Origin of the sequence: Rhodococcus sp. IEGM 1306, assembly GCF_036541985.1 — a bacterium.
GTDB classification, from domain to species: Bacteria; Actinomycetota; Actinomycetes; order Mycobacteriales; family Mycobacteriaceae; genus Rhodococcus_F; species Rhodococcus_F qingshengii.
Map to the genome: position 1 here is coordinate 1,306,670 of NZ_JAZHFF010000001.1, position 57,671 is coordinate 1,364,340.

The following is a 57,671-nucleotide window of genomic DNA, read 5'->3' on the forward strand; positions in this document are numbered from 1 at the left end:
AGTGCTTGGCGGAGATCGCCGCCGGGGGAGAACAGCGAACCACCGGCAGACGTCGACTGAGCAAGGGTTCGTCCCGAGCGCAGGCCTTCGACGCCGGTCACGTCGATCCATCCCTGCGGGGTTCCGTTGTCCGTGACCACGAGAACCCATTCGCCCAATTCGAGACGTAGAGCCTTCAATTCGTTCTCGACGGCCGTGCGTATGGGGTGCAACGGAACCTCGTCGGCAGCGCGGAACGACAATCCCCGATAGCCGCGATCGCGTCCGACGAATCCGGCGACAAAATCCGTTGCCGGAGCGGCCAACACGTCGCGAGGTGCCGCCACCTGCTGAAGCCGCCCGCCGGGACCGAAGACGGCAATGTGATCACCGAGTTTGACTGCCTCGTCGATGTCGTGGGTGACAAAGACGATCGTCTTCTTCAGTTCGCTTTGAAGACGGAGCATTTCGGTCTGCAGATCCTCACGCACCACCGGGTCGACGGCGCTGAAGGGCTCGTCCATCAACAGGATCGGCGGATCGGCAGCCAATGCTCGCGCAACTCCCACACGTTGTTGCTGCCCACCCGAGAGTTGCCCGGGATAGCGGGTGGCAAGGGAGATGTCCAGACCGACTCGTTCGAGTACCCCCAACGCGGCTTTGCGCGCTGCGCGGCGGGACTCACCGCGCAGTACCGGAACTGTTGCGACGTTGTCGATCACGGTGCGATGCGGAAGCAAGCCGGCGTTCTGGATGACGTACCCGATGCCGAGACGCAGCTTCACCGCGTCGGTCTGGGCGATGTCACGACCGTCGACGAAGATCTTGCCCGACGTCGGTGTGATCATCCGGTTGATCATGCGCATCGACGTCGTCTTGCCGCACCCGGACGGCCCCACGAACACCGTGAACGACTCGGCCTCGATGGTGAGATCGAGACGGTCGACGGCGGTGGTGCCGTCCGGATACTGCTTGGTGACGCCCTCGAAGGTGATCACGTGACTACGAGACCGGCTTGTCGAGGCCCTGCGCCGTCACCCACGCCTTGGCCGCCGCTGCCGGCTCCGTCTTGGTGTCGCCGGACACCTGGACGTTGAGTGCCAACAACTCTTCGGTGGTGAGCTTGGCGGACACCGCATCGAGGACTGTCTTCAACTTGTCGGAAGACTTCGACGCGCGCAGCACCGGCACCACGTTCTGAGCCGGGAAATTGTTCTTCGGGTCTTCGAGAACCACGAAGTTGTTCTCCGGGATGGAGGCCGACGTCGTGAAGATGTTTGCCGCGGTGATGTCACCGGAGGAGAGAGCCTTCACGGTTGCCGGTCCACCGCCGTCGGCGATCGGAACGAAGTTGGCTGCCGAGATGTCGAGGCCGTAATTGGACTTCAAACCGGGCAATCCGGCTGGACGTTCCTGGAACTCGGCCGGAGCACCGAACTTGACCTCGGCGGAATGCGGAGCCAGATCGGCGATCGTCTTCAGGTTCCACTTGTCAGCGGTTTCCTTCGTGACAACGACGGCGTCCTTGTCCTCGGCGGATGCAGGCGTCGCAATTGCCAATTCCGACCCGAGAGCTGCGGGAAGAGCAGCGAGGACGTCAGCGGAGCTGGTGGCCGTGCTGTCGGGATCCAAGTACTGCAGGAGGTTTCCCGTGTAATCCGGAATGACACTGATGGACCCGTCCTTGAGTGCCGGAATGTACGCCTCGCGGCTGCCGACGTTGAACGACGTGGACACATCGAACCCGTTGACACGCAGTGCTTCGGCGTAGATGTTGGCGATCGTCTCGGATTCGGTGAAGTTGGCGGAGCCGACAACGATCGCGTTGGGATCGCTGTTGGAGTCACCGTCGCTGCTACCGCACGCTGTCAGCGCAGTCAGAGAGACAACGGTTGCCGCGGCTACGAGCCAACGGTTGGAACGAAATCGTGAGGTGCGCATGAGCGTCCTTCCGGTTTTTCGGGCGTCCCGTGTTTCGGGCGTCGGAAACCATTCCCTTGTGGCGAAGCCACCCGAGTGACTTCGACGGCGCCGCCACCGAGTGGCTGCGTCAGGACTGGTTACCGCGCATCGCCCGACAAGTGTAACGATAGGTACCGACATGGCACGGTTTTCGATCCATGGGATTGGATGTGAGGATTTCGGTGAAGAGCACACGCACGAAGTATTCGACTGTTGTTGCAGCACTGATGGTCCTGCCGATTCTCAGCGGATGCGCAAACGGTGATTCGGTGGTAGAGGGTGCCGAAGCGGAGTCTCGTGACCAGATCGTGGTGGCTGCTGACGCATCGGTGGAGAGTTCGGTGTTGGCCGAGGTGTATTCGACGGTGCTCTCCTCCTCAGGCCTGTCGGCTCGCGTCGAATCGGTGGGTGGTGGCCGAAACCAATCACTCGAGGCTCTGGACGCAGCGCGAGTCACTTTGGTGCCCGAGTTCACCGGCGCGCTGCTCGATCACTACGACCCGTCATCCCCGGCCCGCAAGGCCGACGACGTCTTCGAAGCCTTGAGTCGCTCTCTGCCGGAGGGTCTTTCGGTCTCCGACTATGCGATGGCCGAAGATCGTGCGGTCCTCGCACTCGACACCGGATACGCACAGTCGTTGGGAGCGAAGACGATAGAAGCCTTTGCTCCTTCGTGTGCCGCGGCGAGGCCGCTCGTCTCCGCGAGATTCGTCGAGGACGGGGCAGTGGAACAGTTGGCCGAGGGCGCCGAGTGTGTCTTCGCCGGTGTCGATCAGGCAACGCCGGCAGACGTACCCGGTGCACAAGTATTCGGAACCACGACGCTGTCGGCGTTGGCACAATCCGATGCCGTCACAGTGCTCGCTGATTCGAATCACGTTCTGGCTGCGCAGAATGTCGTTCCGCTCTTTCGAGCGGGCGCACTGGGAGATTCGGCTGTCAAGGCGCTCAGCGTCGTTGCCGGTGAACTGTCCACCACCGATCTCGCCGCAATGATCGAGCAGGTGCGGACCGGCAAGGCGTCAGCCTCGGAAGTCGCCCGCACCTGGTGGGACACCCGTCAGTGACATGGACGGAGTGGGCCACCCGTCAGTGACTGTTCGAGCCCACTGCTGAACTCGAATCATCCTTGGCACGAATCAGTTTCGATGCGATGAACTGGCCGAGGTCGGAAACGGCGTCTGCTGCTTCCTTCACCAGTGACGCCTGTGCGTGAGCCACGTGCCACAGTCGCGCGTACTCCACCAGGGACACGTCGACGCCGGCAGCGGAGAGCTTGTCGGTGAACGTCATGATCTGCGGGTAGAGGACTTCCTCGGAACCGACGTGAATCCTGGTGGGTGGCAACCCGTCGAGCTTGCCATGCATCGGTGCGTAGCCGGGATCAGTACGGTCGCCTCCGGCAAGGTAGGCGTCGGCGGCGTCGAAGGACCACGCTGTGTTGACCACCAGGTCGGCCTTTTTGGTAGCACTCCGATCGCCGGGATCGACCCACGGTGAGATCAGGGCAAGCGCGCCGGGGGTCACGCCGTGACGCTCGATCAGACGGATAGCGGTCGCCGCGGCCAGGCCGCCACCGGCCGAATCGCCGGCGATGGCAACGCGGTCTTCCGAATAGTCGAACTCGGTGACCAACTGCATGAAGGCTGAGACCGCGTCGTCGAGAGCGGCGGGATACGGATTCTCCGGCGCGAGACGGTAGTCCAAGGTGAAGACCGCACTGGACGACTCACGGGCGAGATGAGCTGCGAGAGAACGGTGTGTGGACAGCGAACCCAGCGTGTACGCCCCGCCATGCAGGTAGAGAACTGCGGTGGGGCGCTCGGTTGCGCCGACGGTGATCTTCTCTGCCGGTCGGCAAGCCAGCTCCAGCGGGCGCACGACGGCGCCCGCTGGAACCTGCTGTAGCGGTGCCCCGGCCTCGAGCAACAGACGTTGAATCCGATACGGCAGCCGCGAGTTGAAAGCCAGACGGAAGTACGGCTTCAACAAGAATGCGACCACGGGCAGCGGAAGGGTGAACGTGCTCACCGGCAGGGCTCCTGACTCTTTGTGCGAACTGCGCTGTGAAACGAACTGCGCTGTGAAACGAACTCAGCTGGACTTGGGCATCATTCGGCCGGCGACGATCGCGACGATGCGCTGGTAGCCCGATCCTACGAGGCGAACCCAGGCGTCGAGTGCGATTGCGTCCATCCCGATGAGAACTCGCGGCTTGCTCTTCCGAACACCGTTGACGATCGTCTTGGCGGCGTCTTCCGGTGTGGTGCGCGCGAGCTTGCGGTCGAAGAACTCGGAGAAGACCGCAAGATCTTCACCCGGGCCTGCGGTGGCGTTGCGTGCGATGGCGGTCTTGATTCCGCCCGGGTGCACACAGGTCACCTTCACCGGGTGCTTGGCGATCAGCATTTCCTGGCGAAGCGACTCGGTGAAACCGCGAACGGCGAACTTGGCCGAGTTGTATGCGCTCTGACCCGGCATCGACAGCAGACCGAAGAGGCTCGACACGTTTACGATGTGCCCGTCGCCGGATGCGATGACGTGGGGGAGGAATGCCTTGGTGCCGTTGACAACTCCCCAGAAGTCGACGTCCATGACACGTTCGAAGTCCTTGAATTCGGACTTCTCGAAAGTGCCGTGGTAGGCGATTCCGGCGTTGTTGTAGATCTGGTTGACCTTGCCGAAATGGGCGACAACCGCGTCGGCGTACTCGAGAACCGCTTCGCGCTGGGTGACGTCGAGATGGTCCGACTTCACCTCGGCGCCGATGGCTTCCACCAGACGCGTTGTCTCGGCGAGCCCGATGGTGTCCACGTCGGAGATTGCCAACTTGGCGCCCTGGCCGGCCAGGTTCAGTGCTAGTGCGCGACCGATGCCCGATCCCGCTCCGGTGATGACTACGACCTTGCCTGCAAAATCACTCATTGTGCTACTGCCTTCTCGTCGTCGAGGTCGATCTGTGAAGTGGTCGCGGTGCCGACGGCGCCGAGATCCGAGGTGGCGACGCTGCGGTATGCCGCGAGGTCGAAATGCTTGGTGGCGTTGCGGAACTGGAAGGTGAAGCCAGGCCACAGGGTGGTGTTGTTTCCGTGCTTGTCCATGTACCAGCTGGCGCAACCGCCGTTGTTCCACACGCTCTTGGACATAGCTGCCTGCAGGTCCTTGTTGTACTTGTCCTGCTTGTCCTTGCGCACCTCGATGGTGCCGATGTCGTACTTGTCGATGGTGGTGATCGCGTCGACCAGGTAGTTGATCTGCGACTCGATCATGAAGACCATCGACGAATGTCCGAGTCCGGTGTTGGGTCCGACGAGGAAGAACATGTTGGGGAAGTTGGCAACTGCCGCGCCCTTGTATCCCTGCATGCCGGTCTCTTCGAAGACCTCGGCGAGCGAGCGTCCGTCCTTGCCGAAGATTCCCGCGAAGGTGGGGGAGTCGGTGACGTGGAATCCGGTCGCCACGACGATGGCATCGATCTCACGGGTGGTGCCGGTCTTCGAGACGATCCCGTTGGCGGTGACCTCCTCGATGCCTTCGGTCACCAGGTCGACATTGTCCTGGGCGAGGGTGGGGAAGTAGTTGTTCGAGATCAGCATGCGCTTGCAGCCGATCTGGAAGTTGGGCATGACCTTCTTGCGAAGATCCTTGTCCTTGATCTGGGCCTTCAGGTGACGCTCGGCGGCGAACTGCAACGGCTTCATGAAGACCGGCGCCTTGGCCAGGCCGACGACCTGCGTCTCTCGCATCCAGTAGATACCGGTGCGGCACAACTTCTGGAAGCCGGGGAGGTACTTGAACGCGAGGTGCTCGATCTTGGTGTACTCGCGGTCTGCGCGGGGCAGGATCCACGGCGCCGTGCGCTGGTACACGTCGAGATGCGAGACCTTCTTGCCGATGGCCGGCACGATCTGGATGGCCGAGGCGCCGGTTCCGATGACGGCCACACGCTTGCCGGTCAGATCGGCGTCGTGGTTCCAACGCGAGGAGTGGAAGATCTCGCCCTTGAAGCCGTCGATGCCCTTGATGTCCGGAAGTGAAGGCTCACACAATGCGCCGACGGCCGAGACGACGATCTTTGCGACGAATTCGCCCTTGTTGGTGCTGACGTGCCACCGAGCAGACACCTCGTCCCAGCGTGCGGAGAGAACATCGCAGTCGAAGATGTGCTTGTCGAGCACCTTGTGGCGGTTGGCCACCGACTGGATGTACTTGTAGATCTCGGGCTGAGTGGAGAAGGAGCGCGTCCACTCCGGATTGAGTGCAAAAGAGTACGAGTACAAATGCGACGGCACGTCACACGCGGCGCCCGGGTAGCTGTTGTCACGCCAGGTCCCGCCGACGTCGTTGCCGCGCTCGAGAACGACGTAGTCGGTGATGTCGGCCTGTGCCAGTTTGATCGCCGCACCGAGACCGGCGAAACCACTGCCGATGATCAGTGTGCCGACGTGGCGAGTATCCGCGGCAGGTGCTGAGGTATCTGTAACTGGAAGACTCATGTAGGGAACGATATGCCTTTATTGAGTCACGGTCAATAGCTTATTGACGAATATTCAGTAGTCTATTGGGCATGGACGCAGTAAAGCGAACGCGGCTCGACCCTGCGCAACGCCGAGCGCAACTCATCGACCTCGGGGCGCGGATGCTGGCCGAACGGCCGCTCGAACAGATTTCCGTCGAGGACATCGCCGATCAGGCTGGTGTCTCGCGGGGGCTTCTGTTCCACTACTTCGCGTCGAAAAGCGAGTTCCATCTGGCGATCGTCCGACACAGCAGTGAACAGATGCTCCAGCGCACCGAGCCGAGCGAGTCGGACGATCCGATGCTCACCCTCCGCTCGGTGCTGGCGTCGTACGTCGACTACGTGACCGAGAACCGCAATACCTACGTCTCGCTGCTCCGGGGGACCGCCAGCGGGGATCCGCAGATGCGTGAGGTGTTCGAGCAGACTCGCGACATCATGGCCAAGAGAACCCTCGATCAGCTCCCGAAGATCGGCCTGACTCGAACGCCTCAGGTGGAGTTGGCCGTTCGAGGTTGGATCGCGTTCGTCGAGGAAGCCACCATCAGTTGGCTCCGCGCGCCCGCCATCACCCGCGAGGAACTGATCGACCTGACGGTTCAGTCGTTACCTGCGTTGGCACTGGCCGCCGTCGGCTTCGATGCCGGGCCGGATCTGGGTCTGCTGCAATCGAATTGACGTGAACGCAGAGAGGCCGGGCCCCACACTCCTTGCGGAATGTGGGGCCCGGCCCTTGTCAAATTACTGAGATCAGTTGGTCGGCAGGAACGCCTCGTCCAAGATCTCCTGCTGCTCCACCGCGTGGACCTTGCTCGATCCCGAAGAGGGAGCGGACATCGGACGACGCGAGATGCGCTTGATACCGGTCAAGGTCTCCGGCAGAAGGTCCGGCAGAGCCAGCCCGAGGAACGGCCACGCACCCTGGTTTGCGGGCTCTTCCTGGACCCAACGGAACTGATCCGCATTCGGGTAACGGTCCAGGGTCTCCTTGAGGCGACGCTTCGGCACGGGGTAGAGCTGCTCCATGCGCACGATGGCGATGTCGTCTCGCTCGTCCTTGTGCTTCTTCGCCAGGAGTTCCCAGTACAGCTTGCCGCTGACCAGCAGAACCCGCTTGACCGATTCGCGTGCGCTTTCGCCGCTCTCGTATGCCGGCTCCTCGAAGACCGAACGGAACTTGCCCGTCGTGAAGTCCTCGACGTTGCTGACGGCAGCCTTGTTACGCAGCATCGACTTGGGCGTGAAAACCACCAGCGGACGGCGGATGCCGTCGAGGTGATGGCGACGCAGCAGGTGGAAGTAGCTGGCCGGAGTCGACGGAACCGCAACGGTCATCGAGCCTTCTGCACACAGCTGAAGGAAACGCTCGATGCGACCGGAGGTGTGGTCCGGACCCTGACCCTCGTGACCGTGCGGCAGGAGCAGCACGACGTCGGAGAGCTGACCCCACTTGGCCTCACCCGAAGAGATGAACTCGTCGATGATGGTCTGCGCGCCGTTGACGAAGTCACCGAACTGCGCTTCCCACAGGACCAGAGCGTCGGGGTTACCGACCGAGTAGCCGTACTCGAAGCCCAGACCTGCGTACTCGGTGAGTGCGGAGTCGTAGACCATGAACTTGCCGCCGTTTTCGGCGTCGGCAGCGATCTTGGCGATCGGGCTGTACTCGTTGCCGGTCTTGCGGTCGATGAGGACCGAGTGACGCTGCGTGAACGTTCCTCGCTTGGAGTCCTGACCCGCGAGGCGGATCAAGGCACCCTGCTCGGCCAACGAGCCGAACGCAAGCAATTCTGCGAACGCCCAGTCGACATGTCCCTCACGGGCCATCTCGCGGCGCTTCTCGGCAACCGGCTTGACGCGCGGGTGAACGGTGAAGCCGTCGGGGACGTTGACGAACGCATCACCGATGCGCTCGAGGACCTCGGGAGCGACAGCCGTGGTCAGGCGAGCCGGGGGAGTCTGGTCGAGTTCGACGGACTCGGACGGTTCGGGCTGGAACTTCTCGAGTTCACGGACCTCGTTGAAGACCCGTTCGAGCTGGCCCTGGTAGTCGCGAAGTGCGTCTTCGGCTTCCTTGAGCGAGATGTCACCGCGGCCGATGAGGGACTCGGTGTAGCTCTTACGAACGCTGCGCTTGGTGTCGATGACGTCGTACATGGCCGGCTGGGTCATCGACGGGTCGTCGCCCTCGTTGTGACCGCGACGGCGGTAGCAGATGAGGTCGATGACAACGTCCTTGCCGAACTTCTCACGGAAGTCGACGGCCAGCTGAGCAACCCAGACGCAAGCCTCGGGGTCGTCGCCGTTGACGTGGAAGACCGGTGCGGCGATCATCTTCGCGACGTCGGTGCAGTACTCGGACGAGCGTGAATGTTCCGGAGCGGTGGTGAAGCCGACCTGGTTGTTCACGACGATGTGCACGGTGCCACCGGTGCGGTAACCGCGAAGCAGCGAGAGGTTGAGCGTCTCGGCGACAACACCCTGACCGGCGAATGCAGCGTCACCGTGCAGCATGAGCGGCAGGACGGTGAAGCCTTCTTCGCCCTTGTCGAGGATGTCCTGCTTGGCGCGGACCAGGCCTTCGAGAACCGGGTCGACGGCCTCGAGGTGCGACGGGTTTGCGGTCAAGGAGACAGCGATGTCGTTGTCGCCGAACATCTGGATGTACGTTCCGCTGGCACCCAAGTGGTACTTCACGTCGCCGGAGCCGTGAGCGGCTGCCGGGTTCATGTTGCCCTCGAACTCCGTGAAGATCTTGGAGTACGGCTTGCCGACGATGTTGGCAAGGACGTTGAGTCGGCCACGGTGCGGCATGCCGATGACGACCTCGTCGAGCTGGTGCTCGGCGGCCTGGTCGATCACGGCGTCCATCATCGGGATGACTGCTTCTGCGCCTTCGAGCGAGAAGCGCTTCTGGCCGACGTACTTGGTCTGCAGGAACGTCTCGAAGGCCTCGGCGGCGTTGAGCTTGCTCAGGATGTACTTCTGCTGAGCGACCGAAGGCTTGGCGTGATGGCCCTCGACGCGGTCCTGGATCCACTGACGCTGATCCGTCTCGAGGATGTGCGTGTACTCGACGCCGACGTGGCGGCAGTACGCGTCGCGCAGCACGCTCAACACGTCGCGCAGCTTCATCTTCTCTTGACCGTGGAAGCCGCCGACCTTGAACTCACGGTCCAGATCCCACAGCGTCAGGCCGTGGCTGATGACGTCGAGGTCGGGGTGGCTGTGGAACTTGTCCTTGACGAACTGCAACGGGTCCGTGTCGGCCATGAGGTGGCCGCGGTCACGGTATGCAGCGATCAGTTCGAGAACGCGGGTGTTCTTGTCGACAGCGCCTTCCGGCACGTCCTTGCGCCACCGCACCGGCTCGTACGGGTTGCCGAGCGCGTGGAAGATCTCGTCGTAGAACTCGTCGCTGATCAGCAGGTTGTGGATCGTGCGCAGGAAATCGCCCGACTCGGCACCCTGGATGATGCGGTGATCGTAGGTCGAGGTGAGAGTCATCAACTTGCCGACGCCCATCTCGGCCAGCTTCTCGTCGCTGGCGCCCTGGAACTCGGCGGGGTATTCCATCGCGCCGGCACCGATGATGGCGCCCTGGCCCTTCATCAGGCGAGGAACGGAGTGAACCGTGCCGATACCGCCCGGGTTGGTCAGCGAAATGGTGACGCCGGTGAAGTCTTCGCCGGTGAGCTTGCCTTCACGGGCGCGTCGGACGATGTCCTCGTATGCCGCGTGGAACTGGACGAAGTTCATCGACTCGGTGTTCCGGATGGCGGCAACTACCAGTGAGCGGTTGCCGTCCTTTCCGGGAAGGTCGATCGCGAGTCCGAGATTGGTGTGCTCGGGCGTGACCGCGTTCGGCTTGCCGTCGATTTCGGCGAAGTGCCGGTTCATGTTGGGGAACGCGTTGACTGCCTGGACGATCGCGTAACCCAAGAGGTGGGTGAACGAGATCTTGCCGCCGCGGGTACGCGCGAGGTGGTTGTTGATGACGATGCGGTTGTCGAACATCAGCTTCGCGGGGATGGCACGCACGCTGGTTGCAGTCGGGATCTCGAGCGAGAGCGACATGTTCTTGACGACTGCGGCTGCGGCGCCGCGGAGAACCTTGGTTTCCTCGGCTCCGCCGGCAGGGGCGGGCTTGGCAGTAGCGGCCGCGGGCTTGGCTGCTGCGGGCTGGGCCGGGGCGGCCTTGGCGGCGGGCGCTGCCGTCTTCGCGGGGGCCGGAGCGGCAGCCTTGGCAGCCGGTGCAGGAGGTGCGGTCTTGGGGGCGGGAGGCGTGGCCTTGGGAGCAGCAGGCGGAGCTACAACAGCGGCGGGTGCAGCCGCGTTGCCGTTCGAGGCAGTCCCGTTTCCACCTCCCGTGTTCGCCGAGTCCGGCGAGTAATCGGTCAAGAATTCGTGCCAACTGGGATCCACGGACGACGGATCGTCCTGGAAGCGTTGGTACATCTCGTCAACCAGCCACTGGTTCTGTCCGAATTGGGATGTAGAACTGCTGCTCACGGCAGGTGTTCGCCTCGTTTCTATTTCGGTACCCGATCAGAGCGCCTATATACATGAGATTAGCCCGAGCGTGTGACGAGCAATTGTGCGGCACACAATTTGTGAGCTGTCTCACGGAAGTCCGTGATCTTGCGATCGCGCACTACCTCTCGGCGGTACAAATCCGTGCCGACTGTCACGCGACGGGGTTGCCTTCGATGACAGTTCTCGACGTCAGATTATTCCCCTCACGCGCCTGCGATGCATCCCAGAGTCCCGAGTAGTGACCACCGGCATACCGCAGAACATCGTGCGGGCCGTATTCAACGATACGTCCCCGGTCAACTACGACAACGAGGTCCGCTCGGGCAGCTGTCGCGAGGCGGTGAGCTACGACGACGGAAGTCCGTTTCCGGGTGACCGACCGACTTGCTTCGAGCACCATTCGTTCGGTCGCGGGATCGAGCGTCGCGGTCGCCTCGTCGAGGAGCAGAAGGTCCGGGTCGACGAGTTCGGCACGGGCCAATGCGATCAGTTGGCGTTGGCCCGCCGAGAGCCCCTGGCCGCGCTCGCCGACGGGATGATTCATGCCTCCACGCATGTCGGCTATCGAATTCAGTGCGCCGACGGAACGTGCCGCTTCCTCGATCTCCGCGTGCGACGCCGACGGCCTGCCGTACGCGATGTTGTCGGCGACCGTGCCGGTGAACAGATGGGCTTCTTGTGGGACCACGCCGAGGCGACGTCGGTACTGCGAGAGGTGGAAGTTCCGGATGTCGGTTCCGTCCACGTCGACCGATCCGGACGTCGGGTCGTAGAAGCGGGCGAGCAACTTCACGACCGTCGACTTCCCGGCACCGGTTCGGCCGACCAGAGCGACGGTCGTGCCCGGCGGGATTTGCAGATCGAAATCGGAGAGGGCGTCGACGTCCGCACCCGAGTACCGGAACCCGACCCCGTCGAGATGGACGGCGCCGTCGAGTCGTCCGGAGATCGCGATCAGATCCTCGCTATCGGCAGTCTCGATCGAACTGCGAGTGCGCAGCAGGTCGCCGATTCGTTGCAATCCGACGTTTGCCTGTTGGTAACCATCGAACACTTGTGAGAGTTGCTGAATCGGTCCGAACAGCAGACCGAGGTAGAGCACGAAAGCGATCAGTACGCCGGGCGACGTCGACCCGTTGGCGATCTGGTGCGCACCGACGAACACGACCGCGGCCAACGCGAGGTCGGACAGGAACGAGATGAAAGGGAAGTAGATCGAAATGGCTCGCTGCGACCGCATCCGCGATCGGCGGTAGCTTTCGGAGCGTTCTGCGAACCTACGCGCCGCACCTTCTTCGCGGCGGTAGGCCTGAGCTGCTCGCAGACCGGCGATGTTCTCCTGGAAGTCGGCATTGACGAGCGAGATCCGTTCGCGGGACTGGCTGTAGGCAACCGAGGAGATCTTGCGGAAGATCACGGTCGCAACCACGAGCGGTGGGATGACGGCCAGCGCCACCAGGCCGAGCGTCACGTCGGTCGCCAGGAGGGCGATCGAAATTCCGCCGACGGTCAGGACGCTCACGATCGCCGTCGACATACCGGTTTGGATGAACGACGAGAGCGCGTCGACGTCGGTGGTCATACGCGTCATGATGCGGCCGGACAATTCCCGTTCGTAGTAGTCCAGACCCAGGCGCTGCAGGTGTGCATAGCTGCGTACGCGGAGCCCGAACAACACGCGTTCGCCGGCCCGGGCGGTGAGCACCGTCATGACCGCGACGACGACCCAGTCCGCTGCGACCAGGAGCGCGCCGAATGCCGTCGCTATCCAGAGCGTGCTGCTGTCCGCGGTCACGACTCCGTGGTCGATCGCGTATCTGACGAGGGAGGGAAATGCGATCGCCGCTGCGGAGTCCAGGGCAAGGCACACGACAACCGCCAGTAGAACCCAGCGGACCGGCCTCAAGATCTGTCGGAGTGAGAACTGTGGATTCGATTCGCGCAGGCTCTCAGGAGCAATTCCGGGGTCTTCGCGTGCGGGTGGGAGAGCGTCGACTGCTGCCCGCAGGGACGGCGTCACCGCGATTCCGCTGAGCGCTCCGGCCATCGGTCCGCCCGCACCCTGCGTCGTAGCGGCTGTGCTGTCGGCTTCGGATTCCGGTGCCTGCGGCCACAACTGCTCGGTTGTCGGCTCGCTGCGGTCACGTCCGAAAGCATCGGAGTCGACGTCGTCGAGTTCGGCCGGTAGTTCCGGCGGCGAGGAGAACAGGGCACGAAAGAGCGGACATCGCGCTTCCAGTTCGTCCACGGTTCCGGAGTCGATGATCCGTCCGCCGTCGAGAACCGCGACCCGGTCTGCGAGCGTCAGGGTGGACCGCCGGTGAGCGAGGATGAGCGTGGTCTGGCGCCGTCTGGCCCGGAACGCGTCGAAGATCGCGGCTTCGGTAGCCGCATCGACTGCGGAGGTCGCGTCGTCGAGGACCAGGATCCGTGGGTCGACGAGCAGTGCCCTGGCAAGTGCGATGCGCTGACGCTGGCCGCCCGACAGCGTCAGACCTCGTTCACCGACAACGGTGTCGTATCCGTCCGGGAGTGCCTCGATGAACGAATCTGCCTGTGCCAGTGCTGCTGCGTCGCGGATGTCCTCGTCGGAGGCGTCCTCGCGACCCAGTGCGATGTTGGCGGCAATGGTGTCCGAGAACAGGAAAGGTTCGTCGAAGACCAGGCTGACGGCGGCACGAAGCTGCTCACTGCGCAGTTCGCCGATGGGGAACGTCTCGCCCGCGGTATCGACGGTCACTACACCCGAAGTCGGGGCGTAGAACCGGGGGAGAAGCAAGGACAACGCGGTCTTGCCCGACGCGGCCGGCCCCACGACGGCGACGGTCTCGCCCGGTTCTATGCGGAGGTTCAGCCCGGTCAGGACGTCGCGTTCGGTGTCGAACCCGAATGCGACGTCTTCGAAAGTGACGCCGAGCGGACCGTCGGGCAGGTCCACCGGATGGTCAGGATCGGCGATGTCCGGCTGAGCGTTGATGACGTCGTAGACACGCTCGACAGCGGCGCGCGCAAGCTGCGCCATGACGATGACCGACGACAGAGTTCGGGTGACGCCGGTCATCGTCACGATGTAGGTGGCGAACGCGAGAAACGTTCCCACGGTGATCTTGTCGTGCAGTGCGAGATACCCGCCGAGGGCGATCACTCCCACCTGCCCCAGCTGGGGCAAGGCGGCCATGGTCGGCGCGAATTTCGCGTTCAACCACGCGGCGCGAAGACGCTCCGAATACAGCGTGCGGCTGTGCTTTTCGAGTTGGTCGACGGCTCGTTGTTCCTGCCCGAATCCCTTGACGACGCGCACGCCCGTGACGGTTTCCTCGACATGTTGGGCGAGGTCGGCGGCCCGCTGCTGCGCGGACCATGTTGCGGCGAAGAGCATCGGTCGCATCAGGAACACCACCAGCCCTACTGCGGGGATGACGGCGACAGCGACGAGAGTCAACAGCGGCGAGAGCCACGCCATGATGCCGATCGCGAGCACGAATTGCAGGAGCGCACCCGCGGACATGGGCACCATCGCGAGCAAACCCTGGACGAGTTGTAGATCGGTGATGGACCGGGATACCACCTGGCCTGTGCGGATCTGATCCTGCCCGCGTCCGTCGAGGCGTTGCAGCGAGCCGAGCAGGGCGAGCCGCAAGTCGTGTTGAACATCGAGCGAGAGTCGGCCGGCAAGCATCCGTCGGCCGTACTGGCACGCGAAGCGCACGACCGCGAGCAGCGCGATCGCCAGCGCGACGAACCCGATCACCTTGCCTGGGTTCTCCTGGCTTGCGGCGTCGAGCGCATAGCGGGTCAGAAGAGGAAACGAGATGTCGATCGCCGAAGCGATGACGGTCACCAGAAGCGCGCCGATGGCAACTCTTCGGTGCAACCAGCATGCGTGCGCCAAGCGGCGGATCCAGCCCGGAGCTCGATCGACCTCTCCAGCTACCGGACTGTCCGTGTTGATCGTGTTCATCGAGATCCACGGTAGACCCGGCCCCAGACAGCCTTTTCAGGTGATGTCGCGGGTCCTGGTCCGCAGCCAACCGAGCCCGCAGAACAGAACCACCCAAGCTGCCAGCATCATCGGGCCGCTCGGCCAGGACGCAAACGCGTCGACGTCGATCGACGGGGCCGCATTGATGATCGTGCCGATCGTGGCCGACACCGGAAGCGCGGCCCCGACCCCGCCGAGATCCATCGCGAGCAGCACTGCGCGGACGATCCATTCACCGAAGACGAACCACAGGATGACCGAGAGGGCACCGGCCATCGACGAACCGGTGAGCAGTGCCACCCCGGCGCCGAGCAGTGCCCACAGAGCGCACGCCAGAATGCCTGCGGCGCAGATGGCGAAGAGATCGGTGGTGAAGCTGAAGTCCCGGCCGAAGAGCAACATCGCGCCGATGCTGACTACTTCGACCGCCAACGCGTAGCCGACGGCGAATACCGCGACGACGGCAAGTTTTGCGCCGAGAACTCCGTCACGGCCGCGAGCTGTGAGGAACGTCGTGGTGAGAGTTTTGTAGCCGAATTCGGATCCGGCGGTGAGTGCTCCGAAGACAGCCGCGAACACCAGGACAAGCGTGTTGGAGACACCGAGGCTGACGCCGGTGGACACGACATCGACGTCGAAGGTGGTGTCTGCCGAATCGGCCACGGCTTCGACGAACGTCCTGGTGGAGGCAGCAATCAGCACGGCCACGACGACCGGTGCGATGGCCAGTGCCCACCAGTAGCGCAGGGTGAGAACTTTGAGTGTCTCCGCGCGCACGAGCGTGGTCATCGGTGTCCTCCGGAAGGTCCGTATGCGGCAGGGCCGTAATAGCCCGGTCCGGAACCGGGACCGGGTGGGCGGTGGTATCCGACCTGGGGAACCGCGTACTGCGGTGTTGTCATCGCGAGGAACAGTTGCTCGAGATCTGCGCCTTCGGTTGCGACGCCGAAGATCGTGACACCGGCGGCGGATGCCACCGGTGGGAGCACCGACGTGTCGGTGCCGCCCACGGCGAGCCGTCCGTCCTGCGTGATCTGGGCGTCGATGATTCCGCGAGCGGCCAATGCCGTGGCGAGGAGCGCTGGGTTGGAACACGAGACGAGCAGTCGACTGCGCTGCGAGCGGCGAAGTTCGTCCATGGTCCCTTGGTAGACGAGTGAGCCGGCGCTGACGATGACCACGCTGTCGACGGTCGCTTCGACTTCACGAAGCGCGTGACTCGAGATCAGAACCGTTCGGCCGGAACCGGCGAAGGTCTGCAGGAACTGACGAAGCCACGCCATGCCCTCGGGGTCGAGTCCGTTCGCGGGTTCGTCGAGCACGAGGATCTCGGGATCACCGAGCATCGCGGTGGCAAGGATCAGGCGTTGGCGCATCCCGAGCGAGAAGGTGCCGGTCTTGTGGACTCCGACCGATCTCAGACCGACCATGTCCAGCACCTGCGCCGCGCGCTGAGTCGGCATGCCGATAGCGGCCGCGTAGATCTCGAGGTGTCCGAGCGCCGTTCGTTTCGGATGGAGACTGCCGACGTCGAGTACTGCGCCGACGGTCCGAGCCGGGTTGGGCAGCAAACGCATCGGGGTGCCGTTGATCGTGGCCGATCCCGACGTCGGTGACACCAGTCCGAGGAGCATCCGCAACGTGGTCGTCTTGCCCGAACCGTTCGGGCCGAGAAACCCGGTGATCGAGCCCGCCTGAACGTCGAAGCTCAGGTCGTTGACCGCGCGCGCCGCCTTGAACGTCTTCGTCAACCCACGAATCTCGATGGGGGCAGAGAAGGATCCCATTGCGGTGTTCGTCAATGCTGCTCCCGGGTCGGCGGCGAATACGTGATGCGAGCCTACGGCCCGGACGGCTATCTGCGGATGGCCCGGCGTGTCTCCGTCTGGGGAAGCACTGCGGCATCGTCGGCAGGCATCACGATCAGGTGGTCGGTCCACCTGGCCGGTGCCGGTCCGAAGGCTTCGCGCGCATTCTTGACGACGCCCTTGCCGATTGCACGGTTGCCCGCACCGCCGATGACCGCACCGATTCCGGCCGGAACGAGCTTGCCGAGGATCAGTGCGCTGCGCTTGGCGGCGTACTTGGTCACGAATTTCCGCACGAGGGTGCTGTTCATTCCCCTCATCGTGGGTCCGGGAATCTTGCTCGTGATTGCCGTTCCCCAGTTCTTGGCTGTGATTCCGGTGGCCTTCTGCACGATCTCCATACCGGATTCGCCGAGGGCGACTGCCAGGACCAGGGCACGTCGTTGCTGGTGATCCTGTACGGAGATTCCATGCACTGACGCAATTGCCAACGTCAGCAGCGCTGACGCCTCGAGGAAGAAAGCCGATTCCGCACCGACGGCAGCGATGGACGCGACCGTTCCGACGCCCGGCACGGCGGCGGTGGCGCCGACGGCACTGCCGCTTCCGGTCACGGCGAGAATGAACATCTTCTCCATCCGCTCGACGATCTGAGCAGGTGACTCGTCGGGGTGGGCCTTACGGACGTGGTTGACGTATTTGGCCACTGCGGGCGCTTGCAGGCGGCTTCCGTTGTCGAGAACGGAAACGAGGACCTTCTCGATACGCCCGCTGTCGTTGTTCGTCGACTTGCTCATTGCTGCCCCTCCACAGTTGTCCTCCTCTGAAGCGAGGTGGACCGTATCTCGAGAATAGGTGAAGTTTTCGCTGGCGGCGGTGATCACCGGGGCCATAGGCTCGTACGAGACTCGGTTTTCTTCGTGAGTTTTCCCAGGCAGGAGTTCGAGTGTTATGACCGCCACTTCGGAATCTCGTTCGACGACCATCTGGCCGACGCTGCGCTACCTCGACGCCCGTGCGGCAATCCACTTTCTGGTGAGCACCTTCGGTTTCGTGGAGAAGGCCGTCTACGGAGAGGGAGACGTGGTGGACCACGCCCAACTCGACTGGCCGGGCGGTGGCGGCATCATGTTGGGTTCGCCGCGCACCGATTCTGCGATCGCCGGCCTGCCGCCTGGAATCGGTTCGGTGTACATCGTCGTGGACGACGCGGACGCCGCCGATGCACTCCACGAACGCGCTGTCGCGGCGGGCGCCACGATCACGCAGGGATTGCGAAACGAGGACTACGGTTCGCGGGGGTTCACCTGCCGTGATCCCGAAGGTGTGTACTGGAGTTTCGGCACGTACGCAGGGGAGTAGCCCCCCGCGACCTACCTGGTGGCCCAGTGCTCTGCCGGAACCACTTCCGACGGGATGGGCGGATGTGGTGGTGTGCCGTCCCCGAACGGTCGGCCACCCAACTGTTCGCGTCCGTGCGGTTCGAGCCAGTGTGTCAATTCCGGTCCCTTGGGCACGATTCCGGAGGGATTGATCTCGGAATGCACGATGTAGTAGTGCGCTTTGATCTGTGTGAAGTCGATGGTGTCACCGAATCCGGGGGTTTGGAACAGATCGCGCGCGTAGTCCCACAGCACCGGCATCTCGCTGAGTTTGCTTCTGTTGCACTTGAAGTGGCCGTGATAGACGGGATCGAACCGCGCCAGCGTGGTGAACAGGCGCACATCGGCTTCGGTGATGGTGTCGCCCACCAGGAAACGTTGCCGGGCAAGACGTTCGGTGAGCCAGTCGAGGCGAGCGAACAGCGTGTCGTATGCCTCGTCGTACGCCTGCTGTGAACCGGCGAAACCGCAGCGGTAGACGCCGTTGTTGACGTCGCGAAAAACGTACTCGGCCACTTCGTCGATTTCGTTTCGCAGAGGCTCCGGGTACAGATCCGGTGCGCCTTCGCGGTGGTACTTCTTCCATTGCGTCGAGAAGTCGAGGGTGATCTGTGGGTAGTCGTTCGTGATCACCTTGCCCGTGGCGATCTCCACCATGGCGGGCACCGTGATTCCCCTGGGGTAGTGGGGATCTCGGGCGAAGTATGCGTCCTGCAGTCGCGGGATCTTCAGTACGGGATCGACGCCGCCCGGGTCGAGATCGAAAGTCCAGCTTCGCTTGTCGTGAACCGGACCGCAGATGCCCATCGACAGTACGTCTTCGAGGCCGAGCAGGCGGCGGACGATGATGGCGCGGTTTGCCCACGGGCAGGCACGTGCCACGATCAACCGGTATCGCCCGGGTTCGACGGGGTAACCGTCGCGGCCGTCCTCGGTGATCCGGGTCGGGATGTAGTTGGTGTCGCGTTTGAATTCACGACCCTCTTCGACGAATGTCGGTTCGCTCGCGCCGTCTTCCGTACTCATCTGCGGTCCCTCTCGTTCGAGTGTCAACTGGGCAGGTGCACGTGTACCCGAGCGTATGCCCCCAGAACGTCGAATTTGGCTTTACGTGGAAGCGTCGCTCCGATCGCACTGCCGCGACTTGTGCGTAGCTGCGGGATCAATCCGGAATCGAGAGCGTCCTCCGCAGCGAGAAGCGTTACTGCGCAGCCGATTCCGTGACGGCGATGCGCTGGAGCAGTCAGGGTCGTGAGATCTGCCACGAATCCCTGAAATTCGGAGTATGCCGCGCATCCGAGCACCTCGGCGGAATCGGTGAGGGCGGTGAACCACCGCGTCCGGTTCCCGAGGTCGGCTGTGGTGCTGTCGTCGGGTGGGCACAGCGCAGCGACGGCGAGGGCGTCGTCGATGTCGTGGGAAATCAGTAGTTGCTCGTCGGGCGGCGCGTCCGTGTAGTCGCCGAGGAAAGCGAGATCGACGGGGCCGGTGATTCTGCCGCCGTGATCGCCGGCGATCTCGAGCAGACGCGCCGGTTGCAGCAGGGCGTCGACGGAGATGTCCTCGGTGCGCTCGATGAACCACTGCGGCCCGACGATCGCACCTGAGCCTGCCAGATCGAGAACGTGGATGTCGTCGCCGACGACGCGGGCCGTGTGTGCCGGCCGAAGTGCCGAGTCGCCGAGGCCCAGTTCACGTGCCCAAGCGAGTCGGATGATGTCGAGGTGATGTTCGTCCACTCGCTACAGGCTAGTCCGATTCGAACGGGTTGATCGAGATGGACAGAGGTCGTATATTCCATGTGGACTATTTCAGGTGGAATAGTCAAGAAATAGTCAATTGCGGCTTGTCAGGGAGGGGGACTCATGGGTGACGTGTCTCTGACGCCTCTGGGAATCACCGTTCTGGGCCTGCTGTCCGAGCGTTCGATGCATCCGTACGAGATGTATCAACTGGCCTCGGTTCGCCGGGGCGATCAGTTGGTGAAGATCAAGCCGGGATCGCTCTATCACACGGTTTCCCGGTTGGAGAAGCAGGAACTTCTGGCTTCGATCGGGACCGATCGTGAGGGCAACCGGCCCGAACGGACGACGTACGAGATCACCGCCCGGGGCCGTGAGGCCCTCGAGCATCAACTACGTGAGATGTTGGCGGTTCCGGTGCGGGAGTATCCGCGGTTGCCGCTCGCGCTCGCTGAAATGCACAACCTCTCCGCGTCCACCGCGTGTCAGATGCTTCGAATTCGTCTCGCGCACCTCGACAAGACGATCGCGAAATTCGAGGTCGACTACGAAGCGGTGAAGGCGGCGGAAAAACCACGAATCTTCACGGTGGGCGCGGACTACGCCCACGCACTGACCGTCGCCGAAAGAGAGTGGATCGGCGCGTTGGTGACAGACATCGAGAGCGGCGAAATGCCCTGGCTCTCACAAGAACTTCTCGACCGGCTGGCCGGCTCCGCAGGCTCGTCCGCACTACCTAAGGACTGAAGATGGAAAAGCAGGTCAATCCCTGGCACGCGCTGTGGGCGTTGTGTATCGGGTTCTTCATGATTCTGGTGGACAGCACCATCGTCGCTGTCGCCAACCCTGCGATCATGGAGGACCTCGGCACCGACATCAACAAGGTCGTCTGGGTCACCAGCGCGTACCTGCTGGCGTACGCGGTGCCGCTGCTCGTCACCGGCCGGCTCGGTGACAGGTTCGGACCGAAGAACCTGTACATGATCGGCCTCGTACTGTTCACCGGCGCTTCACTGTGGTGTGGTCTGTCCGGCAGCGTCGAGATGCTCATCGTGGCAAGGGCTTTCCAAGGTCTGGGCGCCGCAATGATGACGCCTCAGACGATGGCCGTCATCACACGCACGTTCGCGCCGAACAAGCGTGGCGCCGCAATGGGCCTGTGGGGTGCGGTTGCCGGTGTTGCGACGCTGGTCGGTCCGCTTGCCGGTGGTGTGTTGGTCGACAATCTCGGCTGGGAATGGATCTTCATCGTCAACGTCCCGGTTGGTGTCATCGCCTTCCTCCTCGCGTGGAAGCTTGTTCCGTCGTTGCCGACCAGCGAGCACAAGTTCGACATTCCCGGCGTGATTCTCAGCGCCGCAGGCATGTTCCTGCTCGTGTTCGGAATCCAGGAAGGCAGTTCGTACGACTGGAACGGATTCGTCTGGAGCCTGATCGGCGCCGGTGTGGTGTTGCTCGCGGTGTTCGTGTTCTACCAGTCGCGCAACAAGAACGAGCCCTTGCTCCCACTCGAACTCTTCAAGGACCGCAACTTCTCGCTCGCCAACGTCGCCATCACCGCGATGGGCTTCGCGATCACGTCGATGGTCCTTCCGCTGATGTTCTACACCCAGGCAGTTCGCGGACTCTCCCCGACGCAGTCGGCGCTCCTCCTCGTTCCGATGGCCGTGCTGACCGGCATTTTTGCGCCGATCATCGGCAAGCTCGTCGACAAGACGCATCCGCGCTACATCGCAGGCACCGGCTTCCTGCTGTTCGCGATCGCCCTGGGCTGGCTGGCATTGGTTATGTCTCCCGACGTCGCGATCTGGGAACTGCTCCTGCCGATCGGCCTGATCGGCTTCGCCAACGCATGCATCTGGTCGCCGCTCGCGGCCACCGCCACACACAACCTGCCTCCGATGCAGGCCGGCGCCGGGGCGGGCGTCTACAACACCACCCGGCAGGTGGGTGCGGTTCTCGGCAGTGCCGCGATCGGAGCACTGATCACCGCACGATTGGCGGCTCAGGGTCTGACCGGCGGCAGTTCCGAAGCCGGAGTGGGTCACCTACCCGAGTTCGTCCGTGAACCGTTCAGCACGGCGATGTCGGAGTCGATCTGGCTGCCCGCAGGCGTGCTGCTCATCGGCTTCGTCGCTTCGGTGTGCTTCGCTCGGCCTCTGCGCGGCGACGCACACGACGACGCGATGGCCGTCAGTGCCGAAGCGCGTCGGGAAACATCACTGCACGATTGAGATAGTCGCTCGGGTCCAGGGCTCGCTTGATCGCCCACATCGTGGCTATGTCCTCCGCAGAGAGGGCCAGGTCCAGATAGTTGCGTTTGAGCGAGCCCACCCCGTGCTCGGAACTGACGTTTCCGCCGTGATCGCGAACCAGTTCGAGGACGCTGCGGTACACGGTGTCGGCGTTCGGGCAGTTCAGGACGTTGAGGTGGATGTTTCCCTCGGCGACATGTCCGAAGAGGATCGGAATTGCCTCGGGGGCACGACTCGCGATCACCACCGCGGCGTCCTCGGCGAAGGTGGCAAGCGAGTCCAGCGGCAGCGCCGCGTCGAATTTCAGTGGGGGACCGAACAGTCCGACCACTTCGGCGAAACACTCCCGCGCCGCCCACAAACGCGTCGAGCCGGGATCGTCGACCGCCACTGCCGGGGTCTGCGGTGGGTCGATGCGTTCGAGCAGCTCGGCCAGGTCTCCCAGCGGATCGTGGGCCGCGGACACCTCGGCGAGCAGGTACCACGGTCGCCCCGTCGGCACCGCGGCGTTCAAATGGCGTGCGGCCAATTCGAGTCCACGGCCGTCCACCAACTCCAGTGCGTCGACGCCGTCGAGAGTGCGCAACGTACGCCCCGCGTCCACGACGTCTTGCAGTCGGTCGAAACCGGTCAGCGTCGTGACCCGGTGAGTCGGTACCCGTCGTAGTTTCAGATCGACTGCCGTGACCACACCAAGAGTTCCCTCGCTGCCCACCCACAGAGCGGGCAGGTTGTATCCGGAATTGTCGGACAACACTTTCGGTGACCGGCGCACAGGAGTTCCGTCGGGGAGTACCACCTCGAGTCCGAGCACCTGTTCGGCCATGTTCCCGTATCGAACCGTGTGCAGGCCACCGGCATTGGTGGAGACCATGCCGCCGATCGTCGCAGTGTCCCGCGAGGCTATGTCGACACCGAACTTCAAACCGGCGGCGGCGGCCGCCGAATGTACCTGCGCGAGTGTCGCTCCCGCACCGACGGCGATCCGACCGGCGGCAACATCGACTTCGCCGATCGCCTCGAGGCGTTCGGTGGAGAGCAGGACGTCGTCGTGCTCGGGCACCGTCCCGGCGACCAGACCGGTTCGCCCGCCCTGAATGGTGACCGGTACGCCGCGCGAGCGGCACACGTTCAGCACTGCCGAGACTTCGGCGGTATTTCGGGGTCGGACCAGAGCGCTGGCGCGCCCGCTGTAGCGCCCTGTCTGGTCGGTGGAACGGGTCGCCAACACGTCGGCGTCGTCGACGACGAACCGGTGTCCCACAACGTCCGCGAGTGCATTTCTCAGACCGTCCACCCGACGATCGTAGGCCGGTTCGATGTGGCAGTGTGGCGGCATGACTGCTCCCGAATCGCATCCCACCCGTCTCGAGCGCTTCACCACCGATGGTGGTGCCGAGGTGGCTGTCCTGACGTTCGCGCACGGACCACTCAATCTGTTCGATCAGGCCATGTTCGACGCCGTCATCGCCGATGTTGCAGCGCTGACCGAAAACCCACCGCGCGCTGTGCTTCTGCGCGCCGAGGGCAAGGTCAACTCGGCCGGCGTCGACGTCCATGTGTTCGACGGACTGAACCCGGAGCAGGGAGCGGAATTGTGGCGCGAACTGTTCGCCCAGATCTGCCATCCGCTCGAGGCGTTGCCGTGCCCGGTCATCTACGCGGCGCACGGGCTGACGCTGACTGCTGCCTTCGAGATCTCCTTGGCCTGCGACATCATCCTCGCGGCGCCGAAGGCGAAGTTCGGACTGGTCGAGACAGTGGTCGGTCTGACGCCGTCCATGGGTGGACCGCAGCGTTTGGCCGAGCGCGCCGGTTCCGGACGGGCTCGGGAGTTGGTCATGACCGGCGATCTCTACGACGCCGCAACCCTGCACTCGTGGGGCGTCGTCAATGCAGTTCACGACGATGTCGATGCTGCGGCGCGTGCCCTGGCGGCCCGGTTGGCGGACGGGCCCACGCGAGCCCACGACGCCACCAAGCAGATCGTGGCGGCCTGGCGTTCCGGCGGGATCGCCCACGCGGATTCGGTGACTCCCGGGGTGTCCGGTGCGCTGTTCGCCACCGATGACCTACGCGGCGCTGTGCGCAGTTTCCTCGAGGTCGGACCGGGCAAAGCGGTCTACTCCGGAAAGTAAGTTTGCGACGATTATTGCTAGAGACCTCCACGAACTGTGATCCACGTCATATAGTCGAATGGCCGGTGGGTTGTCAGTGACGTGGAGGTATCGATGCGGTCGACGCTTGTGGAATACCCGTGTTCGACTCAGCTCCTCGCCGACGCCCGTGTCACCCGTGCGGGTGACGGGGTGCTTCGGTACAGCCAACTCGACCCGTCGCTGTCCGAACTCCTCGATATCGCCGTTCATCGATTCTCCTCACGCATCGCGGTGGAGGAGGTCGACGGCGAGCAGGTCACCTTCGCGGAGTTGTGGGCCGAGGCGTCGCGGGTCGCAGGCGGGCTGAAGTCGCGAGGCGTCGAGATCGGTGACCGTGTGGCCATTCGCGTCGCCGCCGGGGTGAGGTGGATGGAGGCGTGCCTCGGCGTCATTCTCGCCGGCGGTGTTCCGGTCTCCGTGGGTGTTCATCTGAGCGACGACGCGGCGGACTTCGTCATCGCGGACAGTGGCTCGGTGTTGGTGCTCGACGGGGAACTCCCACACGGTGTTCCGTTCATCGACGACGGTGCCGCCCCGGAGGAGATGGCGATCCTCGCGTACACCGCCGATTCTTCGGGCGAAATGCTGGGCGTCGAGTTGAGCAACGAGAACGTGCTCTCCGCCATCGTCGGCATTCTGCACTCGCGCGATTACGGCGTCGAAGGTGTGCGAAATCTGTTGGTGGACAATGACTTCAAGTCGGTACGGCAGTTCGTGCACGTGCTCGCGACGTTGGTGGTCGGTGGAACGGTGGTCCTCGCCGGCGACTTCTGGCGTGAGAGTGTGCATACCGTCGACATCGTGACCGGGCGGCCCGAGGACCTGCTCGAGCCACGGTTGCTCACCCTTGGACCGGCGGCGCGTGCCGGTTCGAGGTCGGTTCAGTGGATCGATTGCAGCGGGTCGCCGATCACGGCCGAACAGGAATCCAAGCTGCTGACCCTGTTCCCGGCCGCTCGGCATGTGATCGGGTGGGGCAAAACCGAGACCTGTGGGGCTGGTCTCATTCTGCCAACCGAGTCGGCGCCCACCCACCTCGGAAGCGTCGGAATCGCTTTCGGTGGAATGGAAGTGGCGTTGTACGGCCCGGACGCTCCAGGTGGTTTCGGTGAGTTGCTGTGCCGTGGACCGAGTGTCACGCGTCGGTATTGGAACTCGCCGCAAGCGACCTCGACGAGGTTCACCCAGGGGTGGTTCTGCACTCACGACACCGCGCAGATCGACCCCGATGGCTTCGTCCGTATTGTCGAACGCAACGTCGCGTAGTCACGCGAGCGTGGTCGACAAACGAGAGGGACATCATGGCGGACGAGGTTCTCACCGAGCGGCGCGGGCGGACACTGATCATCACCATCAACCGACCCGAGGCGCGTAACGCCATCAACTCGGCGGTCAGTCACGCATTGGCCGCTGCGGTCGAAGAGCTCGATGCGGACGACGATCTGTCCTTGGCGGTGCTGACAGGGGCCGGCGGAAACTTCTGTGCCGGTATGGATTTGAAGGCATTCGTGGCCGGCGAGAACGTACTCGTGCCGGGACGCGGTCTCGGATTCACGGAAGGGCCGCCGCGTAAGCCGATCATTTCGGCGGTCGAGGGCTTCGCGTTGGCAGGCGGCACGGAACTCGTGCTTGCCACCGACCTGGTGGTCGCGTCGTCCGAAGCGAAGTTCGGTATCCCGGAGGTCAAGCGAGGGCTGGTCGCAGGTGGAGGCGGATTGTTGCGCCTGCCCAAGCGGATTCCGTACCAGAAGGCATTGGAACTGGCCCTGACCGGTGACAGTTTCACAGCCGAGGAGGCCTACCGCTACGGCTTCGTGAACACGTTGACCGAGCCAGGTAAGGCGCTCGAAGGCGCGCTGGAGCTGGCTGATCGCATCACCCGCAACGGACCGCTCGCGGTTGCGGTCACCAAGGAGATCATCGTCAAGGCCGGCGGTTGGTCCGACGACGAAGCTTTCGCGAAGCAGTTGCAGGTCATGGCGCCGGTGTTCGCGTCCGAAGATGCACGCGAGGGCGCGACGGCGTTCGCCGAGAAGCGCGCCCCGGTCTGGAAGGGGCGGTAACACCGACATGGCTACACCTGTCGCAGAGCTGCACATGCACATCGAGGGTTCTCTGGAACCCGAACAGATTTACCGACTTGCCGAGCGCAATCGAATGGACTTGCCGTACAAGGATATCGACGATCTGAAGTCGAGGTACGAGTTCACCGATCTGCAGTCGTTCCTCGATCTCTACTTCGCCAACATGGCCGTCCTGCGCACCGCGGAGGATTTTGCCGACCTGACGCGAGCGTACTTCCGCCGCGCGGCTGCCGCCGGCGTCGCGCATGCCGAGTTCTTCTTCAATCCACAGGCGCACGTGGTCCGTGGTGTTCCGCTGACCGAGGTCCTGGACGGGATCATGGATGCGGTGGCATCGAGTGAGCGCGAGTTCGGGCTCAGCAGCGCGGCAATCGCCGCCATCCTCCGAGATCAGCCCGTCAAAGACGCCGAGGAGATCTTCTCCGAGATAATTCGCCTGCAGGCTCCAATCGTCGGGCTCGGACTCGACTCCGCGGAGGTCGGCAACCCGCCGTCACTGTTCGAGGACGTGTTCGCCCGCGCGCGTGCCGAGGGTTTGCACGTTGTGGCTCACGCCGGTGAAGAGGGACCGCCCGAGTACATCTGGCAGGCGCTCGACATTCTCGGCGCCGAGCGGATCGACCACGGAGTCCGGGCACTCGAGGATCCTGCCCTGATCGAGCGTCTGGTCGACGAGGAGATTCCACTGACGGTCTGCCCGTTGTCGAACGTTCGTCTGCGGGTGTTCGATTCGCTGTCGGATCATCCGCTTCGATCGATGCTCGAGATGGGTTTGATCGTCACGGTCAACTCCGACGACCCGGCCTACTTCGGGGGATACGTCGACGACAATTTCACCGAACTGGGCCGAGCCCTGGGTCTGACCGAGGCCGAGCGAGACACCCTCGCCCGGAACTCGATCAAAGCCTCGTTTGCGAGCGATGCGCGAAAAGCGGAACTGCTGCGGCGCTGACCGTCAGTCGCCCAGCACCTGACGCAAGTATTCGTTGTCGAACACACGATTCGCGTCGTACTTGTCTCGAACGGCGACAAAGTCGTCGAGTCGGTCGTACGTCGGACGCAGGTCGTCGACGGTCCGGTTGTGCATTTTTCCCCAATGCGGCCGGCCGTCGACGGCGCGCGCGATGGCTTCCACCGCGGCGAAGTACTCCGTTTCGGGTCGGCGGTGGTACTGGTGTACCGCGATGTATGCGGTGTCGCGTCCGTGAGCAGTGGAGAGCCAGAGGTCGTCGGCGGCAGCGAAACGTACTTCGACGGGGAAAGCGACGTTGGTTCCGGACTTCTTCATCCAGCGATCGATTTCGTGAAGTGTCTCGGTGACGTGTTCGCGGGGAATCGCGTATTCCATCTCCTTGAACTTCACCCGGCGCGAAGACGCGAATACCCGGTAGCTGCGATCTGTGAACTCGCGGGCGCCGAGCAATCGGGACGACACGTTGTTGATTCTCGGGATCGCGGCCGGTGCCAGGGTGGCAACGCGGTTGACACCTTCGAAGAGTGTGTTCGAGAGGAGTTCGTCGTCGACGAACGCGCGGACCTTGCCCACCGGATCGGGTTCGGTATCTCCGGGCAGTCGCGTATTGCTCTTCGTCAGGACACGATCGGTGTGCGGGAACCAGTAGAACTCGAAGTGATCCAGGCCCAGGCGATCGCCCTCGAGGGTGTCCAGTATGTGAGACAGCGTGTCGGGTTCCTCGATTGCGCGAAGTGTGAATCGCGGAACGCAGGCGAGAGTGATCTTCGAAATGATGCCGATTGCGCCCAATCCGAGGCGGCCCGCTTCGAACAGCTCGACGTTTTCGTCGGCGCTTGCGGTAACGACGGATCCGTCGGCGAGAACGATCTCGATTCCGCGAATCTGTGTGGCGATACCGCCGAATCGTGCGCCGGTGCCGTGCGTGCCGGTGGACGTCGCGCCGGCCAGTGACTGGACGTCTATGTCACCGAGATTTGCCATCGCATATCCGCGTTGCCACAAGGCGTCGTTGAGAGCATGAAGGCGAGTGCCTGCAAAAACAGTGACCAGCGCACCGTCGTCGGTCGGTGTGATCGAGTCGATTCCGCTCAAGTTGTCCAGGCTGACGAGGACACCGTCAGTGACCGCGACACCGGTGAACGAGTGGCCGGCGCCGACGGCCTTCACACGTTGGCCACGCGAGGCGGCCTCGGCGACCAACGACGAAAGTTCACGGGTATTTGTCGGCGTCGCAAAGCGACGCGGCGCGGCGCTTTGAGTGCCCGCCCAGTTCTGCCAAGTGTCCGAAGCCATTACGCAATAATGTACTTGGACGGTCGTCCAGGCAAGTATTGCGCGAAGATTTTGTCATTTGCGTTCTACGATCATTGGATGCTGAACAGGCTCCCGGCGGACGAACGCCGCACACAATTGGTCGAGTCCGCCTTGTCTATTGCGGAACAGCGCGGTGTCAGTTCTGTGACGGTAAGGGCGGTGGCAGAGGAGGCCGGGGTATCGCTCGGCGTCGTTCATTACTGCTTCGAGAGCAAGGAAGCGCTGATCGCGGCAATGGGTGAAACGCTCATTCTGCAGCTCAGTGCGTCGATGCAGTATGCGTTCGCGCAGGTCCGCCATGCGCCGGATCTCAGTGGCGTGCAGGGGCTCAGGGAATTGCTGCACATCGGCCTGACCGGAATGTGGCCGACCATCGAGGCAACCCCGGATCGCCAGTTGTTGACCTACGAAATTACTGCGCAGGCACTGCGTAGTCGCAATCTCGGAGCCGAACGTGCTGGGGCGGTTGCATTTGAGCAGTACCGAATCATGGATGAGCTCGCGGTGTCGTTTCTCGAAGAGTGCGCCAAGATATCGGGCACGGTGTGGACGGAGCCGTTGAGTTCGATTGCGCGACTGAGTCTTGCGATGATCGACGGCCTTGTTCTGCGATGGCTGGTCGATCGTGACTCCGACGCGACTATTGCCGAGTTCGGAGAAATGGTTCAGGTAATCGCCAACAAAGCCGTGGTCGCGCCTCAGTAGAACCGCCATCCTGGACATACGTCCAGGATTGGTGATTGACTGGTCGCACGCCGCGACGATTGGATCATCTGTGACCAGGACCCTTGATCGACTCACTGCTGCCACGCGAGAACTCGACCCGCCTCTGGCTGCTCTGGATCTGACCACACTGCGCAGTAATGCAGCCGACCTGGTGCGCCGTGCCGGTGGAACCCCGGTGCGAGTGGCGAGCAAATCGGTTCGTTGTCGGACGGTTCTGGCTGAAACTCTCGGCGACACACTGACCGCGTCCGGCGGATTCCGCGGAATCATGGCGTACTCACTGCGCGAGGCTCTGTGGCTGGTCGGGCTCGGCGCACGGGACATCCTGATGGGGTACCCGACCGCCGATCGTGGCGCCATCGCGGATCTCGCTGCCGATGACACAGCTCTCGCATCGATCACCTTGATGGTCGACGACGATGCGCAGTTGGACCTCATTCGTTCGGCGTCGACGGGGGATGCGCCTGTCCGGGTGTGTCTCGACGTCGATGCGTCGCTTCGGATCGGTCCGATCCATCTGGGCGTACGACGCTCGCCACTGCGCGAACCTGGCGCGGTCGCCGCACTCGCGGCGCGTGCGCGCCAACGCGGATTCTCCGTCGTCGGAGTGATGTTCTACGAAGCCCAGATTGCCGGCCTTCCTGACACCAGTGCTCCGATCGGTTGGGTCAAGAAGGCCTCTGCCCGCGAATTGGCGTCCAGAAGGGGCGCTGTGGTCGCGGCCGTCACCGATGCCGTGGGTGCACTCGAGATCGTCAACAGCGGCGGTACGGGGTCGCTGGAGGTCAGCTCGGCCGATCCTGTGGTGACCGAGGTAACAGCAGGCTCCGGACTGTACGTACCGACCCTGTTCGACCGCTACCGTGCCTTCCGTCCCGATCCGGCGCTGTTCTTCGCGCTGTCGGCCGTGCGCAAACCGACGCCGTCGGTCACGACCCTGTTCGGTGGCGGATACATCGCGTCGGGACCTGCGGGAGCCACCCGCGTTCCGTCGCCGGTCTGGCCCGCCGGTCTCAAACTGCTCCGTAACGAAGGTGCCGGCGAAGTCCAGACGCCGGTCACCGGGAAGGAAGCCGGCAACATCGCGATCGGCGACCGTGTGTGGTTCCGTCACGCCAAAGCCGGCGAGCTGTGCGAGCGCTTCGACCGCGTGTACGTGGTCGAAGCCGACGGCACCCGAACCTCGGTTCCCACCTATCGCGGCGAAGGGCAGTGCTTCGGGTAGGGCAGTGCTTCGGGTAGGGCAGTGCTTCGGCTAGCTCGTCAGCCTCATGAATGCACCCAGTTCGACCAATCCCGCAGGCGTACTGGGCATGTACTGCGTCAACGCGTGCGATCGAACGATGATCGCGCACCACTTGCCGCGTGAGACAGCAACATTGAGACGGTTTCGCGACAGCAGGAACGACATCCCTCGCGGGACGTCCTCGACGGCAGATGCGGCCATCGACACGATTGCCACCGCAGCCTCGCGGCCCTGGAACTTGTCGACGGTCCCGACCTCGACCTCCGTGAGACCGGCCTCGGTGAGATCGCGCTCGACGGTGCCCACCTGGGCGTTGTACGCCGCGACCACGAGAATGTCCGACTGCTCCAGCGGCCTGGTTCCCTCGAACTCGCTCGGGTCGGTCCAAGGCGTGCCGAGAAGGCCCTGGATCTGGCGAACGATTTCCTGGGACTCTTCCGGGGAGTAGGTGGAATTGCCGCGGTGATCGACGAACACCGTGTGTACTCCGGCAGCGAGTCCGTCGAGCTTTCTTGCCGCACTGACGGTTTCCTGGGAACGCAGCTTGCCCTCGTACGACAATGCGGACACGGGCGCACACAGATCCGGGTGCATCCGCCACGTTTTCTCGAGGAAGTAGCCGAGTTCGGGTGGCAGTGCGCCGTGTCCCTCGGCGAGCCAACCGAGTGCCGATTCGTCGACAGGTTCGGGGTGAGTGCCTTGGCTCACCTGCGGCAACTGCTGCGGGTCGCCCAGCAGCAACAGGTTTCGCGCGGAAATCGCGACGGCAATGGTGTTCGCCAGCGCGAATTGACCTGCCTCGTCCACGACGAGCAAGTCCAAGCTGCCGGCGGGAACACGATCGGTGTTCGCGAAGTCCCATGCAGTGCCGCCGATGACGCAGCCGACGCCTTCGGCCTCGGCGATGAATCCCGCATATTCTTCGGATGCGATGTCCTGCCATTCTGCGGTCTTGCTGCGGCTGCCCTTCTTTGCGACCAGTGCGGGGTCCACGCCGGCCTTCAGAATGCCGCCGAGCATGTTCTCGACCACCGAATGTGATTGTGCCACCACGCCGATTCGCCAATGGTGTTGTTCGATCAGTGTCTTGACGACACGAGCGCCCGTGTAGGTTTTGCCGGTACCGGGAGGACCTTGCACCGCCACGTAGGAATCGTCGAGGTCGAGAAGTGCGGCGGTGATGGCGTCGGCGTAGTTGTTGTCGGTGCCGACAGGTGGCAGCGGTGAACCCGAGAGGGTTCTCGGGGTGCTGCGCCTGAGAATGTCGACTGCCGCGATGTGTGGCAGTTCGGGCAGGCTCTCGCTGGCGCCGGATGCGGCAGCGGCGATGGACTTCTCCATGCGTCCGGTGGGAATCGGACGACCAGGTGCCAATGCGACTGGAGCATCGAGGTATTCGTCACCGCCGAGCAGTTCTTCGACGGTGACCACGTCGAGTCCTTCGGACTTGACCACGGCCGTGACCTTGACGCTGCTGGTGCCGCGTTGGGTGGGGTTCTCGCTTGCAACGGCATCGGGGGAGGGGGTTGCGTAGAGAGCGAACAGATCACTGCCCGGGCTCAAAGACGTTCCGGTGCCGAAACTTCCGGTCAGCTGAATGTGTCGACGGAACTTCTTCTGACGTGGAGTGCTCTTGTGCCAGTCCGCCTCGATTTCGGACTGTTCGACCACCATGACGTCGCGGATGTCCACCAGGTCTTCGATCGGTGTGACCAATCGGTCGAAGTGGGCCCACCAGTACGGCTTCCGCTCACGATTGTGGTACCCCACCGCAGCAGCCAGTAGAGCAGCTGCCTGCTGATCGGGGGTACGCGCCGAACCTGCCTTGTGTCCTGCGAATTCGCGGAGCGCGATCTCCGATTCGGTGAGCTCCTCGAGTGGAATCTTGATCTGCCCGGTCGGCTCACGAAGTTCGACGCCGTGTTCTGCGGCGCGCTCGGCAAGCCAATCGCGCAGGCGCAGAGTGGATTCGCAGTCGTATTCGTTGTAGTCGGAGATGCCCTGAAGAAGTTCCCTGGCCTGGTCGGCTTGTCCGCCGTCGCGCAATTGGCAGTAGTCGGCATAGGCGACAACCGAAGCGGCGGCATTGGTCACGTCGCCGTCGCGGCCGTGCTCACCCATGTATAGCGGCTCGAGTTTCTTGATGCTGTACGAGCGTTGTCCGATCCGCAGGCAGGCACGGACGATCGGGTACAGGTCCACGAGCACGTTCTCGCTGAGCAGGGTGTCCACCGTTTGCTCGCCGACACCGTGACGTGCGGCCAAGCGCAACAGCGCCGATTTCTCGTACGCGGCGTAGTGGTAGATGTGCATGCCTGGATGAGCTTCTCGACGCGCGGTGACGTAATCGAGGAAGTCGAGGAGCGCCTGGCGCTCACCCTCGCGATCGTGTGCCCAGAACGGCTTGAACACGTAGTCGTCCGCAGGCCCTTCGACCACACCGAACAGATACTCCAACCCCCAATCGGTGGACCCGTCCTCGGCCCAGAGCGGATCGCCCTCGAAGTCGAAGAAGATGTCGCCGTCGTCGGGGATGGGGAGTCCGCCGAGCGCCGAGGGTTCGTAGACCTCGAATTCGGCGTCGCCGGACACTTCCTGGCGTAGTTGAACCGCGGCCTGTGCACGGAGTTTGTCGAGTGTTTCCCGGCGGATGCCCTCGATTGGGCCGGTGCTCGCGGCGAGTTCGTCGATTGTCGTGATCCCCGAGACGATCAGCTGTTCACGCTGATTGCCGCGGACGCCCGCAACCAGCAGCAGGTCTCGATGGCTTTCGACCTCGACGCTGCAGGTGTCGCATCGACCACAACGCAGGTACCGATCGTCGAGCCACTGTGTCGGTTTCCCCTCGGCGCGGTGCTCGTCGAGGACTCGTTCGAGTTCAGCTCTACGTGCCGCGAATACCGGCGCGATGTCTCCGATGTCGTGCGACGACGTGCTGCCGTCGCCTAGCAGTAGATGAACTTGATCGGAGGCGGCAATTGCATTGCGCTCCAACGCATCCGCGTATGCGGCGAGTTGTAGAAGTGCCGACACCTTGGCGTGCCGGGAGAGCTTGCTGTCGTAGACCGCGTAGGTGTCGCCTTCGCGGACGAGGAAATCGCAGAACCCGAGGAATCGGCCGTCGAAAAAGGTTCCCTGATAAATGACTGGCGCGCCCGATCGTGCTGCCTCGACGGTGGCCAACGTGGCAGCGGTCAGGCCTGCGCGTGAGTGTTCCGGTCGCGGCATGACGACGACGCCGTCTCCGTGCTGATCGATGAACTTCTGAAGCTGTTCGCGCTCGTGCGAGTCGCCGAGGCTCGACGTCCGTTCGAGCATCGGATCCGCCTCGGCGGCCTCGGCCGCGATCAGACCGGTTCGGGCGTCGAGTTGCCGCAGCAGTGCGAACTCGCACGAGGCCGCAGCCGAGAGGTCGCTGGCGCTGTAGACGATCTGATCATCGAGTAGGAACACAGGGCGATTGTGCCATCGCTCACCGACAAGGCAACCCACCAGTAATCGCTCACGAGCCGCGGATATCGGTAGCGGCGTGCAGAATGACGATCATGCCTTTCTTCGACGGACGAACCGGTCAGGTGCACTTTCGGCATTGGCCGGCGGCAGGGGGTGCGGTGCCCACGGTGTCACTGGTCTTTCTGCACGGTCTCGGCCAGCACAGCGGCCAGTATCACCGCTTCGCGGGCGCAATGACGGCGTCGGGGATCGACGTGTGGGCGATCGATCACACCGGGCACGGTTTGTCGGAGGGTGATCCGGGAGTCGGGGCTCCGCTCTCCGATCTTGCTGCCGATGCAGCCGCGCTGGCTGACATCGCCTTGGCGGAACTGCCCGAAGTTCCGCAGGCGGTGATGGGTCATTCGTTAGGTGCCGTGACGGCGCTGACGATGCTGGCTCATCGCGATCACGATTTTGCCTCCGCAGGGCTGTGCGGCATCCCGCGCAGCGCGGTCGAGCAACACGGGTGGGCGGAACTCTCCGACGCGGGCATCCCGGTTTTGGTCGTTCACGGTACCGACGACCGGATCGCCCCGGTCGATCCCGTCCGGGACTGGGCGCGGACGCTGCGCAACGTCGAGATGCGCGAGTTCGAGGACGCCGGTCACGACCTGCTGCACGAGAAGGTTCACGCCAGTGTCACCAACGTCAGCCGTGAATTCCTTCTCGCGCATTCCAGGTAGTCCTCTCAGGAGAGCGCGCCGAGCACCTCTTTCGACGTGACGGGGTGCGAGAACATCGGGTAGTCGTAGGTGATCGCGTTCTCGTGTTCGGCGACCGAAGTTCCGGCTACACAATCGGTGAGTGTGATGACCCGGTAGCCGTTCTCGTATCCGGTGCGCATGGTCGATTCGACGCAGCAGTTGGTCAGGAAACCGCCGAGAAGTATCGTGCGAATTCCTTTGCTGCGCAGAATGAAATCGAGGTTGGTGCTGGCAAAAGTGTCGAGTCCGCGCTTGCCCTCGATGACGATGTCGCCGTCTTTCGGAGTGAGGTCGTCGACGATAGCGGCGCCCCACGAACCTTTCACGAAGGCCTTTCCGTCGACGACGCCCTTGAGGATTCCGTACGGATGCGAGGTGATTTCGTTGTACCCCTCGGCGAAGGTGATCGGTGCGTGCATCACGGTGACACCCGCCCCACGGGCCGCATCGACCAGCGCGGCGGTGTTCGCGAGGAGTCCGTTCGATTCCATGACTGGTGCGACGGCCTCGTGGAGGACACCGCCCTCGGTGGTGAAGTCGTTCTGGTACTCGATGAGCACGACGGCGGTGGTCGCGGGATCCAATTCGAGCTTGTCGGTCATGGTCGGCACCTTCTCTGTTGTGGTCCGGGTCACGAATCTCCTCAATTAAACAGTTTGTCAGACAAGCAGGCAAGGGGTGGTAGCGTCGCGGCATGGATACGACTCCGTTGTCGCGCATGCCGCTCAGCCTTGCCGTGTCGGGAAGAATCCGTGCTGCCATACTCGACGGCTCGCTTCCCGTCGGCGAGGCATTGCCGACCGAACAGGAACTCGCGCAGACGTTCTCGGTGGGGCGATCGACGGTCCGTGAGGCGCTTCGTGTCCTGCAAGCGCAGGGATTGTTGACCGGCGCGGACACCACTTCTACTGCCAGGCCTCGGGTGACGCACGAGCATACGGCCGATTCCGCGGCCACAGCTCTCAGCACGGCGTTGCAGGTGGGTGCAGTTCCATTGGGCGATCTTGTCGAATTGCGAGTGCTGCTCGAAGCTGCTGCGCTGCGCACTGTCGTCGCGGTGCCGAACGGCGCCCGGGATGCGATCGAGCGGATGCGCGTCGCAACCCTTGCCGACGACTCGGTCGCATTCCACGACGCCGATGTCGACTTTCACGTTGCGCTGGCCGGAGCGGGCGGGAACAAGGCGTTCGGGTTGGTCATGACGGTTCTCCGCGACAGCATCGCCGGCTACCTGCTGAGCGAACTCGACTCGCGCGAGAACTCGGCGGCCACGCTCGGCGCACTGTTGGCCGAGCACGAGGGTATCGCCGACGCGATCGAGCGCGGTGCAGCTGACGAGGCCGCCGTTTTGGTCGAGCGCCATGTGCGCGGATTCTACGAAGGACGAACACAATGACCACGAGTATCGATCTGTTGGGTGAACGCTTGCAGAAAGCGGTGGGGGACAGGGCGACAACCGATCCCGACCGAATGGGCGCGTACGTCCGGGATCAATCACTGCTCACCACAGCCGGAACGCCCGCCGCGCTGGTCAAGGCGAAGACGGTTGACGACGTCGTTGCGGTCATGACGGTGGCCCACGAACTCTCCGTTCCCGTGGTGACACGAGGGGCAGGTACCGGATTGGCCGGCGCCGCCAACGCACTCGACGGATGCATCGTCTTGAGCGTCGCGGGCATGGATCGCATTCTCGAGATCGATCCTGCCGCGCGCACCGCCACGGTGGAGCCCGGAGTGATCAACGGTGACCTGGCGGAAGCTGCTGCACAGCAGGGCCTTTGGTACGTACCGGATCCGGGAAGCCGGTCCATCTCGAGTATCGGCGGCAATCTGGCGACAAATGCAGGCGGCATCTGTTGCGCCAAGTACGGCGTCACCGGTGATCACGTTGCGGCCCTGACGGCGGTACTCGCCGACGGGCGTGTGATCCGTACCGGTGCACGGACGCGCAAAAACGTTGCGGGGCTGGACCTGACACATCTGCTCGTCGGGTCGGAGGGCACTCTCGCGGTCATCGTCGAAGCCACGATGCGGTTGCGTACGGCGCCCACTGCCGCGACCACTGTGGTCGCCTTCTTCGATTCCGCGGAGTCCGCGATCGATGCCGTCCTCGCCGTGTCGGCAGTGGCCGAACCGTGTCAGATGGAGTTGATGGACGACGTCACCATCGGCGCCGTCAATCGGCTGACCAAGATGGGGCTGGACGAATCGGCCGGGGCGATGCTGCTCATCCAGTGCGACGGTAGGTCGGCGGCCGCCGAGGCAGCGGACTGCGCCGCGGCGTGCGAAAGTGCCGGGGCCCGAGAGGTTTTCCACACCGACGATCCGGTGGAAGGTGAAGAGTTCACCGCCGCGCGCCGCATGGCCTTGCCGGCTCTCGAGGCGTTGGGCACGGTACTTCTCGACGACGTCGCGGTGCCGGTGCCGGCGTTGCCGTCCATGTTGGAATGCATTCGTGAAGCGGCCGATCGCCACGGCGTCACGATCGGAACCTTCGGTCACGCCGCCGACGGCAATCTCCACCCGACCATCGTGTTCGACGCTGCCGAATCGGGTGCGCAGGATCGTGCGCGCGGAGCTTTCGACGACATCGTTGCCGGCGCACTGGCGTTGGGCGGAACGATCAGCGGTGAACACGGTATCGGGGTTCTCAAAGCGCCGTACATGGCGGACATGGTCGGCCAGACCGAACGCGAAATGATGCTTGCAGTGAAGGCCGCATTCGATCCGAAGAACATTCTCAATCCCGGACGAGGTATCTGAGCGGTTAGTCCGTGCCTCAGTCGCCGGAAATTGCGCTACCAGACGAACGTGTTGCCGCACGACGCTTTTCAAGTGACGATGGCCCTCATGAAGCTGTTGATGCTCGGAGGAACACGGTTCCTCGGCCGCGCTCTCGTCGATGACGCTTTGGCTCGGGGCTGGGAAGTGACAGTGCTCCATCGTGGGCTCACCGGAGCGCCACCACCTACAGCGGAGGTCCTGTTCGCGGATCGCACCGATCAGCGTGCGATGGTTGATGCGCTCGGTGATCGTCGATGGGATCTTGTCGTCGACACCTGGTCGGGTAGCCCCCGAGTGGTCGGTGAGAATGCACGCGTTTTGCGCGGTCACGTCGACCGGTACGCATACATCTCCAGTGGATCCGTCTACCAATGGGGCTTGCACGTAGACGAGAACTCGCCGGTGGTGGCCGCATCTGCGACCTCCGATGACAACAGCGATTACGCGTCCGCCAAACGTGGGGCCGAACTCGCTGTCCTGGAATCCTTCCCGGCCGCGTTGCTCGCGAGGGCAGGGTTGATACTCGGCCCGCGCGAGGACATCGGGCGGTTGCCGTGGTGGCTGCAGCGCATCGCGGCGGCCGGACGTGTCGTTGCTCCCGGAGTGCCGACCAGACCGTTGCAGTACGTCGATGCCCGCGACATCGCAACCTTTGTCCTGTCCGGACTGGCCGCCGGGATCAGCGGGGCATACGACGTCATCAGCCCGTCCGGCCACACCACTACCTCCGGACTCCTCCAGGCGTGCGTGGTTGCCACCGGTTCGGACGCTGAACTCGTGTGGATCGACGAGGACAGGCTGGCGGCCGCTGGAGCGCAGCCGTGGACACAACTTCCGTGTTGGGTGCCGCAGGAGGGTGAGTTCGCGGGCTTCCTCGAAGCCGACACCGCCAAGGCGGGGCAAGCAGGGCTGCGGTGCCGGCCCGTCGAAGACACCGTGCGCGATACCTGGGAGTGGATGCAGCGGGAAACTCTGCCGACTCAGCGGGAGGATCGTGCGGTGCACGGCCTTCCATCCGAGATCGAAAAGGAACTACTCTCCGCCGGACAGTGAAACGAGTCTGGCCCGGTTCGCATTCGAACCGGGCCAGACTCGTGAAAGACGATCGATCAGGCGTACAGGTCGCTGATCTTGGTCTTGTGAGCTTCGTGAATGATGTTGCGCTTGAGCTTGAGCGTCGGCGTCAATTCACCGGTCTCCTGGGTGAAGTCGACCTCGAGGATCGTGTACTTCTTGATCTGCTCGGGGTTGGAGACCTTCTTGTTCGCGTCGGCAACGGCCGAGTCGATCTCGGCGATCAGGTCGGCGTTCTTCACCAGATCGGCAATCGGGGTGCCGGCGGGCAGGCCGTTGCGCTCGACCCAACCGGGCAGTGTCTCCGGATCGAGGGTGATCAGTGCACCGATGAACGGCTGACCGTCGCCGACGACGAGACACTGGCTGATCAGAGCGTGCGCGCGCAGGGAATCTTCTAGGCCTGCCGGTGCGACGTTCTTGCCGCCCGCGGTGACGATGATTTCCTTCTTGCGTCCGGTGATGGAGACGTAGCCCTCGTTGTCGATCGAGCCGAGGTCGCCGGTGTGGAACCAGCCGTCGACGATGGATTCGGCAGTGGCCTTCTCGTTGTGCCAGTAGCCGGCGAACACGACCGGGCCCTGCAGGAGGAGTTCGCCGTCCTCGGCGATCCGTGCTGCATGGCCGTTGATCGGCTTGCCGACGGTGCCGACGCGCTGCGCGCTCGAGGTGTTGACGGTGATTGCGGCGCTGGTCTCCGTGAGTCCGTAGCCCTCGTAGATCGGGATGCCGACGCCGCGGAAGTAGTGGCCGAGGCGCGCGCCGAGGGCTGCGCCACCGGAGACTGCACGCTCGCACTCGCCACCCAGAGCTGCACGCAACTTCGAGTAGACGAGCTTGTCGAATACCGCGTGCTTGAGCTTGAGTGCCAGGCCGGGGCCACCCTTTTCGAGGGATTCGCTGTATTCGATGGCGGTGGCAGCAGCCTTGTCGAAGATGCTGCCCTTACCGCCGTCGACTGCCTTCTGGCGAGCCGAGTTGTACACCTTCTCGAACACGCGGGGCACCGAGAGGATGAAGTTGGGCTTGAAGCCGGCGAACTGCTCGAGCAGCGTCGTCAGGTCCGACGTGTGGGCGACGGTGACCTTGGCGTCGAAAGCGCCGAAGGAGATCGCTCGCGCGAATACGTGGGCAAGCGGCAGGAACATCAGAGTCTTCTTGCCGGGGACCATGGACTCCGGCATCGCCAGGCGGCAGGCGTTGGACTCGGCGTAGAAGTTGGAGTGCGTCAGCTGGACACCCTTGGGGCGTCCGGTGGTTCCGGAGGTGTAGATCAGGGTCGCGGGCGAGGCAGCGGTGACCTGGTGACGACGAGTGTGCAGTTCTTCGTCGGTGATTGCCGAACCGCGACTGGACAGCTCGTCGATCGCACCCGACTCGATGACAAGAACCTCGCGGAGGGCTTCTGCGCCGTCGGTGACTTCCTTGTGAGTCTCCGCGTGCTTGGCCGTTTCGACGACCAGAAGTGTTGTCGCTGAATCCTCGAGGATCCACTGCGCCTGATCAGGGGAGGAGGTCTCGTAGATCGCGACGGTGCACCCGCCCGCAGTCCAGATGGCGTAGTCGAGAACGACCCACTCGTAGCGCGTCGCTGACAGGATAGCGACGCGGTCGCCGAGCTCGACACCTGACGCGATCAGGCCCTTGGCAACTGCGGAGACCTGCTTCGCGAATTCAGCTGCAGTGACGTCGACCCATCCACCGTTCGACGGCCTCTTGAACGGCACGAATGTGGGGTCTTCTTCGGCGTGACGGAACACGGAGTCGGCCATGGATACGTTCTCCGGAATTGAGAACGACTGTGGAACTGAGAACTCGCGCACTATTGACCCCTCCAGTGACTACTGACATTTCTGATGTGCATTGCATCACATTAGTCGTCATTTTGCACTGTCGTTACTATTCGGTAGAACTGGTCGGGCGCTGACCTGCAGTTTAGTGTGACCGCCTGTTTACAGGTACTCAGGCGACGTGTTGGAGCGTGCGACCGTGCACGGACAGCCACCGCCGAATTGCGTAGTCCAATCGGTCCGGATCCACTCCGAGTTGCTCTGCAGTAGCTGCAAGGATCTCCGAGGTGTCTCCCGGCAACTCGGTGGTGCCGAGTGTCGCGCTGATGAAGGTGTCGGCAGCGGTCCCCAGATCGGTGTGCGGAATTCCGGCCAACATCAACAGGTGGGCCCAGGTCACTTCGGAACCGTCTCCGCACGCGTCCACCCAGGCATGGTGAACGGCGTCGAGAGCGTTGTCGGAATCGGCGGCCGACAGCAGGTCCTCGACGCTGTTGATCCGCAAGTGATGGAGTTTCTCGGCGACCTGTTGGATGTGCCGTGCCTCGATCGGGACACCCGTCGCCGTGTAGCGACGCTTGTACGAGCCGATCTTGCCTGCCCACTGGTCCGAACTGCCGGCTTCCTCGAAGGTGCGGAGTAGTTCGCGTGCGCCATCCGTGACGGGTTTGTCCTCGCGGGCTTTCCGGTACGCCAGGTAGCGATCGACGACGGTCACTTCGCTGTGACCCGACGTGGACTGAACGGATTCGATGATGCACAGGGCGAGGCTCTGTCGATAAGCGTCTGACGCAACCCAGGCGGAAGGGTCGCCCAGGCGGTCACGGCACGCAGCTGCGACGGCGTCGACGGTATCGGTCGAGATGGTCACGGTTCCTCCAGAAAGCCGAATTCTTTTTGTTCCATTTGGGCTATCGGCACCGAGGAGCGAAATGTTGCACACATCACAAATTCTCAGAGATCTCTTGGACTGTGCTCAGGCTGGAGAGGTGTGCACTCAGGTGAGGAAGGACAGCACTTCGTCGTCGCTGAGTTGATGAAAGTCCTCGAATGCAGCACCGACGCCGCCTAACAGGGCAGGAACGAAGGGGCAGACGACCCGATCGGCGGAGCACGCGATCACTCTCATGGCTTCGGGGGAGGCTACTGGGACCGCTACGATCACGGCGGCAGCACCCGCGGTGCGCGCGCATCGGCAGGCAACCGCGGCACTCGCGCCCGTAGCCATTCCGTCGTCGACGATCACCGCAGTGCGTCCGTGGAGGGAAACCGGGGTCCGCCCCTCGCGCAGGAGATGCGCCCGCCGTTCCAATTCGGTTCGCTCGTCGCGTTCGACGGCGACGAGTTCTCTTTTCGAGACGCGAACCGCTGCGATGACGTCGTGGTTGAGGACCCGCACGCCGCCCTCACCGATGGCGCCCATCGCCAGTTCCGGGTTGTACGGACTGCCGAGCTTGCGCACCACCACGATGTCGAGCGGAGCGTTCAATGCCGCAGCCACCTCGGCTGCGACCGGAACTCCGCCGCGCGGGAGTCCGAGAACGACGGGCTTGTCGATACGCAAGGTCTCGAGCCGCCCGGCCAGAAATTTGCCGGCGGAAGATCGATCCCGATACTGGGTCACTGCGTTGTCCTCGAGAAGCTCGAACCCCGACCAGTTCGACGCTACTCGCTGCAGGTCACCGCGACGAGACTGTGAACCTCCGCAGCGCGAGAGCGGGATTCTTCTCGCGTACCTCGGCGATGCGAGCAGCCGAAACGAGTGCGGTGGCGACCCCGACCTGCTCGCCAAGTGAACACATCACGACGCCCATCGGGTCCACGATCATGCTTGCACCCGCGCCGCCGCGCGCGCTCTGATCTGCCGCTGCGATGTACATCGTGTTCTCGATGGCCCGGGCGCGCACGAGAGTGGTCCAGTGGTCTTCCTTGAGCGGCCCCGGCACCCACTGGGCGGGCAGGAGCAAGATGTCTGCGCCGACGTCGACGATGCGCCGGGTGACTTCCGGGAAGCGCAGGTCGTAGCAGGTCTGGAGGCCGAAGGTCAGGCCGTCGCACCCGAAAGTCTGCGGTTCGGTGATCTCGCCCGCGCGGATCACGGCCGACTCCTGGTAACCGAAAGCGTCGTAAAGATGCAGTTTCCGGTAGGTCGCCACCAGTTCGCCGTTCGGGTCCATCGCGACGAGGGTGTTGGAGATTCTGCTCACGTCGTCGATCCGCTCGTTCATTCCTGCCACGAGGAAGATTCCGAACTCCGCGGCGACCGACGCCAGCGCCGAACCGAATTCGCCGTCCAGGTCCTCCGCGGACTCGATCAAACGCTCATCCGTCTTCGGTGCGGTGAACATCGAGTATTCCGGCGCCACGACAACTTTCGCGCCGCGTGCTGCTGCATCGGAAGCCAGTGATCGCAGTGATTCGAGGTTGGCTTTCTTGTCCGTCCCCGGGGCGAATTGGGCAATCGCGACAACGGTCTGGGAGGGGGTGGCTGCGGTGGCTTCGGTCATGCTTCCTACGCTAGGCGAAACCCGCTGGGAGGGTGGATCTGTCGTAAAAGCACCCCCGGTATGTCGTCGTGTCTATACTCTATCCGCTAAACTGCTGGTCAAATGAGTGATATTGAGCGTGACCCCGAACCCCCAACATTTGCCGACCTCGACATCGATGATCGGGTACTGAAGGCACTGTCAGACGTGGGCTACGAGTCGCCCTCGCCCATTCAGGCTGCCACCATTCCGCCGCTGCTCGAAGGCAAGGACGTCGTCGGTCTCGCACAGACCGGTACCGGCAAGACCGCAGCCTTCGCAGTTCCAGTCCTGTCGCGGATCGACACGTCGATCAAGCAGACCCAGGCGCTGGTGCTTGCTCCCACGCGTGAGCTGGCGCTTCAGGTTGCCGAGGCATTCGGCAAGTACTCCGCGCACATCCCCGGACTCAACGTGCTGCCGATCTACGGTGGCCAGAGCTACGGCGTCCAGCTGTCGGGCCTGCGCCGCGGCGCACACGTCGTCGTCGGTACCCCGGGTCGTGTCATCGACCATCTCGAAAAGGGCACCCTGGATCTGACCAATCTCAAGTACCTCGTTCTCGACGAGGCCGACGAGATGCTCAAGATGGGGTTCCAGGAGGACGTCGAGCGCATCCTCCGCGACACCCCCGGCGACAAGCAGGTCGCTCTGTTCTCGGCAACGATGCCCGGCTCGATTCGCCGGATCTCGAAGCAGTACCTGAACAATCCGGTCGAGATCACCGTCAAGTCCAAGACGTCGACCGCCTCGAACATCACGCAGCGCTACATTCAGGTTGCTCATCAGCGCAAGCTCGATGCACTGACCCGAGTCCTCGAGGTCGAGGCATTCGAGGCGATGATCATCTTCGTCCGTACCAAGCAGGCCACCGAAGACCTGGCGGAGAAGCTGCGGGCCCGCGGGCACTCGGCTGCCGCGATCAACGGCGACATCGTCCAGGCACAGCGTGAGCGGACCATCGGTCAGCTCAAGAACGGCGCCCTCGACATCCTCGTCGCGACCGACGTTGCCGCTCGAGGCCTCGACGTGGATCGAATCTCCCACGTCGTCAACTACGACATCCCGCATGACACGGAGTCGTACGTCCACCGCATCGGTCGTACCGGCCGCGCCGGTCGTCAGGGTGACGCGTTGCTGTTCGTCGCCCCGCGTGAGCGTCATCTGCTCAAGTCCATCGAGAAGGCGACCCGTCAGCCGCTTGCGGAGATGCAGCTTCCCAGTGTCGACGACGTCAACGCCCAGCGCGTGGCCAAGTTCGGTGACTCCATCACCGAGAGCCTGGCCTCGGAGAATCTCGCGATGTTCCGCAAGATGATCGAGGACTACGACCAGGAACACGACGTTCCGCTCATCGACATCGCTGCCGCTCTGGCGTTGCAGTCGCGCGACGGCGAAGCATTCTTGCTTTCTCCCGAGCCGCCGGCACCGCCGCGTCGTGAGCGCGAGCCTCGTGAACCACGTCCTCCCCGTCGTTTCGACGACGGCCCGGCCCCGCGCTCGCGTGGGCCCGAGGGCCAGGAGCTGGCCGCGTACCGCATTGCAGTCGGCAAGCGTCACCGCGTCGTTCCGGGTGCCATCGTCGGTGCCATCGCCAACGAGGGTGGGCTTCGTCGAAGCGACTTCGGGCACATCAGCATTCGCCCGGATCACAGCATCGTCGAGCTGCCGGCCGACCTCTCCAACGAGACTCTCGAAGCTTTGCGTCGCACACGCATCTCCGGCGTCCTGATCCAGCTGCAGCCTGATTTCGGGCCGCCGCAGGGACGTCCGAGTGGCCGTGGCGACCGTGGTGGCCGGGACGATCGTGGTGGACGTGACGACCGCCGCGGTGGCGGACGCGATCGCTACAACGACTGACCTACAGCTTCAACGACTGTCATGAAGACTGAAACAGGCGCTGCCCTCCGCGAGGAGGACAGCGCCTGTTTTCTGTGTGGGGGGCAAGGCGCTGCGCGGTATCAGATCGGCGTCGGTGCGAGGGCGCCGTTCTTCCGGGCGTTGGTGTCGAACTGCGTTCGGTACAACTCGGCGTAGCGGCCGCCGCGCGCGAGCAGTTCCTCATGGTTGCCGCGCTCGACGATCTGGCCTGCCTCGACGACAAGGATCAGGTCCGCGGAACGGATCGTCGACAATCGGTGAGCGATCACCACCGCAGTCCGCCCGGCGAGTGCTTCGCCGAGTGCTTCCTGAACCGCAGCTTCCGACGTCGAGTCGAGATGCGCGGTGGCCTCGTCCAAGATGACGACGCGAGGCTGGGCCAGGAGCAGGCGTGCGATGGTCAGGCGTTGACGCTCGCCGCCCGAGAGGCGGTAACCGCGTTCACCCACCACGGTCTCCAGTCCGTCGGGCAGCGACGCAACCAGGTCGGTGAGCCGTGCGCGCTCCAGAACCTCACGCAGATCTTCTTCGGTGGCATCCGGTCGCGCAAGGAGCAGGTTGGATCGAAGGCTCTCGTGGAACAGGTGCCCGTCCTGCGTGACCATGCCGACGGTCTCCCGGATGGAATCGGCACTGAGGTCGCGGACGTCGACGCCGCCCAACTCGACCGAACCGGAGTCGATGTCGTAGAGGCGCGGAATCATCTGCGCCACGGTCGACTTTCCGGCACCGGACGTGCCGACCAAGGCGACCATCTGTCCTGCTTCGGTGCGGAACGACAGGTCGTGCAACACGTCCTCGCCGCCGCGGGTGTCGAGGATCGCGACTTCCTCCAGGGACGCGAGAGACACCTTGTCCGCGGATGGGTAAGCAAAAATGACGTTCTTGAACTCGACGGACACCGGGCCCTGCGGCACCGTGCGTGCATCGGGCTTCTCGGTGATGAGCGGCGCCAGATCGAGAATCTCGAATACCCGCTCGAAGCTGACCAGGGCGCTCATGACGTCCACCCGGGCGCTGGCCAGTGCGGTCAACGGTGAGTACAGCCGCGTCAACAACAGTGCCATCGCCACGACGGCGCCTGCGTCCAACTGTCCGCGCAGCGCGTAGAAGCCGCCGAGTCCGTAGACGAGGGCAAGAGCAAGGGCCGAGACCAGCGTCAGTGCTGTGACGAAGACGGACTGCAGCATTGCGGTCCGGACTCCGATGTTGCGCACACGCCTGGCGCGAACCGCGAACTCCGCAGATTCTTGCGACGGGCGGCCGAACAGCTTGACCAGAGTCGCGCCGGGAGCGGAGAACCGCTCCGTCATCTGGGTGCTCATGAGCGAATTATGGTTGGCTGCTTCACGATTGAGTGCTGCAAGTTTGGCGCCCATGCGCCGTGCGGGGATGACGAAGATCGGGAGAAGTAGCAGCGCGAGGACGGTGATCTGCCAGGAGATCCCGAGCATGACGATCAGCGTGATCACCAGGGTGACCAGATTGCTGACCACTCCGGACAAGGTGTCGCTGAAGGCGCGCTGAGCGCCGATGACGTCGTTGTTGAGACGGCTTACCAGTGCTCCGGTTCGAGTTCTGGTGAAGAACGCGATGGGCATCTTCTGGACGTGATCGAAGACGGTGGTGCGCAGATGCAGGATCAGGTCTTCGCCGATGCTGGCCGAGAGCCACCGGGTCAACAGTCCCAGAGCGGCTTCGAGAAGTGCAACCAGTGCGATCAGGGCGGCAAGTTTGACGACCACGTCGACGGCGTCGCCGCCGACTATCGCGTTGACCACGCGCCCGGCCAGGACAGGTGTTGCCACGGCAAGCGCAGCAGTGACGACACTCAGTACGAGGTACCAGCTGAGGTTGCGTTTCTGTGGAACTGCGAACGTCGCGATCCGCTTCAGTGTCGCCTTCGAGAACGGGCGCCGATCTTCTTGCGCGTGCATCGCGTTGTACATCGCGTTCCACGCGGTGACTTCCATACTCATGACTTCGCCCCTCCGGTCGCCGGCCACGAAGATTACGTGGCCGGTACGACACGAAGGTAGAACCTCAACCAAACTTCAGGTCAAGTGCGGCCTCAGCGGGCCACGTCGACCACCACGCGAGGAGGGTCGCTGAGCGTCGTGACCGTGAACGGCTGCTTCTCGGTCACGCCGATGAACGACTGCGTGACTCCCTCGAAGACGTTGGACCCGTTGACCTCGGTCACGACTCCGCCGACGCCGGGGACCGGGTTGGGGCCGGAGTACTGCTCGACTCCGCTGTCGAAGGGATATGCGGAACCGTCGATCAGGACCTGGATCACTGCGGCACCCTTGATGTCCACGGGCTTACCGCTGCCTTCCTGCGTCGCCGCGTCGACGTACTTGACGCGCCAACCGGGTGTGCCGGTTCCGCCCATTTCGTAGACGACACGATCGAATCCGTCGTGCTCGCCCACTCGGATGTCGACGACGGTGAGCTTGGATTCGGTGCCCGCAGCCGACGTCTTGTCGGAGCTGTCCGTCGGGACTGGTTCTGTGGTCGACGCTGCTGCACTCGAGGTCCAGGTCGAGGTGACGGCCGAGGTGGCTGCCGTGGGAGTGGTCTCCGCGTCCTGCGAACAGGCAGTCAGGCTCACGCCCACTGCGATGGCAGCGACAGCGGCAAATGATCTCGTCCGGTTCGTTGTCATGACTCGATCGTAGGGCTCGCGTTATCGGGATCCGCGGCGACGGTGCCCGGAGTTACCTAACCGATATCGCCGTCGACATAGAGCCACTTACCCTCTGTTCGCGCAAATCGACTGCGTTCGTGGAGCATTCCCCGCTCGCGTCCGAATGCGTAGTGAGCGCGAAATTCCACGACGCCGTCGGAATCGAACAGCCCGCCCCGTTCGGTGTCCAGGATCTCCAACCGGAGCCATTTCTGGTCGGGGTCGAGATCGAGTTGGGCTGGGCGATGGTCGGGATGCCAAGTCTGCGTGAGATATTCGTCGTCCATCACAGCGAAAGCCGTGTAACGCGAACGCATCAGGGTTTCGGCGGTCGGTGCGTGCGCTACTCCGCTGATGTACTTGCCGCAGCATTCGGCCAACGCGTTGCCGCTGCCGCACGGGCACGGATCGGTCGGATTGGGTGTGGTGGGGCGGCGCGAAGTCACCGCCCCATTACAGCACGCGAACTCAGACCAGTTTGTGTTCGCGGTTCTCCCAGTACGGTTTGCGGAGGTCGCGTTTGAGGATCTTTCCGGTGGGATTGCGGGGAAGAATCTCGACGACGTCGATACTGGTCGGGCACTTGAACTTTGCGAGGCGTTCCTGTGTATAGGTGATCAGTTCGACTTCGTCGATCTGCGCTTCGGCAGTGAGAACCACGACAGCCTTGACGGTTTCACCCCAACGGTCGTCGGGAACGCCGATGACCGCGACCTCGGCGATTGCCGGATGCTCCACCAGTACTCGTTCGATCTCGGGGGAGTAGACGTTCTCGCCGCCGGTGATGATCATGTCCTTGAGGCGGTCCTCGATGAAGACGAAGCCGTCGGAGTCGGCGCGGCCCATGTCGCCGCTACGTAGCCACCCGTCTGCGGTAATCGTTTCGGCCGTCGCCTCGGGCTTACCCAGGTATCCGGGTGTGCACTGTTCGGATCGCCACCACAGTTCACCGGTCGTTCCGGTGGGCACGTCCTCGAGCGTGACGGGGTCCACCACGCGCATCTCGACGCCGGGGATCGCCGTACCTGCCGATGCCATGCGCTCGACCTGCGACTCGTCGCGGTGAACGTCCGGCATCAACGCGGTAATGACGCCTGCCATTTCGGTCATGCCGTAGACCTGCACGAATTCGGTGTCCGGCCACGCTGCGAGTGCCGCGCGCAACAGTGGGAGCGGCATGGGGGCGGCGCCGTAGGTGATGCGTTTGAATGCTTTGAAGGCGGCGACCGCCTGCTCGCCTGCGGCCAGGACTCCGGCAATGACCGGTGGGACGAGAAAGGCGATGTTGGCTCCGGCGGCGAGACCGGCGAAGATCGACGGTCCGTCGGCTTCTCTCGTGAAGTAACAGCGGCCACCGGTGTGAATTGCCATGATGGCGTAGCACGTTCCGCCGACGTGGAACATCGGCATCGCGATCAAGAATCGGTGATCCTCGTGGGCCGGCAGGATTTCGAGGACATTGTTGCTGTGCGCGAACAGGTTTCGATGCGTGAGCTGGACACCCTTGGGGCGACCGGTCGTCCCGGAACTGTAGAGAATCAGAGCGGTGGCATTGGGGCTCACCTCGGGGCGGGAGTGCAGCGGTGTGACCTCGTCGATCCACGGCTCGAATTCGTCGTGTTCACCGCCGACGGCGAAGATCGATTCGACGGCCGTCAAGCGGTCTCGCATCGCGACGACCTGGGGGAGTAGTTCGCTGCCGACGAACAGAATGCGAGCGCCACAGTCCGCGAGAACGTAATCCAGCTCTTCGCTCGAAAGTCGCCAGTTGGGAACGACATTCGCGGCGCCGAGTAGTGAGGCGGCGTAGGTGACTTCGAGACAGGACAGATGATTCTTGTCGACGAACGCGACAGTGTCGCCGGCACCGATGCCTGATTCGGCGAGGGCGGCGGCGATACGCAAGATGCGGTCCCGCCACTGAGCCCACGTGAATTCGGTCCCTTGGAAGGTCATCGCTGCTTGATCAGGCTTGACCGTCGCCCAGTGCTCTAGCCGATCGAAAATGATTCCAGCGGTGGCGTCGGACATTCGGCCGCCTCTCTCGTGTGATTGGTGTCACAAGGTTAATGTGCGCCCGGTCTTCGTATCGCTGTTTCCAGTCAATGCGCACAAGCAGGAGGGGTCGCATTCCCCCGACCCTGACCGGCTCGGCCGCAGATATCGGGGTGGTCCCCGATGGCGGGCGCGCCCGCCACCCGACAGGATGGAACCAACCATTGCGGGCGTCCGTGTTTTCACGGGCGCCCGTCACGCCCGCAAAGTAGCACCGAAGTGAACAGGAAAGGCGATCATGAGTTCGCACGCCCAGGATGTCGCGGCCCGCGCAGTCGGCCTGTCCAAGACCTACGGCACCGGAGATACCCAGGTGCACGCCCTCAGTTCGGTGTCCGCAGATTTCGCCCGCGGTGAGTTCACGGCGATCATGGGGCCGTCCGGTTCCGGTAAGTCGACGCTGATGCATTGCCTCGCCGGTCTGGATTCCGCCAGTTCGGGTTCTGTTCTCATCGGTGACACGGAACTCACGACGCTTTCCGACAAACAGATGACCCAATTGCGACGCGATCGCATCGGTTTCGTTTTCCAGGCGTTCAACCTGGTGCCGACCCTGACCGCGCTCGAGAACATCACGTTGCCGCTCGACATCGCGGGACGCAAAGCGGACCCGACCTGGTTGAACAGCGTCCTGACCAAGCTGGGTCTCGGGGATCGCCTCGATCATCGGCCGGGAGAGCTCTCGGGTGGTCAGCAGCAGCGTGTGGCGTGTGCGCGTGCGCTGGCGGGTCAGCCGGAGATCATCTTCGGCGACGAGCCGACCGGAAACCTCGATTCGAAGTCCTCCGGTGAGGTGCTCTCGATCCTGCGGGCGGCCGTCGACGAGTTCAACCAGACCGTGGTGATCGTGACGCACGATCCGCGGGCAGCGGCGTATGCCGACCGGGTGGTGTTCCTCGCGGACGGCAAGATCGTCGACGAATTGCGCGAGCCTACGGCGGATTCGGTCCTCGACCGGATGAAGCGTCTGGACGCTCCGCAGGCGGTCGTGAACGTGGAAGCCGGGGCTTGAGCACATGGCTTCGGTAAGTAACTCGCCGATGCGCAAGGTTTCCCTGCGCAACCTGGCGGCACACAAGGTGCGACTTGCGCTGACGGTTCTCTCCGTGGTGCTCGGCACGGCTTTTGTCGCGGGGTCGTTCGTTTTCACCGACACCCTCCAGAAGACTTTCGATTCGATCTTCGAGAACACCGCCCAGGGCGTCGACGTCCGGGTATCGATGGAAGAGCGCAACACCAGTGGCGTTCCGGTCGAGGATGTCGACAAACTTGCCGCAGTCGACGGTGTCCGAGCGGTGGCGCCGGCCGTCAGCGGACAGATCGTCCTGATCAACGCAGACGGCGGCGCTGTTCAGACCGGTGGCGCGCCGAGTATCGGGCAGTCCTACCTACCGCCGGGCCAGGCGATTGCCGAACCCGACACCTTCGTCGAGGGCGCGCCTCCGACGCAGACCGGTCAGGTCGCGCTGAACACCAGCGCCGCCGAGCGAGCCGGACTGAAGGTGGGGGACTCCGCCAAGGTTCTGGCACCGGCCCGCGGAATCGTGGACGTGACGTTGTCCGGCATCTACGAGGGGGCGGGCAGTGACACCGGCGGGTTCATCGGCGCGCTCTTCACCGACGAGCAGGCCCGTGGACTCTTCACCGACGGCCAACACGTCGAGTACATCGACGTCGCGGGCGACGGGGTGTCGCAGACGGAACTGCAGCAACGCGTCGAGCAGGTTTTCCCCGATCTCAAGGTGCAGACCGGCGACCAGGTTCGTGAGGAGACCAAGGCCGAGGTCGACTCGGCGCTGAGCTTCATCAACTACTTCCTGTTGGCGTTCGGCGCGATTGCTCTGCTCGTCGGAACGTTCATCATCTACAACACCTTCTCGATGATCGTGGCGCAGCGTCTTCGTGAGCTGGCGCTGCTGCGTGCGATCGGTGCGAGCCGAGCGCAGGTCGGCCGTTCGGTGGTCACCGAGGCGCTCGTGGTCGGACTCATCGGCAGCATCATCGGTCTGCTCGGCGGTATCGGTCTCGCCTACGGATTGCGCAGTCTCCTCAACACATTCGACGTCGGTCTGCCGGAAGGCCCGCTCCAGGTGGGTGCCCGCACGATCATCGTCGCGTTGGTGGTCGGCGTCGTCGTCACGACGCTCAGCGCTTACGCCCCGGCTCGTCGTGCGTCGAAGATCCCGCCGGTGGCGGCCATGCGTGAGGAGTTCGCCTCCACCGGCGACTCACTGCGAGTGCGGACGTTGATCGGTGCGATTCTCGGCGTGATCGGTGTGGCACTGCTCGTGTTCGGCTCTCGCGGTACCGGTGGTGGCGCGGCGCTGATCGTCGGGCTCGGTGCGTTCTCGTTGATCATCGCGGTGCTTCTCGGGGCTCCCGCGCTGTCGCGGCCGATCGTCGGCGCGCTCGGTGCCGTGTTCGCCAAGCCGTTCGGTGCCATCGGGCGATTGGCTCGTACCAATGCGGTGCGCAATCCCCGTCGCACGGCCGCAACGGCATTCGCGTTGACTCTCGGTCTGATGCTGGTGACGGTCATCGGAGTGTTCGGTTCCTCGGCCAAGGCGAGCATCAATGCTCTTGTCGACGTGGGTGTTTCGGCCGACTACATCCTGACCGGTCCCAACGCGATCGGCGTGCCGCGAGGTGCGGCCGACGCCGTCCGACAAGTGCCCGACGTGCAGAGCGCGACGTCGTTGCACGGAGTGCGTGCGAAGGTCGACGGTGAGGACGAGCAGGGCGCTTCGTTCGACGGCCCGATCGAAGGCGTGCTCGAATACAAGATCCTCGAGGGCACGGTCGATCTGACCGGCAACAACATGCTCGTCTCGAAGTCGACTGCGGACGCCAAGGGTTGGACTGTCGGCTCGACCCAGACGTTGACCGGTCCCGGCGGCGTCGAGTACCAGACGGTTGTCGCGGGAGTGTTCGAGGACAACCAGCTGATCGGCTCGTGGATCGTCTCGGACGAGGCGTATCGGAAGCTGATGCCGGCCGAGAGTCTGCCGGACTTCGTGGTGCTGGTGAAGGCGAAGCCTGGCGCGGATCTGACAACGCTGCGATCCGAGCTCGAAACGGCCACGGAGAAGTACGTCGTCGTCCAGGTGCAGGATCGTGAGGAGTTCAAGGGAACTCAGGGCCAGCAGATCAACACGTTGTTGGCGATCCTCTACGGACTGCTTGCACTCGCGGTCGTGATCGCAATCCTGGGCATCATCAACACCCTGGCACTGTCGGTGGTCGAGCGGCGACGAGAAATCGGAATGCTGCGAGCTGTCGGCATGCAGCGCGGACAGATGCGACGCACGATCTACCTCGAGTCGGTGCTCATCGCGGTGTACGGCGCGGCGGTCGGAGTTCTTCTCGGCATCGCGTTCGGTTGGGCCTTCGTGAGCACTCTCGCGGATCAGGGCCTCGACAAGATCACGATCCCGTGGGGTCAGGTGGTCGGAATGCTGATCGGCTCGGGTGCGGTGGGTGTCTTGGCGGCGCTGTGGCCGGCCAACCGAGCGGCCAAGACAAAGCCGCTGGAGGCGATTGCAGACATGTAGGGCCTTCGGCCCCCGTGCGCACTTTTGGTAGCGGAAGCAGCCGAAAGTGCGCACGGTACCGTTGCCACATGAGCACCCTTCAAGAAGTCGGCGAACGTGAATCCTGGCGCTGCTGGCTGTGTGACGAACCGGTCGATCCCGACATGTCCGTCAATGATCCGCGCGGCCCGAGTATCGACAGCATCAACACCGCAAAAAAGGGTGGCAAGACCAAAGGCGGCGTCGAACGTTTGGCACATCGCGCATGCAACACCAAAAAGGGTGCGGTCAAACCTGTTGTGGAATGGCCGGATCGGCTGTTCGTCGTCGATCCCGCTCCGATCATCGGGGTCGTGGAGCAGCTCGAGCGCAAGGGTGGCCGCGTCGCCGTCGCTCGCTGCCCCGGCAAGGACGACGCCCAGGAAGCGTCGGATTGGTTGATCGATCGGTTGTCGCGTCTGGCTCCCGCGTTGAATGTCGAAACAAGCATCGACGCCGCGGGCGGGGGTTACCTGTTGGTCCTGAAAACCGTGTAGGAGGTCGGCCCCGAGTGCCGTCTTTTGCGGTACCTGTTCCGCCTCCATAGCTGTCGGGGTACGGTCGAACCGAACATGAATCCGGTTTCGAGTGCGAAGGAATCCCGATGAACCTGGCATTGACCGACGAGGAACTAGCGTTCCGCGACGAGATGCGGACGTTCTTCCGTACGCAAATCCCCGCGGACATCAGGGAGGCGTACGCCCACGGCGAGGAGTTGGGGCGCGACCGTATGGTCGAGGCGCAGCAGATCCTCAACGCTCACGGTCTGGCGGTACCGCACTGGCCGGTCGAGTGGGGCGGCAAGGACTGGACCCCGGTCCAGCACAACATCTGGCTCGACGAACTGCAGCTTGCGTCGGTTCCCGAACCTTTGGCGTTCAACGCCAACATGGTCGGTCCGGTCATCGCGGCCTTCGGCTCGCAGGAGCAGAAGGAGAAGTTCCTTCCGGCGACTGCGAACCTCGACATCTGGTGGTGCCAGGGATTCTCCGAACCCGAGGCCGGTTCCGATCTCGCTTCGCTCAAGACCCGTGCGGTCCGCGACGGCGACGACTGGGTCATCAATGGTCAGAAGACCTGGACGACGCTGGGACAGTACGCCGACTGGATCTTCTGCCTGGTGCGCACCAATCCCGATGCGCCCAAGCGTCAGGCCGGCATCTCGTTCATCCTTGTCGATCTGAAGACGCCTGGCGTCACGGTCCGCCCGATCAAGCTGATCGACGGCGGCTACGAGGTCAACGAAGTGTTCTTCGAAGACGTCCGCGTTCCGGGAGAGAACCTGGTCGGTGAAGAGAACCAGGGCTGGGGCTACGCCAAGTTCCTGCTCGGCAACGAGCGAACCGGTGTCACCCGCGTCGGGTTCTCGAAGGTTCGTCTGGCCCAGGCCAAGGCCCGCGCTGCCGAGGTCAAGGTCGGCAACGGAACACTGCTCGAAGATCCGCTCTTCGCTGCTCGCCTCGCCGAACTCGAAAACGAATTGCTTGCCCTCGAGCTCACTCAGCTCCGAGTGGTAGCCAGTTCCGCCGACGGCCAGCCGAACCCGGCGTCGTCGCTGCTCAAGCTTCGTGGCTCCGAATTGCAGCAGGCGAGCGTCGAACTGCTGATGGACGTGGCCGGCCCTGATTCACTGCCGTACGACGCGGGCAGCGACATCGCCTCCGCGAGCTGGGCGCAGCACACTGCCCCGACGTACCTGAACTACCGCAAGGTATCCATCTACAGCGGATCGAGCGAAGTGCAGCGCAGCATCATCGCCTCCTCGATCCTCGGATTGTGAGGCGTGGCATGGACTTCGAACTCAACGACGAACAAAAACTTCTCCGCGACACCACCAAGGATCTCCTCGCGCGTAGCTACGACGCCGAGAAGCGCAACGCGATCATCGACTCCGATCCCGGGTGGAGCCCGCAGGTCTGGAAGCAGTTGGCCGAGGTCGGCTTGCTCGGCCTGACATTCTCCGAGGACGACGGCGGCATGGACGCCGGCCCAGTGGAAATCGGCGCGGTCATGACCGAGATCGGTCGACGCTTGGCACCCGAGCCGCTACTCGACGCGGTCGTGACGCCGGGCGGCCTCATCTCCGAAGGTGGCAGTGCAGAGCAGCGTTCGTCGATTCTTCCCGGAGTGGCCGAGGGCACCACGTTCCTCGCGTTCGCCGACCAGGAACCCGGAATCCGTTGGCCGGCAACCGAACGGGCCACCGCGGCGGCCCAGGTCGACGGCGGCTGGACCATCACCGGTATCAAGAATCCCGTCGGCCACGGCGCGACGGCGGACATCTTGGTCGTGAGCGCTGCGCTCCCCGGCGGTGGCGTCGGACTGTTCCTCGTCAAGAGCGATGCCTCCGGTTTGGTACGCAAGTCCTACGCCACTCACGACGGGTTGCGCGGGGCGCAGATCGAGTTCACCGATACGCCGGCCGAAGCACTCGGTGAGGGCGGTGACGCTACTGCTCTGATCCAGGCCGCGCAGATCCGTGAGCAGGCCGCGCTGTGCGCCGAGGCTGTCGGAGCGATGGAAGAGGCGCTACGCCTGACCACCGAATACCTCAAGACGCGTAAGCAATTCGGGGTTCCCCTCGCAAAGTTCCAGACACTGACACACCGCGCCGCCGACCTGTACGTCTCGCTCGAGTTGGCACGCAGCATGAGTCTGTACGCAACGATGTCCCTTGCCGACGGCGTCGTCGATCCAGTGATCGCTTCGCGGGTGAAGTTGCAGATCGGGCGTTCGGCTCGGCTCATCGGCCAGGAGGCGATCCAGATGCATGGTGGTATCGGTATGACCGCCGAGTACCCGGTGGGGCACTACGTGAGCCGACTCGTCGCCATCGAGCACACCCTCGGCAGCACCGAAGATCACCTTCGGGTGTTGGCCGCCGGTGTGGCTGATCACGAGATGGTCAGCGTGGTCTGATCTTTCACGAACGACGAAGGGGCCGCATTCCGTTCCAAGGATGCGGCCCCTTCGTCGTTCAGCGGTGATTGCGCAGGACGTCCAAGCGGAGTCGGCGCTGCTCGATGTTGACGGCGCTGTCGGTGAACGCTTGTTGCCACCCGGGGTCGCTCGTTCGTGCCGCCGCGTCCTGCAGAAGCGGTATGGCGTCGAAAGGGAAGCGCGCCTGCACGCTTCGCAGGGTGGAAAAGTGACTGTGACGCGAGTGGATGCCCAAGTCCTCACCCGTCGCAGCATGATCCAGAGCTTCGTTCTCCAAGGCATTCAACAACTTTTCGGCGACGGCCAGGGGCCATGGGCGGTCGATGCCGTCGAGCAGTGCGCTGCCGTCGACGCCCAGAAGGTATTCGTCTGCGTGTCCGGCGACGATGTACTCGACACGCTCGCGTGGGTCCGCGATGGCGACGATTCTCCGGTCCGTCGTGCGCCCGTCCCGCTCCAGAAATGCCGACGCCCACGCGGTGTTCTTCTGGAGAACGGTTGCGGCAGTCCATGATTCGATCATCACCGCGCGCCATTGCTTCTCGATGGGGATGGTGAGGGCCTCGCGTGGCGAACCGGCCATCGATTCCCACAGCGTCAGCGGAGTGGCGGTCACGACTTGCCGTAACCACCAGCGCCGGATGCCCTTGTTCTTGTAGTGGACGTCTTCGATGCCGTCACGAAATGCGAGGTCGTCGAGCGAGCCGGGCAATCGGACGGCAAGGCGCGGCCGCAAGGGCTTCGTCTCGAGCCGCACCCAGGACCGAGCCCGAGTGACCATTCGAGAGGCAAACGGAGATCGGGGGAGTTGCCGTAGTAGTTGAATTGCACGCTCACGGACCCGCACGGCTGGATCGTCGAGTGCACGCTCGAGGAGTGCGTAGTCGTGTTCACCCAGCCCGACGTCGAGATGGTCGAGGAAGTGCAGCCGGCTTGCCGTGGCCTCGTCGTCCCAAGCGATCTCGAGCTCTTCGCTCGCCAGTTCCGGGTCGACCGTACGTATGTAATCGAACCAGGCCGTGCGGTCGTCCGGATCGGGCGAAAGCCACAGCTCGTCCCGGCGTGATCCGATTCGTCGTAGCTGGGCCCAATCCGGGTTCTGCTCCGCCAGGTACTGCCCGCGTCGACCGGCGAGGCGAAGTAGCGCCTCGCGGTGCTCGGGATACTTCAGCGCGGCTTCCATGAAGAGCGGAACGCTGGCAGCGGGCGCGAGGAATCCGCGTTGGTCGGCCATCGCGAACCATTCCGCGAGAGTCCAGGAACGTACTTGCAACAAGGACTGAAGTTGTTCGATCGCGAGGTCGGGAAGCAGCGGTTGAACTGCTGGATCAGTCTTCGATGCGCGCGAGTGACCTGCGTGCGCGTCTGATCGCAGGGAGGTCACCCGCCTACGGTATGGCAGGGGTGCGTCGAGCTGGGTCGCAGGGGTCGGGCGCGTGTCGGCAGATTCTGGAACAGTGGTAACCGGCACCCAGCAGGAGGCGTGAGATGACGG

At 63.6% G+C, this 57,671-nt stretch carries 47 protein-coding genes (2 of these 47 running past the window's edge); 22 read left to right on the forward strand and 25 right to left on the reverse strand.

Going from position 1 to position 57,671, the window contains the following annotated elements:
• Nucleotides 1–977 carry the 5' portion of an ABC transporter ATP-binding protein gene (locus tag V3587_RS06460; RefSeq protein ID WP_030536933.1) on the reverse strand. Its footprint begins 169 nt before the window's first position, so only the first 977 of its 1,146 coding nucleotides appear in the window; it begins with the start codon at nt 975–977; the stop codon falls past the left edge of the window.
• 4 nt (nt 978–981) lie between these two features.
• A complete protein-coding gene (locus V3587_RS06465; protein ID WP_003945094.1) occupies nt 982–1,920 on the reverse strand; it encodes an ABC transporter substrate-binding protein in 939 nt (312 codons plus the stop codon).
• A gap of 203 nt (nt 1,921–2,123) precedes the next feature.
• Here V3587_RS06465 and V3587_RS06470 point away from each other — a divergent pair, with 203 nt between their 5' ends.
• Nucleotides 2,124–3,008 (forward strand): ABC transporter substrate-binding protein, encoded by an 885-nt coding sequence (locus V3587_RS06470; RefSeq protein ID WP_030536932.1) that lies wholly within the window; start codon nt 2,124–2,126, stop codon nt 3,006–3,008.
• A 22-nt stretch (nt 3,009–3,030) separates the two neighbouring features.
• On the opposite strand, the gene V3587_RS06475 is transcribed toward V3587_RS06470, so the two are convergent.
• The 3 genes from V3587_RS06475 to V3587_RS06485 all read right to left on the reverse strand — a co-directional run bounded on the left by V3587_RS06475 (nt 3,031) and on the right by V3587_RS06485 (nt 6,437).
• A complete protein-coding gene (locus tag V3587_RS06475; RefSeq protein ID WP_063316844.1) occupies nt 3,031–3,972 on the reverse strand; it encodes an alpha/beta hydrolase fold domain-containing protein in 942 nt (313 codons plus the stop codon).
• Nucleotides 3,973–4,035: 63 nt separating this feature from the next.
• The gene (locus V3587_RS06480; protein WP_007736128.1) at nt 4,036–4,866 is read right to left on the reverse strand and encodes an SDR family NAD(P)-dependent oxidoreductase; all 831 of its coding nucleotides are present in this window, start codon (nt 4,864–4,866) and stop codon (nt 4,036–4,038) included.
• A complete protein-coding gene (locus V3587_RS06485) occupies nt 4,863–6,437 on the reverse strand; it encodes a flavin-containing monooxygenase (RefSeq protein ID WP_283376221.1) in 1,575 nt (524 codons plus the stop codon). The genes V3587_RS06480 and V3587_RS06485 overlap by 4 nt, the downstream gene beginning before the upstream one ends.
• A gap of 71 nt (nt 6,438–6,508) precedes the next feature.
• On the opposite strand from V3587_RS06485, the gene V3587_RS06490 reads away from it, so the two are divergent.
• On the forward strand, nt 6,509–7,138 hold the full coding sequence (locus V3587_RS06490; protein WP_007736130.1) for a TetR/AcrR family transcriptional regulator: 630 nt from the start codon (nt 6,509–6,511) through the stop codon (nt 7,136–7,138).
• 72 nt (nt 7,139–7,210) lie between these two features.
• On the opposite strand, the gene V3587_RS06495 is transcribed toward V3587_RS06490, so the two are convergent.
• The 5 genes from V3587_RS06495 to V3587_RS06515 form a co-directional block, all read right to left on the reverse strand.
• Nucleotides 7,211–10,972: a multifunctional oxoglutarate decarboxylase/oxoglutarate dehydrogenase thiamine pyrophosphate-binding subunit/dihydrolipoyllysine-residue succinyltransferase subunit gene (locus V3587_RS06495; protein ID WP_047268983.1), complete on the reverse strand. Its 3,762-nt coding sequence runs from the start codon at nt 10,970–10,972 to the stop codon at nt 7,211–7,213.
• 175 nt (nt 10,973–11,147) lie between these two features.
• Nucleotides 11,148–14,957, reverse strand: a complete 3,810-nt coding sequence (locus tag V3587_RS06500; protein ID WP_283376222.1) for an ABC transporter ATP-binding protein — start codon at nt 14,955–14,957, stop codon at nt 11,148–11,150.
• 36 nt (nt 14,958–14,993) lie between these two features.
• Nucleotides 14,994–15,767 carry an ABC transporter permease gene (locus V3587_RS06505; RefSeq protein WP_007736136.1) on the reverse strand — a complete coding sequence of 258 codons (774 nt, stop codon included), beginning with the start codon at nt 15,765–15,767 and terminating at the stop codon, nt 14,994–14,996.
• Nucleotides 15,764–16,765, reverse strand: a complete 1,002-nt coding sequence (locus tag V3587_RS06510; RefSeq protein WP_007736138.1) for an ABC transporter ATP-binding protein — start codon at nt 16,763–16,765, stop codon at nt 15,764–15,766. The genes V3587_RS06505 and V3587_RS06510 overlap by 4 nt, the downstream gene beginning before the upstream one ends.
• Nucleotides 16,766–16,833: 68 nt before the next feature.
• The gene (locus V3587_RS06515) at nt 16,834–17,583 is read right to left on the reverse strand and encodes a hypothetical protein (RefSeq protein ID WP_003945111.1); all 750 of its coding nucleotides are present in this window, start codon (nt 17,581–17,583) and stop codon (nt 16,834–16,836) included.
• Nucleotides 17,584–17,737: 154 nt separating this feature from the next.
• Here V3587_RS06515 and V3587_RS06520 point away from each other — a divergent pair, with 154 nt between their 5' ends.
• Complete coding sequence (locus tag V3587_RS06520) at nt 17,738–18,148, forward strand: VOC family protein (protein ID WP_042923384.1); 411 nt, start codon at nt 17,738–17,740, stop codon at nt 18,146–18,148.
• A gap of 11 nt (nt 18,149–18,159) precedes the next feature.
• Here the strand turns inward: V3587_RS06520 and V3587_RS06525 are convergent, their stop codons facing one another.
• Together V3587_RS06525 and V3587_RS06530 are read right to left on the reverse strand one after the other, a co-directional pair.
• Entirely contained in the window at nt 18,160–19,194 is a 1,035-nt protein-coding gene (locus tag V3587_RS06525; protein ID WP_042450363.1) for a glutathione S-transferase family protein, read from the reverse strand.
• 23 nt (nt 19,195–19,217) lie between these two features.
• On the reverse strand, nt 19,218–19,907 hold the full coding sequence (locus V3587_RS06530) for a hypothetical protein (protein WP_007736143.1): 690 nt from the start codon (nt 19,905–19,907) through the stop codon (nt 19,218–19,220).
• 126 nt (nt 19,908–20,033) lie between these two features.
• On the opposite strand from V3587_RS06530, the gene V3587_RS06535 reads away from it, so the two are divergent.
• Together V3587_RS06535 and V3587_RS06540 are read left to right on the forward strand one after the other, a co-directional pair.
• Complete coding sequence (locus V3587_RS06535; protein ID WP_003945150.1) at nt 20,034–20,657, forward strand: PadR family transcriptional regulator; 624 nt, start codon at nt 20,034–20,036, stop codon at nt 20,655–20,657.
• Nucleotides 20,658–20,659: 2 nt separating this feature from the next.
• Nucleotides 20,660–22,144 carry a DHA2 family efflux MFS transporter permease subunit gene (locus V3587_RS06540; protein WP_003945132.1) on the forward strand — a complete coding sequence of 495 codons (1,485 nt, stop codon included), beginning with the start codon at nt 20,660–20,662 and terminating at the stop codon, nt 22,142–22,144.
• Here V3587_RS06540 and V3587_RS06545 read toward each other — a convergent pair.
• Nucleotides 22,104–23,504, reverse strand: coding sequence for an FAD-binding oxidoreductase (locus tag V3587_RS06545; RefSeq protein ID WP_283376223.1), 1,401 nt, complete (start codon nt 23,502–23,504; stop codon nt 22,104–22,106). The two genes, V3587_RS06540 and V3587_RS06545, sit on opposite strands and share 41 nt — an antisense overlap.
• On the opposite strand from V3587_RS06545, the gene V3587_RS06550 reads away from it, so the two are divergent.
• The 4 genes from V3587_RS06550 (at nt 23,503) to V3587_RS06565 (ending at nt 27,360) form a co-directional block, all read left to right on the forward strand.
• Nucleotides 23,503–24,303, forward strand: a complete 801-nt coding sequence (locus tag V3587_RS06550) for an enoyl-CoA hydratase/isomerase family protein (RefSeq protein WP_007736151.1) — start codon at nt 23,503–23,505, stop codon at nt 24,301–24,303. The genes V3587_RS06545 and V3587_RS06550 overlap by 2 nt on opposite strands.
• A 93-nt stretch (nt 24,304–24,396) precedes the next feature.
• Nucleotides 24,397–25,590, forward strand: coding sequence for a class I adenylate-forming enzyme family protein (locus tag V3587_RS06555; protein ID WP_030536925.1), 1,194 nt, complete (start codon nt 24,397–24,399; stop codon nt 25,588–25,590).
• Between the two features lie 35 nt (nt 25,591–25,625).
• A complete protein-coding gene (locus tag V3587_RS06560; protein ID WP_003945127.1) occupies nt 25,626–26,387 on the forward strand; it encodes a crotonase/enoyl-CoA hydratase family protein in 762 nt (253 codons plus the stop codon).
• A gap of 7 nt (nt 26,388–26,394) precedes the next feature.
• A complete protein-coding gene (locus V3587_RS06565) occupies nt 26,395–27,360 on the forward strand; it encodes an adenosine deaminase (protein ID WP_019749316.1) in 966 nt (321 codons plus the stop codon).
• Between the two features lie 3 nt (nt 27,361–27,363).
• Here the strand turns inward: V3587_RS06565 and V3587_RS06570 are convergent, their stop codons facing one another.
• A complete protein-coding gene (locus tag V3587_RS06570; protein ID WP_042450351.1) occupies nt 27,364–28,677 on the reverse strand; it encodes a D-arabinono-1,4-lactone oxidase in 1,314 nt (437 codons plus the stop codon).
• Between the two features lie 78 nt (nt 28,678–28,755).
• On the opposite strand from V3587_RS06570, the gene V3587_RS06575 reads away from it, so the two are divergent.
• On the forward strand, nt 28,756–29,403 hold the full coding sequence (locus V3587_RS06575) for a TetR/AcrR family transcriptional regulator (protein ID WP_020908434.1): 648 nt from the start codon (nt 28,756–28,758) through the stop codon (nt 29,401–29,403).
• A gap of 70 nt (nt 29,404–29,473) precedes the next feature.
• Nucleotides 29,474–30,649 (forward strand): amino acid deaminase/aldolase, encoded by a 1,176-nt coding sequence (locus tag V3587_RS06580; protein WP_007736155.1) that lies wholly within the window; start codon nt 29,474–29,476, stop codon nt 30,647–30,649.
• Nucleotides 30,650–30,679: 30 nt separating this feature from the next.
• Here V3587_RS06580 and V3587_RS06585 read toward each other — a convergent pair whose 3' ends face one another.
• Nucleotides 30,680–34,123: a TM0106 family RecB-like putative nuclease gene (locus V3587_RS06585; protein ID WP_283376224.1), complete on the reverse strand. Its 3,444-nt coding sequence runs from the start codon at nt 34,121–34,123 to the stop codon at nt 30,680–30,682.
• An 83-nt stretch (nt 34,124–34,206) separates the two neighbouring features.
• On the opposite strand from V3587_RS06585, the gene V3587_RS06590 reads away from it, so the two are divergent.
• The gene (locus tag V3587_RS06590) at nt 34,207–34,848 is read left to right on the forward strand and encodes an alpha/beta hydrolase (protein ID WP_283376225.1); all 642 of its coding nucleotides are present in this window, start codon (nt 34,207–34,209) and stop codon (nt 34,846–34,848) included.
• Between the two features lie 5 nt (nt 34,849–34,853).
• On the opposite strand, the gene V3587_RS06595 is transcribed toward V3587_RS06590, so the two are convergent.
• Nucleotides 34,854–35,471 carry a cysteine hydrolase family protein gene (locus V3587_RS06595; RefSeq protein WP_283376226.1) on the reverse strand — a complete coding sequence of 206 codons (618 nt, stop codon included), beginning with the start codon at nt 35,469–35,471 and terminating at the stop codon, nt 34,854–34,856.
• 92 nt (nt 35,472–35,563) lie between these two features.
• Between V3587_RS06595 and V3587_RS06600 the strand changes: the two genes are divergently transcribed.
• The 3 genes from V3587_RS06600 (at nt 35,564) to V3587_RS06610 (ending at nt 38,706) form a co-directional block, all read left to right on the forward strand.
• Nucleotides 35,564–36,265 carry a FadR/GntR family transcriptional regulator gene (locus V3587_RS06600; protein WP_007736157.1) on the forward strand — a complete coding sequence of 234 codons (702 nt, stop codon included), beginning with the start codon at nt 35,564–35,566 and terminating at the stop codon, nt 36,263–36,265.
• On the forward strand, nt 36,262–37,632 hold the full coding sequence (locus V3587_RS06605; RefSeq protein ID WP_064689332.1) for an FAD-binding oxidoreductase: 1,371 nt from the start codon (nt 36,262–36,264) through the stop codon (nt 37,630–37,632). Before V3587_RS06600 ends, V3587_RS06605 begins: the two co-directional genes overlap by 4 nt.
• A 78-nt stretch (nt 37,633–37,710) precedes the next feature.
• Entirely contained in the window at nt 37,711–38,706 is a 996-nt protein-coding gene (locus V3587_RS06610; protein WP_317829735.1) for an NAD-dependent epimerase/dehydratase family protein, read from the forward strand.
• A 56-nt stretch (nt 38,707–38,762) separates the two neighbouring features.
• Here V3587_RS06610 and V3587_RS06615 read toward each other — a convergent pair whose 3' ends face one another.
• The 4 genes from V3587_RS06615 to V3587_RS06630 form a co-directional block, all read right to left on the reverse strand.
• Nucleotides 38,763–40,550: an AMP-dependent synthetase/ligase gene (locus V3587_RS06615; protein ID WP_042450345.1), complete on the reverse strand. Its 1,788-nt coding sequence runs from the start codon at nt 40,548–40,550 to the stop codon at nt 38,763–38,765.
• A 139-nt stretch (nt 40,551–40,689) separates the two neighbouring features.
• A complete protein-coding gene (locus V3587_RS06620; RefSeq protein WP_058228429.1) occupies nt 40,690–41,388 on the reverse strand; it encodes a hypothetical protein in 699 nt (232 codons plus the stop codon).
• Between the two features lie 126 nt (nt 41,389–41,514).
• Nucleotides 41,515–42,141 carry a phosphoribosyltransferase gene (locus tag V3587_RS06625; RefSeq protein ID WP_054827947.1) on the reverse strand — a complete coding sequence of 209 codons (627 nt, stop codon included), beginning with the start codon at nt 42,139–42,141 and terminating at the stop codon, nt 41,515–41,517.
• A gap of 55 nt (nt 42,142–42,196) precedes the next feature.
• Nucleotides 42,197–43,024 carry a carbon-nitrogen hydrolase family protein gene (locus V3587_RS06630; protein ID WP_050656184.1) on the reverse strand — a complete coding sequence of 276 codons (828 nt, stop codon included), beginning with the start codon at nt 43,022–43,024 and terminating at the stop codon, nt 42,197–42,199.
• A gap of 102 nt (nt 43,025–43,126) precedes the next feature.
• Here V3587_RS06630 and V3587_RS06635 point away from each other — a divergent pair, with 102 nt between their 5' ends.
• On the forward strand, nt 43,127–44,902 hold the full coding sequence (locus tag V3587_RS06635) for a DEAD/DEAH box helicase (RefSeq protein WP_003945121.1): 1,776 nt from the start codon (nt 43,127–43,129) through the stop codon (nt 44,900–44,902).
• 101 nt (nt 44,903–45,003) lie between these two features.
• On the opposite strand, the gene V3587_RS06640 is transcribed toward V3587_RS06635, so the two are convergent.
• The 4 genes from V3587_RS06640 to V3587_RS06655 form a co-directional block, all read right to left on the reverse strand.
• Nucleotides 45,004–46,902 (reverse strand): ABC transporter ATP-binding protein, encoded by a 1,899-nt coding sequence (locus tag V3587_RS06640; RefSeq protein ID WP_283376228.1) that lies wholly within the window; start codon nt 46,900–46,902, stop codon nt 45,004–45,006.
• A gap of 92 nt (nt 46,903–46,994) precedes the next feature.
• The gene (locus V3587_RS06645; RefSeq protein WP_054187344.1) at nt 46,995–47,591 is read right to left on the reverse strand and encodes an AMIN-like domain-containing (lipo)protein; all 597 of its coding nucleotides are present in this window, start codon (nt 47,589–47,591) and stop codon (nt 46,995–46,997) included.
• Nucleotides 47,592–47,647: 56 nt separating this feature from the next.
• Nucleotides 47,648–48,058, reverse strand: a complete 411-nt coding sequence (locus V3587_RS06650; RefSeq protein WP_283376229.1) for a YchJ family protein — start codon at nt 48,056–48,058, stop codon at nt 47,648–47,650.
• A gap of 22 nt (nt 48,059–48,080) precedes the next feature.
• The gene (locus tag V3587_RS06655) at nt 48,081–49,643 is read right to left on the reverse strand and encodes a long-chain-fatty-acid--CoA ligase (RefSeq protein WP_283376230.1); all 1,563 of its coding nucleotides are present in this window, start codon (nt 49,641–49,643) and stop codon (nt 48,081–48,083) included.
• A gap of 262 nt (nt 49,644–49,905) precedes the next feature.
• Here V3587_RS06655 and V3587_RS06660 point away from each other — a divergent pair, with 262 nt between their 5' ends.
• From V3587_RS06660 to V3587_RS06680, 5 genes are all read left to right on the forward strand, one after another.
• Complete coding sequence (locus V3587_RS06660) at nt 49,906–50,679, forward strand: ABC transporter ATP-binding protein (protein WP_003945134.1); 774 nt, start codon at nt 49,906–49,908, stop codon at nt 50,677–50,679.
• A gap of 4 nt (nt 50,680–50,683) precedes the next feature.
• Nucleotides 50,684–53,218, forward strand: a complete 2,535-nt coding sequence (locus V3587_RS06665) for an ABC transporter permease (protein ID WP_283376231.1) — start codon at nt 50,684–50,686, stop codon at nt 53,216–53,218.
• Between the two features lie 68 nt (nt 53,219–53,286).
• Complete coding sequence (locus V3587_RS06670; protein WP_007736175.1) at nt 53,287–53,733, forward strand: hypothetical protein; 447 nt, start codon at nt 53,287–53,289, stop codon at nt 53,731–53,733.
• Nucleotides 53,734–53,840: 107 nt separating this feature from the next.
• Nucleotides 53,841–55,016 (forward strand): acyl-CoA dehydrogenase family protein, encoded by a 1,176-nt coding sequence (locus V3587_RS06675; protein ID WP_007736177.1) that lies wholly within the window; start codon nt 53,841–53,843, stop codon nt 55,014–55,016.
• 8 nt (nt 55,017–55,024) lie between these two features.
• Nucleotides 55,025–56,155: an acyl-CoA dehydrogenase family protein gene (locus tag V3587_RS06680; protein WP_030536908.1), complete on the forward strand. Its 1,131-nt coding sequence runs from the start codon at nt 55,025–55,027 to the stop codon at nt 56,153–56,155.
• A 58-nt stretch (nt 56,156–56,213) separates the two neighbouring features.
• Here the strand turns inward: V3587_RS06680 and V3587_RS06685 are convergent, their stop codons facing one another.
• A complete protein-coding gene (locus V3587_RS06685; protein ID WP_283376232.1) occupies nt 56,214–57,560 on the reverse strand; it encodes a DUF5691 domain-containing protein in 1,347 nt (448 codons plus the stop codon).
• A gap of 104 nt (nt 57,561–57,664) precedes the next feature.
• On the opposite strand from V3587_RS06685, the gene V3587_RS06690 reads away from it, so the two are divergent.
• Nucleotides 57,665–57,671, forward strand: the 5' portion of a protein-coding gene (locus V3587_RS06690) for a hypothetical protein (RefSeq protein ID WP_065351180.1). 1,223 nt of this gene lie beyond the right edge of the window; only the first 7 of its 1,230 coding nucleotides appear in the window; it begins with the start codon at nt 57,665–57,667; its stop codon lies off the right edge, out of view.

Bases quoted from the DNA above. Each gene is read 5' to 3' on its own strand.
- V3587_RS06640 (WP_283376228.1), bottom strand. From the start codon at position 46,902: ATGAGTATGGAAGTCACCGCGTGGAACGCGATGTACAACGCGATGCAC.
- V3587_RS06675 (WP_007736177.1), top strand. From the start codon at position 53,841: ATGAACCTGGCATTGACCGACGAGGAACTAGCGTTCCGCGACGAGATG.
- V3587_RS06520 (WP_042923384.1), top strand. From the start codon at position 17,738: ATGACCGCCACTTCGGAATCTCGTTCGACGACCATCTGGCCGACGCTG.
- V3587_RS06490 (WP_007736130.1), top strand. From the start codon at position 6,509: ATGGACGCAGTAAAGCGAACGCGGCTCGACCCTGCGCAACGCCGAGCG.
- V3587_RS06645 (WP_054187344.1), bottom strand. From the start codon at position 47,591: ATGACAACGAACCGGACGAGATCATTTGCCGCTGTCGCTGCCATCGCA.
- V3587_RS06505 (WP_007736136.1), bottom strand. From the start codon at position 15,767: ATGACCACGCTCGTGCGCGCGGAGACACTCAAAGTTCTCACCCTGCGC.
- V3587_RS06545 (WP_283376223.1), bottom strand. From the start codon at position 23,504: ATGCCGCCACACTGCCACATCGAACCGGCCTACGATCGTCGGGTGGAC.
- V3587_RS06665 (WP_283376231.1), top strand. From the start codon at position 50,684: ATGGCTTCGGTAAGTAACTCGCCGATGCGCAAGGTTTCCCTGCGCAAC.
- V3587_RS06550 (WP_007736151.1), top strand. From the start codon at position 23,503: ATGACTGCTCCCGAATCGCATCCCACCCGTCTCGAGCGCTTCACCACC.
- V3587_RS06680 (WP_030536908.1), top strand. From the start codon at position 55,025: ATGGACTTCGAACTCAACGACGAACAAAAACTTCTCCGCGACACCACC.
- V3587_RS06480 (WP_007736128.1), bottom strand. From the start codon at position 4,866: ATGAGTGATTTTGCAGGCAAGGTCGTAGTCATCACCGGAGCGGGATCG.
- V3587_RS06575 (WP_020908434.1), top strand. From the start codon at position 28,756: ATGCTGAACAGGCTCCCGGCGGACGAACGCCGCACACAATTGGTCGAG.
- V3587_RS06655 (WP_283376230.1), bottom strand. From the start codon at position 49,643: ATGTCCGACGCCACCGCTGGAATCATTTTCGATCGGCTAGAGCACTGG.
- V3587_RS06515 (WP_003945111.1), bottom strand. From the start codon at position 17,583: ATGAGCAAGTCGACGAACAACGACAGCGGGCGTATCGAGAAGGTCCTC.
- V3587_RS06525 (WP_042450363.1), bottom strand. From the start codon at position 19,194: ATGAGTACGGAAGACGGCGCGAGCGAACCGACATTCGTCGAAGAGGGT.
- V3587_RS06630 (WP_050656184.1), bottom strand. From the start codon at position 43,024: ATGACCGAAGCCACCGCAGCCACCCCCTCCCAGACCGTTGTCGCGATT.
- V3587_RS06465 (WP_003945094.1), bottom strand. From the start codon at position 1,920: ATGCGCACCTCACGATTTCGTTCCAACCGTTGGCTCGTAGCCGCGGCA.
- V3587_RS06660 (WP_003945134.1), top strand. From the start codon at position 49,906: ATGAGTTCGCACGCCCAGGATGTCGCGGCCCGCGCAGTCGGCCTGTCC.
- V3587_RS06540 (WP_003945132.1), top strand. From the start codon at position 20,660: ATGGAAAAGCAGGTCAATCCCTGGCACGCGCTGTGGGCGTTGTGTATC.
- V3587_RS06635 (WP_003945121.1), top strand. From the start codon at position 43,127: ATGAGTGATATTGAGCGTGACCCCGAACCCCCAACATTTGCCGACCTC.
- V3587_RS06605 (WP_064689332.1), top strand. From the start codon at position 36,262: ATGACCACGAGTATCGATCTGTTGGGTGAACGCTTGCAGAAAGCGGTG.
- V3587_RS06565 (WP_019749316.1), top strand. From the start codon at position 26,395: ATGGCTACACCTGTCGCAGAGCTGCACATGCACATCGAGGGTTCTCTG.
- V3587_RS06590 (WP_283376225.1), top strand. From the start codon at position 34,207: ATGACGATCATGCCTTTCTTCGACGGACGAACCGGTCAGGTGCACTTT.
- V3587_RS06500 (WP_283376222.1), bottom strand. From the start codon at position 14,957: ATGAACACGATCAACACGGACAGTCCGGTAGCTGGAGAGGTCGATCGA.
- V3587_RS06555 (WP_030536925.1), top strand. From the start codon at position 24,397: ATGCGGTCGACGCTTGTGGAATACCCGTGTTCGACTCAGCTCCTCGCC.
- V3587_RS06485 (WP_283376221.1), bottom strand. From the start codon at position 6,437: ATGAGTCTTCCAGTTACAGATACCTCAGCACCTGCCGCGGATACTCGC.
- V3587_RS06600 (WP_007736157.1), top strand. From the start codon at position 35,564: ATGGATACGACTCCGTTGTCGCGCATGCCGCTCAGCCTTGCCGTGTCG.
- V3587_RS06535 (WP_003945150.1), top strand. From the start codon at position 20,034: ATGGGTGACGTGTCTCTGACGCCTCTGGGAATCACCGTTCTGGGCCTG.
- V3587_RS06670 (WP_007736175.1), top strand. From the start codon at position 53,287: ATGAGCACCCTTCAAGAAGTCGGCGAACGTGAATCCTGGCGCTGCTGG.
- V3587_RS06510 (WP_007736138.1), bottom strand. From the start codon at position 16,765: ATGGGATCCTTCTCTGCCCCCATCGAGATTCGTGGGTTGACGAAGACG.
- V3587_RS06570 (WP_042450351.1), bottom strand. From the start codon at position 28,677: ATGGCTTCGGACACTTGGCAGAACTGGGCGGGCACTCAAAGCGCCGCG.
- V3587_RS06560 (WP_003945127.1), top strand. From the start codon at position 25,626: ATGGCGGACGAGGTTCTCACCGAGCGGCGCGGGCGGACACTGATCATC.
- V3587_RS06595 (WP_283376226.1), bottom strand. From the start codon at position 35,471: ATGACCGACAAGCTCGAATTGGATCCCGCGACCACCGCCGTCGTGCTC.
- V3587_RS06610 (WP_317829735.1), top strand. From the start codon at position 37,711: ATGGCCCTCATGAAGCTGTTGATGCTCGGAGGAACACGGTTCCTCGGC.